General features: G+C 65.7%; 50 protein-coding genes (2 of these 50 cut by a window edge). 24 read left to right on the top strand and 26 right to left on the bottom strand.

From position 1 onward, the window contains the following. The 5 genes from tcuB to ACLEJP_RS16870 all read right to left on the bottom strand — a co-directional run. Positions 1–778, bottom strand: partial view of a tricarballylate utilization 4Fe-4S protein TcuB gene (gene tcuB / locus ACLEJP_RS16850; protein WP_440808167.1) — the 5' portion only. Its footprint begins 404 nt before the window's first position; 778 of the gene's 1,182 nt are visible here — the first part of the coding sequence; it begins with the start codon at positions 776–778; the stop codon falls past the left edge of the window. Continuing rightward, the gene (gene tcuA, locus ACLEJP_RS16855) at positions 759–2,210 is read right to left on the bottom strand and encodes an FAD-dependent tricarballylate dehydrogenase TcuA (protein ID WP_440808169.1); all 1,452 of its coding nucleotides are present in this window, start codon (positions 2,208–2,210) and stop codon (positions 759–761) included. Before tcuA ends, tcuB begins: the two co-directional genes overlap by 20 nt. Before the next feature lie 142 nt (positions 2,211–2,352). Beyond that, complete coding sequence (locus ACLEJP_RS16860; RefSeq protein WP_440808171.1) at positions 2,353–3,273, bottom strand: LysR family transcriptional regulator; 921 nt, start codon at positions 3,271–3,273, stop codon at positions 2,353–2,355. 62 nt (positions 3,274–3,335) lie between these two features. Then, positions 3,336–3,749: a cupin domain-containing protein gene (locus ACLEJP_RS16865; RefSeq protein ID WP_170029028.1), complete on the bottom strand. Its 414-nt coding sequence runs from the start codon at positions 3,747–3,749 to the stop codon at positions 3,336–3,338. A 38-nt stretch (positions 3,750–3,787) separates the two neighbouring features. After that, a complete protein-coding gene (locus ACLEJP_RS16870) occupies positions 3,788–4,531 on the bottom strand; it encodes an SDR family oxidoreductase (protein WP_440808174.1) in 744 nt (247 codons plus the stop codon). Between the two features lie 242 nt (positions 4,532–4,773). Between ACLEJP_RS16870 and ACLEJP_RS16875 the strand changes: the two genes are divergently transcribed. Next, on the top strand, positions 4,774–6,339 hold the full coding sequence (locus ACLEJP_RS16875; protein WP_440808177.1) for a winged helix-turn-helix domain-containing tetratricopeptide repeat protein: 1,566 nt from the start codon (positions 4,774–4,776) through the stop codon (positions 6,337–6,339). 29 nt (positions 6,340–6,368) lie between these two features. Here ACLEJP_RS16875 and ACLEJP_RS16880 read toward each other — a convergent pair whose 3' ends face one another. Together ACLEJP_RS16880 and ACLEJP_RS16885 are read right to left on the bottom strand one after the other, a co-directional pair. Beyond that, positions 6,369–6,926 (bottom strand): GNAT family N-acetyltransferase, encoded by a 558-nt coding sequence (locus ACLEJP_RS16880; RefSeq protein ID WP_440808178.1) that lies wholly within the window; start codon positions 6,924–6,926, stop codon positions 6,369–6,371. Positions 6,927–6,956: 30 nt separating this feature from the next. After that, positions 6,957–7,880: a carbon-nitrogen hydrolase family protein gene (locus ACLEJP_RS16885; RefSeq protein WP_440808180.1), complete on the bottom strand. Its 924-nt coding sequence runs from the start codon at positions 7,878–7,880 to the stop codon at positions 6,957–6,959. Positions 7,881–8,023: 143 nt separating this feature from the next. Between ACLEJP_RS16885 and ACLEJP_RS16890 the strand changes: the two genes are divergently transcribed. Further along, the gene (locus tag ACLEJP_RS16890; protein WP_440808181.1) at positions 8,024–8,962 is read left to right on the top strand and encodes a LysR family transcriptional regulator; all 939 of its coding nucleotides are present in this window, start codon (positions 8,024–8,026) and stop codon (positions 8,960–8,962) included. A gap of 192 nt (positions 8,963–9,154) precedes the next feature. Here the strand turns inward: ACLEJP_RS16890 and ACLEJP_RS16895 are convergent, their stop codons facing one another. Then, on the bottom strand, positions 9,155–10,441 hold the full coding sequence (locus tag ACLEJP_RS16895; RefSeq protein WP_440808182.1) for a sensor histidine kinase: 1,287 nt from the start codon (positions 10,439–10,441) through the stop codon (positions 9,155–9,157). 90 nt (positions 10,442–10,531) lie between these two features. On the opposite strand from ACLEJP_RS16895, the gene ACLEJP_RS16900 reads away from it, so the two are divergent. The 3 genes from ACLEJP_RS16900 (at position 10,532) to ACLEJP_RS16910 (ending at position 13,292) form a co-directional block, all read left to right on the top strand. Next, entirely contained in the window at positions 10,532–11,392 is an 861-nt protein-coding gene (locus tag ACLEJP_RS16900) for a CAP domain-containing protein (protein WP_440808184.1), read from the top strand. Positions 11,393–11,568: 176 nt separating this feature from the next. After that, the gene (locus ACLEJP_RS16905) at positions 11,569–12,351 is read left to right on the top strand and encodes an aldolase (protein ID WP_440808186.1); all 783 of its coding nucleotides are present in this window, start codon (positions 11,569–11,571) and stop codon (positions 12,349–12,351) included. A 47-nt stretch (positions 12,352–12,398) separates the two neighbouring features. Then, positions 12,399–13,292: a dihydrodipicolinate synthase family protein gene (locus tag ACLEJP_RS16910; RefSeq protein ID WP_440808187.1), complete on the top strand. Its 894-nt coding sequence runs from the start codon at positions 12,399–12,401 to the stop codon at positions 13,290–13,292. Positions 13,293–13,412: 120 nt separating this feature from the next. Here the strand turns inward: ACLEJP_RS16910 and ACLEJP_RS16915 are convergent, their stop codons facing one another. After that, the gene (locus tag ACLEJP_RS16915) at positions 13,413–14,711 is read right to left on the bottom strand and encodes a T6SS phospholipase effector Tle1-like catalytic domain-containing protein (protein WP_440808188.1); all 1,299 of its coding nucleotides are present in this window, start codon (positions 14,709–14,711) and stop codon (positions 13,413–13,415) included. 230 nt (positions 14,712–14,941) lie between these two features. On the opposite strand from ACLEJP_RS16915, the gene ACLEJP_RS16920 reads away from it, so the two are divergent. From ACLEJP_RS16920 to ACLEJP_RS16960, 9 genes are all read left to right on the top strand, one after another. After that, on the top strand, positions 14,942–15,901 hold the full coding sequence (locus ACLEJP_RS16920; RefSeq protein ID WP_186679428.1) for an AAA family ATPase: 960 nt from the start codon (positions 14,942–14,944) through the stop codon (positions 15,899–15,901). A 4-nt stretch (positions 15,902–15,905) separates the two neighbouring features. After that, positions 15,906–16,850, top strand: a complete 945-nt coding sequence (locus ACLEJP_RS16925) for a DUF58 domain-containing protein (protein WP_225776947.1) — start codon at positions 15,906–15,908, stop codon at positions 16,848–16,850. 13 nt (positions 16,851–16,863) lie between these two features. Further along, positions 16,864–17,358: a DUF4381 domain-containing protein gene (locus tag ACLEJP_RS16930; RefSeq protein WP_440808192.1), complete on the top strand. Its 495-nt coding sequence runs from the start codon at positions 16,864–16,866 to the stop codon at positions 17,356–17,358. Beyond that, the gene (locus ACLEJP_RS16935) at positions 17,351–18,427 is read left to right on the top strand and encodes a vWA domain-containing protein (RefSeq protein ID WP_440808193.1); all 1,077 of its coding nucleotides are present in this window, start codon (positions 17,351–17,353) and stop codon (positions 18,425–18,427) included. Before ACLEJP_RS16930 ends, ACLEJP_RS16935 begins: the two co-directional genes overlap by 8 nt. After that, the gene (locus ACLEJP_RS16940; protein ID WP_440808196.1) at positions 18,424–20,142 is read left to right on the top strand and encodes a tetratricopeptide repeat protein; all 1,719 of its coding nucleotides are present in this window, start codon (positions 18,424–18,426) and stop codon (positions 20,140–20,142) included. Before ACLEJP_RS16935 ends, ACLEJP_RS16940 begins: the two co-directional genes overlap by 4 nt. Next, on the top strand, positions 20,139–21,773 hold the full coding sequence (locus ACLEJP_RS16945; protein WP_440808198.1) for a BatD family protein: 1,635 nt from the start codon (positions 20,139–20,141) through the stop codon (positions 21,771–21,773). The genes ACLEJP_RS16940 and ACLEJP_RS16945 overlap by 4 nt, the downstream gene beginning before the upstream one ends. A gap of 571 nt (positions 21,774–22,344) precedes the next feature. After that, the gene (locus ACLEJP_RS16950) at positions 22,345–23,583 is read left to right on the top strand and encodes an exonuclease SbcCD subunit D C-terminal domain-containing protein (RefSeq protein WP_440808201.1); all 1,239 of its coding nucleotides are present in this window, start codon (positions 22,345–22,347) and stop codon (positions 23,581–23,583) included. Next, on the top strand, positions 23,580–27,224 hold the full coding sequence (locus tag ACLEJP_RS16955) for an AAA family ATPase (RefSeq protein ID WP_440808203.1): 3,645 nt from the start codon (positions 23,580–23,582) through the stop codon (positions 27,222–27,224). The genes ACLEJP_RS16950 and ACLEJP_RS16955 overlap by 4 nt, the downstream gene beginning before the upstream one ends. Next, positions 27,221–27,814, top strand: a complete 594-nt coding sequence (locus tag ACLEJP_RS16960) for a glutathione S-transferase (protein WP_440808205.1) — start codon at positions 27,221–27,223, stop codon at positions 27,812–27,814. Before ACLEJP_RS16955 ends, ACLEJP_RS16960 begins: the two co-directional genes overlap by 4 nt. A 142-nt stretch (positions 27,815–27,956) precedes the next feature. Here ACLEJP_RS16960 and ACLEJP_RS16965 read toward each other — a convergent pair whose 3' ends face one another. The 11 genes from ACLEJP_RS16965 to ACLEJP_RS17015 all read right to left on the bottom strand — a co-directional run bounded on the left by ACLEJP_RS16965 (position 27,957) and on the right by ACLEJP_RS17015 (position 39,824). Continuing rightward, complete coding sequence (locus ACLEJP_RS16965) at positions 27,957–28,136, bottom strand: hypothetical protein (RefSeq protein ID WP_440808208.1); 180 nt, start codon at positions 28,134–28,136, stop codon at positions 27,957–27,959. A 122-nt stretch (positions 28,137–28,258) separates the two neighbouring features. Next, a complete protein-coding gene (locus ACLEJP_RS16970; RefSeq protein WP_440808210.1) occupies positions 28,259–29,389 on the bottom strand; it encodes a lactonase family protein in 1,131 nt (376 codons plus the stop codon). Next, positions 29,355–29,645, bottom strand: a complete 291-nt coding sequence (locus tag ACLEJP_RS16975; RefSeq protein ID WP_289131546.1) for a DUF5629 family protein — start codon at positions 29,643–29,645, stop codon at positions 29,355–29,357. The genes ACLEJP_RS16970 and ACLEJP_RS16975 overlap by 35 nt, the downstream gene beginning before the upstream one ends. A 62-nt stretch (positions 29,646–29,707) precedes the next feature. Beyond that, entirely contained in the window at positions 29,708–32,083 is a 2,376-nt protein-coding gene (locus ACLEJP_RS16980; protein WP_440808331.1) for an efflux RND transporter permease subunit, read from the bottom strand. Between the two features lie 20 nt (positions 32,084–32,103). Further along, complete coding sequence (locus ACLEJP_RS16985; protein ID WP_440808214.1) at positions 32,104–33,123, bottom strand: WD40/YVTN/BNR-like repeat-containing protein; 1,020 nt, start codon at positions 33,121–33,123, stop codon at positions 32,104–32,106. A 184-nt stretch (positions 33,124–33,307) separates the two neighbouring features. Then, positions 33,308–35,965, bottom strand: a complete 2,658-nt coding sequence (gene pepN / locus ACLEJP_RS16990) for an aminopeptidase N (RefSeq protein WP_440808217.1) — start codon at positions 35,963–35,965, stop codon at positions 33,308–33,310. Positions 35,966–35,977: 12 nt separating this feature from the next. Next, on the bottom strand, positions 35,978–36,808 hold the full coding sequence (locus tag ACLEJP_RS16995; RefSeq protein ID WP_440808219.1) for a DUF2797 domain-containing protein: 831 nt from the start codon (positions 36,806–36,808) through the stop codon (positions 35,978–35,980). Further along, entirely contained in the window at positions 36,805–37,065 is a 261-nt protein-coding gene (locus ACLEJP_RS17000) for a YeaC family protein (protein WP_003247224.1), read from the bottom strand. Before ACLEJP_RS17000 ends, ACLEJP_RS16995 begins: the two co-directional genes overlap by 4 nt. 13 nt (positions 37,066–37,078) lie before the next feature. Beyond that, positions 37,079–37,966 carry a rhomboid family intramembrane serine protease gene (locus ACLEJP_RS17005; protein WP_440808221.1) on the bottom strand — a complete coding sequence of 296 codons (888 nt, stop codon included), beginning with the start codon at positions 37,964–37,966 and terminating at the stop codon, positions 37,079–37,081. Continuing rightward, a complete protein-coding gene (locus tag ACLEJP_RS17010) occupies positions 37,963–38,934 on the bottom strand; it encodes a metallophosphoesterase (RefSeq protein WP_170028998.1) in 972 nt (323 codons plus the stop codon). Before ACLEJP_RS17010 ends, ACLEJP_RS17005 begins: the two co-directional genes overlap by 4 nt. Further along, a complete protein-coding gene (locus ACLEJP_RS17015) occupies positions 38,934–39,824 on the bottom strand; it encodes an NAD(+) kinase (protein WP_011532967.1) in 891 nt (296 codons plus the stop codon). Before ACLEJP_RS17015 ends, ACLEJP_RS17010 begins: the two co-directional genes overlap by 1 nt. Positions 39,825–39,867: 43 nt before the next feature. Here ACLEJP_RS17015 and ACLEJP_RS17020 point away from each other — a divergent pair, with 43 nt between their 5' ends. Next, positions 39,868–40,845, top strand: coding sequence for a DUF1853 family protein (locus ACLEJP_RS17020; protein ID WP_440808225.1), 978 nt, complete (start codon positions 39,868–39,870; stop codon positions 40,843–40,845). A 122-nt stretch (positions 40,846–40,967) separates the two neighbouring features. After that, positions 40,968–41,513, top strand: a complete 546-nt coding sequence (locus ACLEJP_RS17025) for a cytochrome b (protein WP_440808228.1) — start codon at positions 40,968–40,970, stop codon at positions 41,511–41,513. Here the strand turns inward: ACLEJP_RS17025 and ACLEJP_RS17030 are convergent. The 3 genes from ACLEJP_RS17030 to ACLEJP_RS17040 all read right to left on the bottom strand — a co-directional run bounded on the left by ACLEJP_RS17030 (position 41,504) and on the right by ACLEJP_RS17040 (position 45,195). After that, positions 41,504–42,394, bottom strand: a complete 891-nt coding sequence (locus tag ACLEJP_RS17030) for a 1-aminocyclopropane-1-carboxylate deaminase/D-cysteine desulfhydrase (RefSeq protein ID WP_440808230.1) — start codon at positions 42,392–42,394, stop codon at positions 41,504–41,506. The genes ACLEJP_RS17025 and ACLEJP_RS17030 overlap by 10 nt on opposite strands. A 52-nt stretch (positions 42,395–42,446) precedes the next feature. Then, positions 42,447–44,483: an oxidoreductase gene (locus tag ACLEJP_RS17035; RefSeq protein WP_440808232.1), complete on the bottom strand. Its 2,037-nt coding sequence runs from the start codon at positions 44,481–44,483 to the stop codon at positions 42,447–42,449. Positions 44,484–44,850: 367 nt separating this feature from the next. Next, positions 44,851–45,195, bottom strand: a complete 345-nt coding sequence (locus tag ACLEJP_RS17040; RefSeq protein ID WP_440808234.1) for a hypothetical protein — start codon at positions 45,193–45,195, stop codon at positions 44,851–44,853. A gap of 219 nt (positions 45,196–45,414) precedes the next feature. Between ACLEJP_RS17040 and ACLEJP_RS17045 the strand changes: the two genes are divergently transcribed. Beyond that, positions 45,415–46,011, top strand: a complete 597-nt coding sequence (locus tag ACLEJP_RS17045; RefSeq protein ID WP_440808236.1) for a hypothetical protein — start codon at positions 45,415–45,417, stop codon at positions 46,009–46,011. Positions 46,012–46,399: 388 nt separating this feature from the next. On the opposite strand, the gene ACLEJP_RS17050 is transcribed toward ACLEJP_RS17045, so the two are convergent. Both ACLEJP_RS17050 and ACLEJP_RS17055 read right to left on the bottom strand, forming a co-directional pair. After that, positions 46,400–47,023: a DsbA family oxidoreductase gene (locus ACLEJP_RS17050; protein ID WP_440808238.1), complete on the bottom strand. Its 624-nt coding sequence runs from the start codon at positions 47,021–47,023 to the stop codon at positions 46,400–46,402. A 96-nt stretch (positions 47,024–47,119) separates the two neighbouring features. Then, positions 47,120–48,022: a LysR family transcriptional regulator gene (locus ACLEJP_RS17055; RefSeq protein ID WP_440808241.1), complete on the bottom strand. Its 903-nt coding sequence runs from the start codon at positions 48,020–48,022 to the stop codon at positions 47,120–47,122. Positions 48,023–48,407: 385 nt separating this feature from the next. Between ACLEJP_RS17055 and ACLEJP_RS17060 the strand changes: the two genes are divergently transcribed. The 5 genes from ACLEJP_RS17060 (at position 48,408) to ACLEJP_RS17080 (ending at position 54,526) form a co-directional block, all read left to right on the top strand. Then, on the top strand, positions 48,408–49,565 hold the full coding sequence (locus tag ACLEJP_RS17060) for a c-type cytochrome (protein ID WP_440808244.1): 1,158 nt from the start codon (positions 48,408–48,410) through the stop codon (positions 49,563–49,565). Then, positions 49,562–50,044 (top strand): (2Fe-2S)-binding protein, encoded by a 483-nt coding sequence (locus tag ACLEJP_RS17065; protein ID WP_440808246.1) that lies wholly within the window; start codon positions 49,562–49,564, stop codon positions 50,042–50,044. Before ACLEJP_RS17060 ends, ACLEJP_RS17065 begins: the two co-directional genes overlap by 4 nt. Beyond that, positions 50,028–52,250 (top strand): molybdopterin cofactor-binding domain-containing protein, encoded by a 2,223-nt coding sequence (locus ACLEJP_RS17070; RefSeq protein ID WP_440808247.1) that lies wholly within the window; start codon positions 50,028–50,030, stop codon positions 52,248–52,250. Before ACLEJP_RS17065 ends, ACLEJP_RS17070 begins: the two co-directional genes overlap by 17 nt. Positions 52,251–52,292: 42 nt before the next feature. Next, positions 52,293–53,261: an XdhC family protein gene (locus ACLEJP_RS17075; protein WP_440808249.1), complete on the top strand. Its 969-nt coding sequence runs from the start codon at positions 52,293–52,295 to the stop codon at positions 53,259–53,261. A 152-nt stretch (positions 53,262–53,413) separates the two neighbouring features. Next, positions 53,414–54,526: an alkene reductase gene (locus ACLEJP_RS17080; protein WP_440808250.1), complete on the top strand. Its 1,113-nt coding sequence runs from the start codon at positions 53,414–53,416 to the stop codon at positions 54,524–54,526. 53 nt (positions 54,527–54,579) lie between these two features. Here ACLEJP_RS17080 and ACLEJP_RS17085 read toward each other — a convergent pair whose 3' ends face one another. After that, complete coding sequence (locus ACLEJP_RS17085; RefSeq protein WP_440808252.1) at positions 54,580–55,044, bottom strand: tautomerase family protein; 465 nt, start codon at positions 55,042–55,044, stop codon at positions 54,580–54,582. A gap of 96 nt (positions 55,045–55,140) precedes the next feature. Between ACLEJP_RS17085 and ACLEJP_RS17090 the strand changes: the two genes are divergently transcribed. After that, a complete protein-coding gene (locus tag ACLEJP_RS17090; protein WP_440808254.1) occupies positions 55,141–56,106 on the top strand; it encodes a GlxA family transcriptional regulator in 966 nt (321 codons plus the stop codon). 187 nt (positions 56,107–56,293) lie between these two features. Further along, positions 56,294–56,336, top strand: partial view of a carbon-nitrogen hydrolase family protein gene (locus tag ACLEJP_RS17095; protein WP_440808256.1) — the beginning only. The gene runs 1,076 nt beyond the window's last position; 43 of the gene's 1,119 nt are visible here — the first part of the coding sequence; it begins with the start codon at positions 56,294–56,296; its stop codon lies off the right edge, out of view.

Below are 56,336 nucleotides of genomic sequence, written 5' to 3' on the forward strand. Positions count from 1 at the left end.
TGGCGACCAGCGTGGCCGCGAAGCACAGCAGGAAGCCGTAGAAGGTCAGGTGATGGAAGCGGCGCCGCCACAGGGTGTAGCGGTCGTCGGCATTGTTGCAGCCCTGGCCATGCCCGCCGTCGAGGTACTTCAGCGTCAGCACTGCCGTCGATGCCTCGAGCACAGCGCCATCGGCCGGTGCTGCCTGTTGCCCGGCGGGCGAAACCTGGCGCCAGAAACGCCGCAGCGCCAGCGCCAGCGCCACACCGGCAAGGCTGAAGACGCTGCCGAACAGCAGCGCCAGGGTGTTGTGCGGGAACACCGCATAGAAATCGCCCGCCAGCCGCCCCGGCAGCAAGGTGCCGTTGACCGCCAGGGCCAGCAGCAGGAACAGCGACAGCGCCAGGGCCAGCGCACCGGCGACATAGCTGCCATTGTGCCGGTACAGGCGGCCGAACGCCGCCGGCCAGGCATAGTCGGCGTAGGTCTGGCCGCGCACCTTGGCCATGGCCTGCGGCACGTTGACGGCGAATTCGTGGGGCGCGGCGTACTGGCAGGCGTGCAGGCAGGCGCCGCAGTTGTGACAGAGGTTGGCCAGGTAATGGATATCGGCCTTGCCGAAGGTCAGCCGGCGGGTCATCGCCGGGAACACGGCGCAGAACCCTTCACAGTAGCGGCAGGCGTTGCAGATGCTCATCTGTCGCTGCACTTCCTGTTCGTCCAGGCTCAGCAACGGGATCAGCTCGGGGCCGTTTGCGGCGGGCTGGTACTGGCGGGGTTCAGGCAGTTGCGCGGTCATGGCGGGCCTCGTCTGGGGATGGAATGCGCGCGGCGGCAGCGGCACGAGTGCCGGCAATACGGCCGAAGGCGGTGCCGATGGACATGCCGACCCCGGCGGTGTAGCCCTTGCCCAGCACGTTGCCGGCCATCATTTCACCGGCCACGAACAGGTTCGGGCTGCAGCGGCCAGCGAAGTGAACCGCGGCGGTCTCGTCGGTGCGCAGACCGAGGTAGGTAAAAGTGACGCCAGGGCGCAGCGGGTAGCCGTAGTAAGGTGGCGTATCGATGGGCAATGCCCAGTGGCTCTTGGCCGGGGCGATCCCGACGGTGTGGCAGTCATCCAGCCGGGTATGGTCGAAGGTGCCGGGCTGGCAGGCGCGGTTGTAGGCCTGCACGGTGTCCACGAAGGCCGCCGGCGGCAGGCCAAGCAAGCCCGCCAGTTCTTCGAGGGTGTTGGCCGTGGTGCCTGGAAACACCGGCGGCATGAAGCGGCCCAGGGCCTTCTGGTCGATGATGGAAAACCCGACCTGGCCCGGCTGGTGGGCCACCAGGCGGCCCCAGATCGCGTAGCGCTTGGGCCAGAAGTCTTCGCCCTCATCGTAGAAGCGCTGCCCTTCGCGATTGACCACCAGCCCCAGCGACACGCAGTCGATGCGGGTGCAGATGCCGCCGTCGTAAAGCGGCGCGCGGGCATCGATGGCTACCATGTGCGCCTGGGTCGGGTCACCGATGGTGTCGGCGCCCAGGTCGATCATGCGCCGCAGCAGCACGCCGTCATTGAAGCGGGTACCGCGCACCAGGAAGTTGTCCGCCGGCCATTCGCCGCGTTGGTTCTGCCCCCAGGCCTCACGCAGCCAGCTGCGATTGGATTCGAAGCCACCGGCGGCCAGCACGCAGCTGCGTGCCTGGATGCGTTCGGCCGGCAACTGCCGCCCGGCCACCTCGCGCGCCGGTACATGGGCGGCGACGAAACGCTCGCCGTGCAGCTCGATGTCGCACACCGGGGTGTCGTAGCGAACCTGCACGCCCAGGCGTTCGGCACTGCGGTAATAGGCATTCACCAGCGCCTTGCCGCCGCCCATGAAAAACGCATTGGTACGCGCCGTGTGCAAGGCCCCGGACAACGACGGCTGGAAATGCACGCCGTGGCGCCGCATCCAGCCGCGGCAGTCGGACGATGCCCTGATCACCAGCCGCGCCAGTTTTTCATTGGTCTGGCCGTCGGTGACCTTGAGCAGGTCTTGCCAGAACTCTTCTTCCGGGTATGCATCGACCAGCACATCCTGCGGTGCATCGTGCATGCACCGCAGGTTGCGGGTGTGTTGCGAGTTGCCACCACGCCAGGCACGCGGCGCGGCCTCCAGCAGCAGCACTGTGGCGCCGGCCTCACGCGCCATCAGCGCCGCGCACAGGGCGGCGTTGCCACCACCAATGACAAGCACATCGATCATTTCGCCTCCAGGTCTCGAGGAGCCAGAACGGTCGGTGTGCTCCTCGCGGACCACGGAATCTAAAGACACCGTGCCGGTGACGAAACGCGATCAGCGTGGGTAGGTGTTCAGTTTTGCTAAAGGGTACCGGCGCACGCTCGCCTCACAGCAGGCGCGCGCCCGGCCATTGGCCTTCGGCGACCAGATCGCGGGCCACCTCATGCAGCACGATCCGGGTCGCCAGCGCAGCCGGCGAGAGTTCGTCTTCACTCAGGCTCACCACCAGGTTGCGGCGCTGCGCCTGGGCATCGTCGATGGCGAATACCCGCACGCCGGCCTGCGCTGCCCGGGCTACCGCGGCACCGGGCTGCAAGGTGGCGGCGTGGCCGGCGGCCACGCACTCCATGAGCAGCGACAGACCGTCGACTTCCATGACGATGTCGGCTTCCAGCCCGGCCCGGGCCAGGATCGCCTGCAAGGTCGAGCGCAGGCCATGCTGGGTACTGGGCATCACCAGCGGCAGCGTGGCGATCTGCTGCAAGCTCAGCGCCTCGCCCCAGCCCTCCTGCACCAGGCGCTGCGGCACCAGGGCGAACAAGCGCTCCTGCAGCAGCGGGCGCACCTCCAGCCGCGCCCCCGCTTCCGCCTGGAACAACACCGCCAGGTCCAGGTGCCGGGCGTTGAGCTGGCTCAGCAGGTAGCCCGAGAGCATTTCCACCAGGTGCAGGTGGATGTCCGGATAGCGCTGGCGCATCCGCTCGATCAGGGCCAGGCCCAGGACCGATGCGGTGGTCGGCGCCAGGCCGACGCTGACGTAGCCGCTCATGCGCCCGCTCTGCGCCGCCAGCATGGCATGCTCGGCCTGGCGCAATGCCAGTCGCGCGTGGTACTCGAAGGCCAGGCCCGCTGCCGTCGGCGCAACGCCGGTACTCGAGCGGGTCAGCAGGCGGGTGCTCAGCTCGCTTTCCAGCTTCGACAGCTGCTGGCTCAGGGCGGACGCGCCCACCCCGAGTTCGAGCGCGGCCCGGCCCAGGCTGCCGTGCTCCAGCACAGTCAAAAAGTAGCGAAACTGGCGTAACTCCATAGCGACCTCGCGATGCCCCTGCCCTGCCCGCATTGTACGCAGGATAGCGGCCGGTCCGCGGCCTACTTGTCGCTCGGGGTGACCAGTACCGTCTCGTTGCTGTCGAGCACGAACACCGCCATCAACTTGGCCGGCTTGCTGTCGCTGGCGTTGGCGCTGACGCCGTGGAACGCGCCCGGGGCCTCGTACCAGTTCTCGCCGGGCTTGTAGACCTTGGCCGGCTCGCCGTTGACGCTGCTGCGTACTTCACCTTCGAGCACGGTGGCGTAGATGAAGGCGGAATTCGGGTGGCGGTGCGCGGGTGACGCGGCGCCCGGCGCGTAGTCGACGATGACCCCGCGCATGCTCTTGCCTGGTACGTTCGGCAGCGGCTTGTCGAACACCACGGTGACCTTGCTCAGCGGGCGTTCCGCGGCGATTGCCGGGGTGATGGCCAGCACGCTGAACGCGGCGGCCAGGAGGGTGCGATTGAACATGCTGATGCTCCTTGGTTGACGGTTGAGGGCGGGGCGACTCACTGGCGCGCCAGCCAGTCTTCGAAGCGGGTGGCGCCAAGCCGCGCGCCGCTGCCGGGGGTGAGTGCCTTGTCGTCGAGTTCGGCGCCGAAATAGCGAGCGTGCACGTCGGCCACTACCTTGCGGTTGTCGCCACGCAGGCGCAGCAAGCGGCGCACCAGCTCGTCCATCGGCAGCGCCTCTGGCCCGGCCACCTCCAGCGTAGCGTTGGCTGCGGGTGCCAGGGCCACGTCGATCAGCGCCGCCACCACGTCATCGGAAGCCAGCGGCTGGAACAGCGCCGGCGACAGGTGCACTTCGTCACCGACAGTACCCGCCTGGGCGATGCCTTCGACGAATTCGAAGAACTGCGTGGCCCGCAGCACGGTGTACGGCAGCCCCGAGTCCTTGATCAACGCCTCCTGGGCGACCTTGGCGCGGAAGTAGCCGTTGTCCGGCAGGCGCTCGGTACCGACGATCGACAACGCCACATGATGCTTCACCCCAGCGGCTTTCCCGGCCGCCAGCAGGTTGCGCGTGGACGTCTCGAAGAACTCCAGCACCGCCTGGTCCTCCCAGAACGGGGCATTGGCCACGTCCACCACCACATCCGCGCCATCCATCGCCTCGGCCAGGCCTTCGCGGGTGATGCTGTTGACCCCGGTGCTCGGCGCCGCCGCGACGGCCTGGTGGCCGCGCTCACGCAGGCCGTTGACCAACTTCGAACCAATGAGGCCGGTGCCTCCGATGACCACGATTTTCATTGGGGGTGTCTCCAGATGCACGACCGCAACCATTGCCGTCGTCTGGCTGCAGCATGCGCCGCCTGGCACAGCGAGTCCTTGTTCGCTGGCTGGATTTACCTCCACGCAGGCTTTAATTTGCGTCCAAACTATTCAAGCCGGGCGCCGGCCAGTACTGCCGCCTGGGCTGCTGCCGTATCATCGACCGATACCTGAAACCAGGCGCCTCGGCCACCAGGCCCACGGCGTGCGAGGGATGCCACGTGCCATTCGTGTTTGACGACTATCAGCTCGACGAGCAACGCCGGGAACTGACCCGCCAGGGCCAGGCCGTGGCCATCGGCCCGCAGGTATTCGACCTGCTGGTACAACTGGTCAGCCACCGCGACCGGGTGCTGGGCCGTGACGAATTGCTGGCACGGGTGTGGAACGGCAAGGTGGTCTCCGAGTCGACCATCACCAGCCACATCAATGCCGTGCGCAAAGCCATCGGCGACTCCGGCGAGGAACAACGGCTGCTGCGCACCGTGGCGCGCAAGGGCTACCGCTTCGTCGGCGAGGTCCGCGAAGCCGCCAGCAGCCCAGCGCCAGCCGCAGCCGAAACGGCGCCGGCACCCAGCGGGCCCGCACTGCCGGACAAGCCGTCGATCACCGTGCTGCCGTTCCAGAACCTCAGCGGTGACCCCGAGCAGGACTATTTCGCCGACGGTATTGTCGAGGACATCATTGCCGCGCTGTCACGCATCCGCTGGCTGTTCGTCATCGCCCGCAACTCCAGCTTCACCTTCAAGGGCCAGCCCATCGACGTGCAGCAGGTCGGCCAGGCACTGGGCGTGCGCTACGTACTCGAAGGCAGCGTGCGCCGGGCCGGCCAGCGGCTGCGCATCACCGGCCAGCTGATCGACGCCAGCAGCGGCGAGCACCTGTGGGCCGAGCGCTTCGAAGGGGCGCTGGATGATGTGTTCGAGTTGCAGGACCAGGTCACTGAAAGCGTGGTAGGGGCGATCGCACCGCAGCTGGAGCGGGCCGAGATCGAGCGGGCCAAACGCAAGCCTACCGCCGACCTTGGCGCCTACGATTTCTACCTGCGCGGCACGGCCAAGCTGCACCACGGCACCCGCGAGGCGATCGCCGAGGCATTGACACTGTATTACCACGCCATCGAGCGCGATCCGGAGTTCGCTTCGGCCTATGGCATGGCGGCATGGTGCTACTTCTGGCGCAAGCTCAATGGCTGGATGGACAGCCGCGCCGAGGAAATCGCCGAGGGCGCCCGGCTCGCGCGCCTTGCCGTGGCGCTGGGGCGTGACGATGCCGTGGCCCTGACCCGCGGTGGCCATGCCCTTGGCCATCTGACCGGCGACCTGGACGGTGCCATCGCCTTGCTCGACCGGGCACGCCTGCTCAACCCCAACCTGGCGCCGGCCTGGTTCCTCGGCGGGGTGTTGCGGGCGCTACGTGGCGAGACCCAGACCGCCATCGACAACCTCAGCCATGCCACCCGCCTGAGCCCGCTGGACCCGGAGATGTTCCGCATGCAGGTGGGCATGGCGTTGGCACACTTCTTTGCCGGGCGCCTGGAGCAAGCGCTGGAGTGGGCAGAAAAATCGCTGGGCAACCTGCCCAACCTGCTGGTGGCGGTAGCCCTGGTCGCCGCCAGCCATGCCCTGAGCGGGCGGTTGGACAGCGCCTACCGGGCCATGACGCGCTTGCGCGAGCAGGACCCGGAGCTGCGTGTGTCGACCTTGCGTGAGTGGTTGCCGATCCATCGCGACGAGGACCTGGCCCGGCTGGCCGAGGGACTGCGCCTGGCCGGGTTGCCAGCCTGACCGGAAAGCCGCCGACCAGGCACAAGCCACTAGCGGCCTGGGTTCACCCTGCCTAGCCACTCGCTACGGGTCATCTCCCAGATCTCGACGCGCATCGGCCCGGCAACGAAATCGCCATCCCGGACATCGACCAGGCGCATCCCTTCGTGCTCCGAAACCTTGCGCGACGCTTTGTTGGCCACCGCTTTGGGGACCCGCATGACAGGGCGCGCCAAGGTCTCGAACCAGTAAGCATTGATGGCCCGGCATGCTTCCCGCATATAGCCATGGCCCCACCATTGCGGCGCCAGCCAGAATCCGCGGTTGTTCCCAGCCTGGTCATACAGGCTGATGCTGCCGATGGTGCGCTCGTCTTCGTCGCGCAGGCGGATCATCCAGTGCCACTCCCGGCCGGCGGCCATCGCCGGCAAAGCGATATCTCGCACATAGCTCAGCGCCCCGTCTGGCGGATACGGCCATGGCACGCGCCGGTCGAGGTAGCGCACCACCTCCCATTGGGGGAACAGCGCCTGTATCGCCTGGGCATCCTCCAAGCGCAACGGCGTCAGCAGCAGACGTTGGGTGAACAAGGTAGCAAGGCCATCCATGCTTGCGCTCCCGTATACCTCGGCAATGAGTCAGTTTTGAAAGTCGACACCGCGCCTGGCGCGCTCATCGACGTTCAACGAAAACACGTCGGGCCGCGAATAATGGCCCACCACGTCGAAATCGTAACGCGCGCGCACCAGCTCCTCCAGGTCGATATCCGCGGTCAACAGCCCCGCTTCACCGCGCAGCGGCCCGGCAAGCACGTCGCCCAGCGGCCCGACGATAACACTGTTGCCCTGAATCAGGGGACGCTGCGGGTCCCAGCCTGGCACTTCGACACCCAATTCACGCGGTGACGGCTGGACCTGACAGGCACTGACCAGGAACATCCGCCCCTCATGCGCGATGTGGCGCATGCTGGCTTGCCAGACATCCCGCTCATCGACGGTCGGCGCGCACCATACCTGCACCCCTTTCGCGTACATGGCCGTGCGCAGCAGCGGCATGTGGTTCTCCCAGCAGATCGCCGTGCCCAGCTTACCCGCGGGCGAATCGACCACCGGCAGGGTCGAGCCGTCACCCTGGCCCCAGATCAGGCGCTCGGTGCCCGTCGGCATCAGCTTGCGGTGCTTGGCGACCAGCCCGCCCTCTGGCGAGAAGAACAGCGCGGAACAGAACAGGGTGTTACCGGCGCGTTCGATCACCCCGACCACCAGGTGCGCCCCGCTGCGCTCGGAGAGCGCGGCGAGTTCATCGGTTTCCGCGCCGGGCACATCAATCGCGTTGTCGAAATAGGCCTGGAATGCCTCGCGCCCCTCAGGCAGGCGATAGCCCAGGTAGGTGCCGAAGGTCGCGCCTTTCGGGTAGCCGCCAAGCAGCGCTTCGGGCATCACGACCAGTTTTGCCCCGCTGGCCCTGATCGCTTCCTCGTAGCCGAGGATCGACTTCAGGGTCTCGGTCTTGCCGTCCGGGTGGGAACCTATCTGCAGTGCTGCAACGGTGGTACGGGCCATGATCGTCTGTCTCGTGTGGAGGGTGTGACTGCCATGTTCTGTCGCGAGGCGTTATTGAACAACACCGCCACGGCATGACTGGCGTTCATATCGGGTTTCGCCTAGCGTGGCCGCAGTCATTCTTGCAAAGGGCAGTCCCGGTCATGAGCAAACTCGACCTCGCCTCGGTGGACCTGAACCTGTTCAAGGTCTTCGAAGCCTTGTATGAAGAAGGCGGTGCCGGCCGCGCCGCGATCCGCCTGGGCATTACCCAGTCAGCGGTGAGCGCTGCACTGGCCAGGCTTCGGCTGGTCTTCGGCGACCACTTGTTCGAGCGCACCGGGCGCGGCCTCAAGCCCACGGCAAAAAGCGAGGAACTGCGCCCTGTGGTTGCTGCCGCGCTGGACAAGTGTCGCCAGGGCTTGATGCTGGCATTCAACGACAGTGCGGCCATCCAGGGGCGCACGATTGCCTTGGGCATGTCGGATGATTTCGAACTGGCGATCGGCAGGCAGTTGATCGATCGGGCGAAAACCCATGCGCCTGGCATCCGCCTGGTGTTCAAGCAGACCCACAGCTTGCTGGCCAACGATGCCCTGATGAATCGGCAGTTCGACCTGGCGCTGACCTCAGGCGCCGTCGCCTCGAAAGCGCTCGGGCGCCTGGCGCTGGGAACCGGCGGCTACAGTTGCCTGACGGCAACCAGCGCTGCGCCGGTTGCGCTGACTCTCGAGGCTTACCTGGAAAAACGCCATGTCCTGGTTTCTTCAGGCGGCTATGTTGGCGTAGTGGACGAAGTGCTGGCAGCGCAGGCGCAGAGCCGCACGGTGGAGGCTTCCACCACGCATTTCGCTGCGCTCCCTGCGCTGTTGCAAGGCAGTGACTGCGTAGCCACCCTGCCAACGCATGCGGCCAAGGCGCTGGCTAGGGTGAGCCATGTCATGTGTCAGCCTTGCCCGATCCACTTGCCACGGTATTCGATAGAACTGGGCTGGCGCATCGACAATGCCCGCGACCCCGCGATTCGCCTGATAACGGCCTTGCTGCGCGAGGTCATTGCACAACTGCCAGGCAGCGATACAAGGCCGCTCCTGCCTGGGTGAAACCATTGCAGGCAGTTACCGTGCGGGAACGGACACACCCGCTCCCAGCGCCGGCGAAATTGTCTCCATTCAGCGCCCTGACACGAGCCTTGTAGGAGCGGCTTCAGCCGCGATCACCGGCATAGCCGGTGCCATCCACCGCGTCGCCGGCTTCGCGGATGAATCCGCTCGTACAGTTGACGTACTGCACCGTCAACCGGCAGACGTACCAGTTTCAAGAGGAAAAACAACCCGGAAGGTCGTACCCCGTTCTGCACTGGACACGACTTCGATCGTGCCACCATGGCTGGTGACAATCTCGTTGGCAATGAACAAGCCAAGCCCCAGCCCATGCGGTTTTCCACTCTCGGCATGGCCCACCCCGGCCAAGCGTGCCTCGGGATTGAACAGGTACGTCATGCGCTCTGGCGAAATGGGATTGCCCCAGTTGTGGATCTCGATCACCGCGCAATCGTTCTCGGTCGCAAGCCGCACCTGGATCGGCAAGCCGGTATCGCCATGGCGTATGGCATTGGTGACCAGGTTCGACACCGCCTGGGACATGCGTGACGGGTCGAAGCTGGCCGGTAATGGCGCCGCCTGCTCCAGGCGCAGGTCGATCTGCGGATGGGCCAGGCTGACTTCCTTGACGATGGCGTCACACAACGCACTGAACTCATTCGGCTCACGCTGTACAGGTATGCCCAGGCTCAGATTGCATCGGGCCAGGTCGAGCAAATCGTTCATCAGCTCGTTGGCCCGCCGGACGCTGGCGGAGATCTGGGTGACCACCGTCTGTTCCCGGGGCCCCAGCTGTTGGCTCTTGGCCAGCATATCGGCCCCCATGGTGATCGCTGTCAGTGGCGAGCGAAGGTCATGGCCGAGTACACCCAGCACCATCTTGCGTGTGGTCTCGACGGCCTTGCCATACGAGGCGATGGATTCGACCAGGGCCTGGTCGATGGCTTCGTTGAAGCGGATGATCTCCGTCACCCGCTCGGGCTGGTCGATCGACGTTTCCTGGGCAAGCCACAGGCGCAACACGCTTGAGCGAAGGGCGCGGTACTCCGACACCATCTGGTCCATGCTGAAGCCGTCCATCAGGCGCATGACTGCGTGGGTTTCTGCCGCACTTTCGCGCGCCGACACCGGAGCGAGGCCCTGGGACTTGTCTATTTCCTGCTGTACGGTCTGGTGGGTTTGCATGTCCTGCGCCACGGCCAGAAGAATGTGCGCAGCGTGGTTCCTCAGGCCCGATATGCTCAATGCTTCCCTGGGCAGGTCAACCGTTCGGGCGAAGTCCTCCCAAGCCTGGAGGATGCTTTCCATCTGCTCAATGATGAACGTAGACAACCGCATGCAGTCATTCCTCCGCTGCTTGACCAGGGCAGTTCTCGATTGGGTGGAATAAGCGTAGCGCTGCAAAGCCCGGTTTTCGAGCCGCGCGCCACCTTTGTGGCAGGCTACCGCCTGGCGGTTCGCCGGCAGATGAAAATCCATTGCCCGTGGGTGAACCCGTGCCGCGCCGCGCAGTCTTAGCCCGGCCCTTTCATCGGCCTCACTGCCACCCCTCTGCCGAGCTGTTCGCCCATGCGCCAAGCTGCCCGCTGCTCCCGCCTTGCCTCGCTTTGCCTGTTCCCGCTCCTGCCGCTGTTGACCAACCCCGCCCATGCCAGCGGGGAGCGGCAACTGGTGGTGGCGATCAACGACTACCGCGCCCAGCCACAGCGTTGCGAGCGGCGCCTGGTACGGGCCTCGACGCCGCTGGCGATGAAGGCGAACCTGGCGCTGCCGATCGGCTATGGGGGTGGCTTGCGCGACGGCTTGAAGGCAGTTGGCTATCAGGCAGTGAAGGTGCGGGCGATCCGCCTGGTCGGCGCGCACGATGCCGAGGAGGCTTTCGACATGCTGCGCAGCGATTACTGCACGGCCTTGCTCGATAACCAGTACGCCGATATTGGCGTGCGCCGGGCCCGCAACGAGTGGCAGGTAGTGCTGGCGCGCCCGTTGCTGGATACCCAACTCGGCGACGGCCGCGCCACGGGCCAGGCGTTGCTGGCACAAGTCAACGCGGCACGGGCCAAACCGCGCCTGTGCGGGCGCCAGCGCTTTGCTGCCGCACGCCCGCTGAGCTGGAACGCCGCCTTGGGCGCGGCCGCGCAGCGCCACAGCCGGGCGATGGCCAACGAGAACTTCTTCGCCCACCGCGACCTCGACGGTGACCTGCCGGCGGACCGGGCGCGGGATGCCGGCTACCGGGGGCGGCAGGTCGGCGAGAACATCGCCGCCGGCCAGGGCTCAGCGAGCAAGGCGATGGCAGGCTGGCTGGCCAGCCCGGGACATTGCGCCAACCTGATGAACCCGATGTTTACCCAGGTGGGCGCGGCATATGCCGAGAATTCGCGTAGCGATGACGGGGTCTACTGGACGATGGTGTTCGGCGCGCCCTGAACCAGGCCAGCGGTATTCGACAGGGCTGGGTTGCAGCACAAATTACCGTGGGTGAATGCCCAGAGGATGACACAACGCTTGCTTATGACACTTTGTGTCATTAAGATCGCAATTGTGTCCTGACGTCGCCTCGCGCCGATCAGCCTCTGTTCGCCACTCCCTGCAGGTACCCGCTCATGACGACCACCATGCACACCCCCAAGGACCAGCTCGTCAAACTCGCCCAACAACAAATGCTGACGGCGCTGGCCGACAACACCTACACCCCACGGCAAAAACTTGCCCTCACCTGCCGCATCCTGTTCGAGGCTGGCCATGATTCCGGCCTGGCCGGGCAGATCACCGCGCGCGCCGAACAACCCGGCACCTACTACACCCAGCAACTCGGCCTGGGCTTCGACGAAATCGCCGCTTCCAACCTGCTGCTGGTGGATGAAGACCTCAACGTGCTGCAAGGCCGCGGCATGGCCAACCCGGCCAACCGCTTCCACAGCTGGCTGTACCGCGCACGTGCCGACGTCAACTGCATCATCCACACCCACCCGCTGCACAGCGCGGCCCTTTCGATGCTGGAGGTGCCGCTGGCCATCTCGCACATGGACCTGTGCCCGCTGTTCGATGACTGCGCGTTTCTCAAGGAATGGCCCGGCGTACCGGTGGGCAATGAGGAAGGCGAGATCATTGCCAGGGCGATCGGCGACAAGCGCGCGATCCTGCTTTCCCACCACGGCCTGCTGATCGCCGGCCGCTCGATCGAGGAAGCCTGCGTGCTCGCCATGCTGTTCGAGCGCGCAGCAAAAATGCAGCTGCTGGCCATGGGCGCCGGCGACATCCGCCCCATCCCCGAGGCACTGGGCAAGGAAGCCCACGACTGGATTTCCACCCCGAAACGTCATGGCGCCGCGTTCAGCTATTTCGCGCGCCGTGCCTTGCGTGCCCACGGCGACTGCCTGGGCTGATCGACGATGTTGCTCCCCAACCCCTACAACGGCAGAGGTACCTGCTCATGTCTACACCTGTAATTCGCGGCGTTATCGGCTACACCATCACCCCTTTCACGGCAGACGGCACGCTTGACCTGGATGCCCTGGGCCTGTCCATCGACCGCCTGATTGCCGACGGCGTGCATGCCATCGCCCCGCTGGGCAGCACCGGCGAGGGCGCCTACCTGTCCGACAGCGAATGGGAAACGGTGGTGCGCTTCAGCCAGGCGCGCATCGCCGGCCGTGTGCCAACCGTGGTCAGCGTCTCCGACCTGACCACCGCACGCACCGTGCAGCGGGCCCGCCTGGCCCAGGCCTGCGGCGCCACCGCCGTGATGGTGCTGCCGATTTCCTACTGGAAGCTCACCGAAGCCGAAGTGCTCGCCCACTACCGGGCGGTGGGCGCGGCGATCGACATTCCGATCATGCTCTACAACAACCCGGGGACCAGTGGCACCGACCTGTCGGTGGAGCTGATCCTGCGCATCCTCGACGAAGTGCCCAGGGTGACCATGGTCAAGGAAAGCACCGGTGACATCCAGCGCATGCACCGCCTGTTCAAGGCCACCGAGGGTCAGGTGGCCTTCTACAACGGTTGCAACCCGCTCGCCCTGGAAGCCCTGGTGGCCGGTGCCAGCGGCTGGTGCACTGCCGCGCCCAACCTGATCCCGGCATTGAACCTGGCGCTGTGGGACGCGGTGCAGCAAGGCGACCTGGGCGAGGCCCGTGCGCTGTTCTATCGCCAGTACCAACTGCTGGAGTACATCACCCGCCGCGGCCTGCCCACCACCATCAAGGCCGGTTTGCAGATGCTCGGCCAGCAGGTCGGCGCCCCCCGCCTTCCGCTGCAGCCACTGGATGCGCAGGGCAGCGCCTACCTGAAAGGCTTGCTGGAGGAACTCGGCGCGGGCCACTGACACGCTATCTGCCCCTCCCACGGTTAGCGCGCTGCCCAGCTGGCACAGGCCCTGTGGGAGTGGGTCTACCTGCGGGCACCGGCATGGCCGGTGCCATGCAAGCCCATTCCCACAGGCCATTCATGCGGCCGGATTGGCATGCATCACCCGCCCCTCCGCCCCGGGCCGATTGACGAACAACATATCCAGCACACTGTTACGCAACCCCTTCAAGGCATTCCAGTTTGCTGACGTATGTATGTACTTGTGGCGCAACAGCTGCTCCTCCTCCCCGGTCAACCCCGGCTGCTGCTGGTCGCCGAAGGCGAAGGCATGCAACTTGCGGCTGATCGCCAGCAACTCAGCCGGCAACCGATGCTCGGCCTGCCCGCCCAACGCCGCGAACGGCACCCCCGCCCGCACCGCCAGTTCACGCATGATGCTCAGGTACACCCGCGATAGCTGCCCGGCGACTTCGCGTTCACGGTATACCGCCGCATACACCTGCTTTTGCGCCTCATCCGACCGGCCACCGGCAACCGGTACCTCCCAGGCCAGCACCTGCCCTCCCGCTGAGTCCGGCATCGAGGCGAGCAAGGCGTCCATCGTGGCATATACGCGTGTCTGCTCGGCACGCATACCCTGAGGCACGCGCTGTGATTGCGGTTTGCACAGCAGTACCTGCTCCAGCGTGGTCGCCGGATAGCCTCCGCCGATGTTCGAGTGCACGCCTGGTAGCACGATGTCATGGCCGCTGCACACCAGCGGGTAGTTGTGCCGCTGCTCGTCCCGCGCTACCAGTTGCACCGTTTGCCGGGCAAGGCCGGGGGCCAGCCCCAGGCGCAAGCCGGCGTAGCGTTCGTCCGCCGGGTCGAAGTCACCCTGCAACGGTGCGACGACTGCCGCCACGGTGTCGAACAGGCCGATGAAATTGATCACGACGGCACAAGGCCCAGGTAACAGCAGGTCGCAGCCATCGTGCAGCAGGTTGGCCAGATGCCGGGCTGCCGCCGCACCCCGGCTGAAGCCGAACAGATCGAACTCGACGCGCTCGGGCCTGGCCCGGGGATGCGCCTGGCACCAGCCGCGCAGTTGCTGGGTTATCGCGGCCAGCGCCTCGGCAACCCGCGCCTCCACCCCGGTCGACCCGCGCCCGGTGGCAGATGCGTATACCTGGTCCGCCTCGCCCGCCAAGGTCCCTACGCCTTCGACATAATGTTTCAGAAAGGCCATGCGGCCCTCGGCATCGGCCTCCTGCCCCGGATACAGGTCATGCAACAAGGCCACATTGCTCAAGGCGTTGGCATAACTGGCCCCCATGCGCACTGGCGCGTCCAGCTGTGCCGCATTGTTCTGGTTGTTGCCGGTGCCATCGAAGAACACCCCGAAACGCAGGGCGACCGGGGACATGCATTCATTGTTGCAGCTATTCGGTACCATCAGCGTGCTTCCTGCCTGTTGAAGAAGCACAAGCAAGCGCCAGCGCGCCGCGACGGAACATCAGCCAATGGCCAGCCATGCTCAGGAAAATTCCGCGCATGCATGGCCCCGGCAAGGATAAATTTCCCTGCCGCCATTGGTCGCCGCCCCCCCGGATGGATTAAAGTATCAGCCCTTGCCGAAGCAGCTACTGTCAGCCGCCTGCGGCCCCCTACCAGGAACCGTCGCCGATGGAACACCGTGAAGCGCTGATCGCGCTGCGCACTTTTCTTTCTTCCCAGATCCTGGGCCAGGAAAAACTGGTCGAGCGACTGTTGATCGTGCTCCTGGCCGATGGCCACATGCTGGTCGAGGGTGCCCCGGGCCTGGCCAAGACCAAGGCCATCAAAGAGCTCGCCGAAGGCATCGAGGCGCAGTTCCATCGCATCCAGTTCACCCCCGACCTGCTCCCGGCCGACATCACTGGCACCGAGATCTACCGCCCGGAAACCGGCAGCTTCGTGTTCCAGCAAGGCCCGATATTCCACAACCTGGTGCTGGCCGACGAAATCAATCGCGCGCCGGCCAAGGTCCAGTCGGCGCTGCTCGAAGCCATGGCCGAGCGCCAGGTCAGCGTGGGCCGCAGCACCTACGACCTGTCGCCGCTGTTCCTGGTCATGGCCACGCAGAACCCGATCGAGCAGGAAGGCACCTATCCGCTGCCCGAAGCCCAGCTCGACCGTTTCCTGATGCACGTGAAGATCGGCTTCCCTGACGCTGCGGTAGAGCGGCGCATCCTGCTGCAGGCCCGTGGCGAAGCCCTGGGCGGCGAGACCAAGCCCGAGCGCCGGGTCAGCCAGCAGGCGATCTTTGCCGCCCGCAAGGAAATCCTCGGCCTGTACATGGCCGACGCGGTGGAGGAATACCTGGTGCAACTGGTGATGGCCACCCGCACCCCGGCCAAGTTCGACACCGAGCTGGCCGACTGGATCGCCTACGGTGCCAGCCCGCGCGGCTCCATTTCGCTGGACCGCTGCGCGCGCGCGCATGCCTGGCTGGCCGGGCGCGACTTCGTCAGCCCCGAAGACATCCAGGCGGTGCTGTTCGACGTCCTGCGCCACCGCATCATCCTTTCCTTCGAGGCCGAGGCCGCCGGGATCGACCAGGACCGCGTGGTCCAGCGCATCCTCGACGTCGTCGCCGTTGCCTGAGCCCATGCCCACCACGTCGCTGGCCGAGCCCGGCATCCGCATCGGCCTTGCCGAGCTGATCGACATGCGCCACCGGGTGCGCGAAATCCAGCTGTTTTCCCGGCCTGGCCAGCGCAGCCCGCTGGTGGGCCTGCATCATTCCAAGCTGCGCGGGCGCGGCGTTGACTTCGACCAGGTGCGCGTGTACCAGGCCGGCGACGATGTGCGCAACATCGACTGGCGCGTCACCGCGCGCACCCAGGAGCCGCACACCAAGCTGTTCCACGAAGAGCGCGAACGGCCGATCTTCATCCTCGTCGAACAGAGCCAACGGCTGTTCTTCGGCTCGGGGCTGATGTTCAAGTCGGTGCTGGCCGCCCAGGCTGCGGCGCTGTTCGGCTGGGCCGCACTGGGCCACAACGACCGTATTGGCGGGCTGGTGTTCGGCGACAACGAGCACCACGAAATCAAGCCGCGACGCAGCAAGCAGAGCCTGCTGCAACTGCTCAACCGCCTGGCCAAGGTCAACCAGGCACTGCACACCGAGGCCACCCCCGGCACAGACAGCCTGGGCCTGGCCCTGCGCCGCGCCCGCGAGGTACTGCGCCCTGGCAGCCTGGCCATCATCATCTGCGACGAGCGCTCGCTCACCGCCCAGGTGGAACAGCACCTGGCCATGCTCTCGCGCCATTGCGACCTGTTGCTGATGCCGGTATCCGACCCGCTCGACCACGCCCTGCCCGCCGCCGGCCTGTTGCGTTTTGCCCAGCGCAGTGCGCAACTGGAACTCGACACCCTCGACGCCAACCTGCGCCAGGCCTACCGCCAGCAGGCCGAAGCGCGCATCGAGCGCTGGGAACTGATGGCGCAGAAGCTGCGCGTGCTGCTGATGCCGCTGAGCACCCAGAGCGAAATGATCGAGCAGCTACGCGAATACCTGAATGCCCAACGGCCGCGGAGCGCGTCATGAAGAGCAGCGGCCAATGAACCCGCTTGACCAACTGCAACCGCTGATAGCCCCGGCGCCAATCGGCCTGTGGCCACCGGCCCCCGGCTGGTGGGTGTTGCTGGCCATGCTGCCGCTGCTGGGCTGGGGCCTGTGGCGCCTGCGCCGCTGGCGCCCGGGCAAACGCCGCGTGGTGCGCGCCGAGCAACCGCTGGACCCGGTGCGCGCAGAGGCCCTGGCCGAGCTGGCCCGCCTGCCACGCCCCTATGACGGCGCCCCCGCAGGTGCCTGGCTGCAACAGATCAATGCGCTGCTCAAGCGCCTGTGCCGCAGCCACTACCCGGGGGCCAACAGCCATACCCTCAATGGCCGCCAGTGGCTGGCATTCCTCGACAACCGCTGCCCGGCCGCCGGCCTGACCCGCTGGATGGTGCTGGTCGAAGGCGCCTACAAACCCGAGTGCAAGCTCGACGACAAGGCCATCGCCGGGCTCAGCCAAGCCGTCGAAACCTGGATTCGCAAGCATGTTTGAACTGGCCTGGCCGTGGGTCTTCGCCCTGTTGCCATTACCGTGGCTGGCGCGCCTGGTGCTGCCGGCTGCCGACAGCGGCGAACCGGTGCTCAAGGTAGGCTTTCTCAACGAACTGGAGAGCCTGGCCGGGCGCCGCGCGCGGCTGAACCTGCCGACCTGCCGCCAGCAGGCGCCGTTCGTCGTCATCTGGCTACTGTTGCTGTGCGCCGCCGCCCGCCCGCAGTGGCTGGGCGACCCGGTCCCGGTGGCCGCCAGTGGCCGCGACCTGCTGGTGGCCGTGGACGTGTCCGGGTCGATGGACTTCCCCGACATGCAGTGGCAAAACGAAGACATCAGCCGCCTCGACCTGGTCAAGGCGCTGCTCGGCGACTTCCTGCAGGACCGTGAAGGCGACCGCGTGGGCCTGATCCTGTTCGGCAGCCAGGCTTATCTGCAGGCTCCGCTCACCTTCGACCGGCGCACCGTGCGCACCTTCCTCGACGAAGCCCAGATCGGCATCGCCGGCAAGAACACCGCGATCGGCGATGCCATTGGCCTGGCGGTCAAGCGCCTGCGCCAGCGCCCGGCACAAAGCCGGGTGCTTGTGCTGATTACCGACGGCGCCAACAACGGCGGGCAGATCCACCCGCTGACCGCTGCCCGCCTGGCCGCCCAGGAAGGCGTGCGGATCTACACCATCGGCATCGGCGCCAACCCCGAAGCCAGTGGCACCCCGGGCCTGCTCGGCCTCAACCCGAGCCTCGACCTGGACGAAGCCTCGCTCAAGGAAATCGCCGAGATCACCCATGGCAGCTACTTCCGCGCGCATGACGGCGCCGAACTGGACGCCATTGGCGACACCCTCGACCAGCTTGAACCGGTGGCCCAGCAACCGACCCAGTCGCGCACCGCGAAAGCCCTTTATGCCTGGCCGCTGGCCCTGGCGCTGTTGTTGAGCGTACTGCTGGTGGTCGCCGTGCAGTGGCCCGATAACCTGCTGCAGCGGGTGTTGCGCAAGCCGCGCTTCCTGCAGCCGCACCCGGAGTGGCGGCAACGCCTGAAGCGCCTGCGCCTGAGGAGGCGGCGATGAGCGAACTGTGGCCTGAATGGTTGCGCCCGCTGTGGCTGCTGGCCGTGCCGCTGCTCGGCTGGCTGCTGTACAAGCTGTGGCACCGGCGCAAGCGCGCCGGGCGCTGGCAGATGATTTTGCCGCCGGCGTTCCATGGCGTGCTGCTCGGCGGTGGCAGTGGCAGCACCAGCAAGCTGCCCTGGGTAGCGCTGGGCCTGGCCTGGGCGCTGGTGGTCCTGGCCCTGCTCGGGCCCAGCTGGCAGCGCGTGGAAGAAAGCCGCCAGCGCCCGGCCGACCCGCTGGTGATCCTGCTGGAACTGACCCCGCAAATGCTCGCCGAGGACAGCCCCCCCAACCGCCTGGAGCAGGCGCGGCGCAAGATCCTCGACCTGCTGGAGCACCGCCGCGACAGCCAGACCGCACTGGTGGTCTACGCCGGCTCGGCGCACACCCTGGTCCCGCTGTCCGACGACCTGGCGACCACCCGCAACCTGCTGGAGGCGCTCGACCCGTCGATCATGCCCAAACCCGGCCAACGCGCCGACCTCGCCGTGCAGAAAGGCCTGGCCCTGCTGGCCCAGAGCGGCCTGGGCCAGGGCCGCCTGCTGCTGATCGGTTCTGCGCTGAGTGCCCCGGAGCGCCAGGGTATCGCCCAGGCCCTCGGCCGCCAGGGCCCGAGCCTGCTGATGCTGGGCATCGGCAGCCGCGAGGGTGCGCCGGTGCGCCAGGCCAACGGCGAATACCTCAAGGACGACCAGGGCGGCATCCTCCTGCCACGATTGGACAGCGCCAGCCTCAAGGGCTTCATCAGCGGCACCGGCGGGCGCTACCGGCATGCCCGGGTCGACGACCTCGACCTGCGCGGCCTGGGCCTGTTCGACAGCCCGCGCAGCGGGCGCAATGACGGCCAGACCTTGCAACTGGACAGCTGGGCCGACCAAGGGTACTGGCTGTTGCTGCCGCTGTTGCTGCTGGCCGCCTGTGCCGGCCGCCGTGGCTGGCTATTCTGCCTGCCCTTGCTCCTGGCCGTGCCACAACCCAGCCACGCCTTCGAATTCAATGACCTGTGGCTGCGCCCCGACCAGCAAGGCCAGCGCCTGCTCGAGCAGAACCGCCCGGCCAGCGCCGCGCACCACTTCCACGACCCACAATGGCGCGGCATGGCCTTGTACCAGGCCGGCGACTATGCCGCTGCCGCCGAAGCGTTTTCCCAGGGCGATTCGGCCGCAGCCCACTACAATCGAGGCAATGCGCTGGCCCGCAGCGGCGAACTGGAGGCTGCGCTGGACGCCTATGAACAAGCCCTGGAACGCCAACCCGACCTGCAAGCAGCGCTGGACAACCAGGCGCTGGTGCAGCAACTGCTGCAACAGCGGACGGCCAAGGCCGACCAGCAACCGGCCAACAGCGATGCCCAGGGCACGCCCGGCAGCGAAACCGAAGGCAACAGCAGCTCGGCCAGCAGCCCGGCCCAGGGCGCACCCGGCGCTGATGAACAGCCTGGCAGCGAACAGCCCGGGGAAGGCAGCGGCAACAGCCAGGCCGCGTCCGGCAACCAGGCGGGCGCAGATGACGGCGTGATCCAGCCGCCGCAGCGCCCGCTGTCGACCAGCCTCGATGCCGAGCAACGCCAGGCCCTGGAACAATGGCTGCGCGAGATCCCCGACAACCCGGCCGAGCTGCTGCGGCGCAAATTCTGGTATGAACAGCAATTGCAACAGGAAAACCCACAATGAGTCGCTTCGGCGTCTTTCTACTCTGCCTGCTATGGGCCGTGCTGGCCCAGGCCGAACCGCTGCTGCGCGCCAGCGTTGACCGTACCAGGCTGGAGGCCGGCGAAAGCCTGGAACTGACCCTGGAAAGCCAGGACGTCACTGAATTTGGCAAGCCCGACCTGCGCGCGCTGGAAAACGACTTCGAAGTGCGCGGCACGCGCCAGCTGAACAGCCTGCACAGCCTCGATGGTGAAACCCGCGCCAGCACCCGCTGGATCATCACCTTGCTGCCACGGCGCAGTGGCAGCCTGCGTATCCCCGAACTGCAACTGGGCCAGTCGCACAGCCAGGCCATCGACCTGCAAGTCCTGCAAGCCGATGCCAGCCGCCAGGACAGCGCTTCCCAGGTGTTCATCGAAGCGAGCCTCGACAGCAGCAACGTCTATGTCCAGGCCCAGGCCGTGCTGACCGTGCGCATCTACCACTCGGTGGCGCTGTATGACGACAGCAGCCTGAGCCCGCTGCAACTGGAGAATGCCAAGGTCGAACCGCTGGGTGAATCACGCACCTATGAAAAGGAAATCAACGGTGTTCGCCATGGCGTGATCGAAACCCGCTATGCCATCTATGCCCAGCAAAGCGGCACCCTCGACATTCCGTCGCTGACATTCACCGCCACCGCTGCCGCCAGCCCGGACGACGCCGCAGGCGCCAACGGCACGGCCCGGGCCGGCCGCCAGGTGCAGGTCAGCTCGCTGCCGCTGCGCCTGGCCGTGCGGCCGATCCCAGCGGCCTGGCCGGCTGGCCTGGCGTGGCTGCCGGCCCGCAGCCTGAGCCTGGAAGAGCACTGGAACCCCGACCCCGGCAGCCAGCAGGTACAGATTGGCGACTCGCTGACCCGCAACATCACCTTGCGTGCCGAAGGCTTGTCCAGCACCCAGTTGCCGCCGCTGCCAGCCACCGAAATCACCGGGCTGCGCCGCTACCCCGACCAGCCGCTGCTGCGAAACGAGATCGGCGAGCGTGGCATGACCGCCAACCGCGAAGAACGCGAAGCGCTGGTGCCGACCCACAGTGGCGCGCTGGCGTTGCCGGTGCTGGAGGTGGCCTGGTGGAACACTCGCGAAGACCACCTGGAGCACAGCAGCCTGCCGGCACGTACGCTGAACGTGCAGGACAACCCGGCACTGAGCGCCGACACCCCGGTGGGCGACAGCAGCGGCGCCAGCAGCCTGCTATGGCCATGGCAGCTGGCCACCCTGCTGTTTGCCCTGACCAGCGTGCTGGGCTTCGCCCTGTGGTGGCGCGCGCGTTCGCAACCGGCCGTGCTGCGCGCCGCACAGAGCGGGCCGAGCCCGCGTACCTTGCTGGACGACCTCAAGCGCGCCTGCCAGGCCAACGACCCGCAGGCGACCCGCCAGGCACTGGACGCCTGGGCCCGGCAGCAGCCGGAAACCCTGGCCGAAATGGCGGCGCGCTTCGTACCGCTGTCGGATGCGCTGGATGGCTTGAACGGAGCGTTGTACAGCGAGAGCGGGCAGTATTGGCAGGGTGAGGATTTGTGGCGGGCGATCGGTACGATTCCGCCGGCTGAGCAGGTACTGCTGCCGCCTGGCGAGAGCGGCAACCTGCCACCGCTCTATCCCAAGTAATCGGCTGCCTGTGCGGGCCTCTTCGCGGGCATGCCCGCTCCCACACTGACCGCGCCGGCCTGGCTGCTTACACGATCCCGGTGGGAGCGGGCATGCCCGCGAACACCGGCGCAGCCGGTGCCACCGTAAGATATTTCTGAACCTGACAACCCGCCCCTTCTACACCATCAATCCGGACACCCCCTCGGTTGACGCCCTGATCCACACTCTCCAGCTGATGGCCGGCATCGAAGACTCGCTGGACGAATACATCTGCGCCAACGCCGGCAAGCCCGGTATCAACATGCTGTCAACGCAGTGCATCACGTACAGATGACCAAGGCCCTGGCCGAGTTGCTGCTGCACCGGCAGACCGGGGATATCACCTGGCACTGACCCGGCCCTACAAAAAGCGTGATCGCCTCATGGCTGCCAGGTGTTCGTCACCACATTTCCGACGAACAGCTGCCCGCCCTGACCCATTCCCCGCCCTGCACCCGGAACCCAGCTTGGGTTACCATACCGCCCTTGCGCAATGCCCATCCCCCAAGCCAAGCCCTCGCTTGCTCGACTCGACACCAACAGGTCATCCATGCGTCTGTTTCACACCTCCGACTGGCACCTGGGCCAAAGCCTGCACGGCCAGGAACGCGATTTCGAACACGCCTGCTTTCTCGAATGGCTGCTCGGCCAGCTGCGCCTGCGTCAGCCGGATGCGCTGCTGATCGCCGGGGATATCTTCGACACGGTCAACCCGCCGGTCAAAGCCCAGGAGCGCCTCTACGACTTCATCGTCCAGGCCCATGAGCAGCTGCCCAAGCTGGACATCGTGATGATCGCCGGCAACCACGACTCCGGCTCGCGCATCGAGTTGCCTGCCGCCCTCATGCGCCGCCTGCGTACCCATGCCCTGGGCCGCGTGCACTGGCTGGACGAGGGCCAGCTGGACGCCGAGCGCTTGCTGATCCCGCTGACCAATGGCCGCGGCAAGGTCGCCGCCTGGTGCCTGGCCCTGCCCTTCCTGCGCCCGGCCGAGGTGACCGGCCCGCAACTGGGCGACGATTACCTGCAAGGCATCACCCAGGTACACCAGCAACTGATCGCCGCTGCGCAGAAGAAGCGCAAGAAAGACCAGGCGCTGGTCGCCATCAGCCACGCGCACATGGCCGGTGGCGCGGTGTCGGAGGACTCCGAACGCAGCCTGATCATCGGCAACGCCGAGGCGCTGCCGGCCAGGCTGTTCGACAAGGCCATCAGCTACGTCGCCCTGGGCCACCTGCACAAGCCGCAGAAGGTCAACCGCGAAGAACGCATTCGCTACAGCGGCTCGCCGATCCCGCTGTCGTTCGCCGAAATCAACTACCCGCACCAGGTACTGGAAGTGGAGCTGGATGGCAGCGGCCTGGTCAGCGTCGAGCCGCGCCCGGTACCACGCGCGGTGGCCCTGCAACGGGTTGGCCCGGCACCGCTGGGCGAAGTGCTGGCGCAACTCGGCGAACTGCCGGTGATCGACCTGCTCGAAGACCCCAACCGCCAGCCCTGGCTGGAAGTGCGGGTGATCCTCGACGAGCCGCAACCCGACCTGCGCCAGCAGATCGAAGGCGCCCTGCAAGGCAAGGCCGTGCGCCTGGTGCGCATCAGTGCCGAATATGCCGGCCGCACCAACGCCGAAGACGATGACCTGGCCTTCGTCGAACTGGCCCAGATGACCCCGCAGGACCTGTTCAGCCGCGCCTGGGAGCAGGCCTACGGCAACCCGGTCGACGAGCAGGCGCTGGCCGACTTTGCCCTGCTGTTGCAGGACGTGCAGCAGGAAGAGGAACAGCCATGAAGATTCTCGCCATCCGCCTGAAGAACCTGGCATCGCTGGCTGGCCCGATCGACATCGACTTCACCGCCGAGCCGCTGGCCAGCGCCGGCCTGTTCGCCATCACCGGCCCCACCGGCGCCGGCAAGAGTACCCTGCTCGACGCCCTGTGCCTGGCCCTGTTCGGCAGCGTGCCGCGGCTCAACGACATCGGCCGCGAGGCCAAGGTGCCGGACGCCGACGGCGACATCCCCACCTCCGACCCGCGCAACCTGCTGCGCCGGGGTACCGGCAGCGGCTTTGCCGAAGTCGACTTCGTCGGTATCGATGGCCGCCGCTACCGGGCCCGCTGGGAAGCCAACCGCGCCCGCGACAAGGCCAACGGCAAGCTGCAGCTCAGCCGCCAGAGCTTCTACGACCTGGACAGCGAACAGGTGCTGGCCAGCGGCAAGAACGAATACAAGCAACTGGTCGAAGCCCGCCTGGGCCTGAACTTCGAGCAGTTCACCCGCGCGGTGATGCTGGCCCAGAGCGAGTTCGGCGCCTTCCTCAAGGCCGACGACAAAGAGCGCAGCGAACTACTGGAAAAGCTCACCAACACCGCCATCTATACCCGCCTGGGCCAACGCGCCTTCAGCAAGGCACGCGAGGCCGGCGACGCCCACAACGCCCTCAAGGAGCGTGCCAGCCACCTGCTGCCGATGGCCGTCGAAGCCCGCGCCGAACTCGACCAGCGCCTGGAGCAGGCACAGCAGCAGTTCAAGGCCGACCAGGCCGCCGAGCGCCAGCTGGAACAGCAACGCAACTGGCTGAATGAACAACGCCAGTTGCAGGCCCAGCACGCCGCAGCCAGCAGCGCCCTGCAGGCTGCCGAACAGGATTGGCAGCAACTGGCCGAGCAGCGCCTGGACCTGGTCCGTCTGGAGCGCCTGGCGCCGCAGCGGCATCAGTTCCATCGCCAGCAGACGCTGGATGCGCAACTGGCACCGGTGGCGGAAAAAATCGCCGAGCAACAGCGCCAGCAAGCTGAGCTGCAGGGCCGTACCGGCGAGCTCGAACAGGCTCTGCAAGCGGCACGCCAGGCCCTGGCCGACAGCCAGGCACAACACGGCGAAAACGCTCCGCGCCTGCGCCAGGCGTTCGCCGCCCAGGACAACCTGGCCCGTCTGGACCAGGAGCTGGCGGCACAGCGCAGCGCCAGCCAGCAGGCCGACCAGCAGGTTGCCGAAGGCCAGCAGCAGGTACAGCAACTGGAGGAGCACCAGCAGCGCAGCCTGCAGCAATTGACACAGATCGACACTGCGCTCGCCGACAGCCAGCACCTGGCGGGCCTTGCCGATGCCTGGCACGCCTACTTGCCGCAATTGAAGCAGGTAATGCTGATCGGTGGCCGCCTGGCCAAGGGCCGCGAGGAACTGCCCGGCCTGCAGGCCCAGGCCAGCCAGGCCAATGCGCAGCTGCAGGCCGAACGCGATGCCTTCGACCTGCTGTTCCGCGAAGCCAAGGCCGAGCCACAGGCGCTAGCGGAGCAGATCGACCTGCTCGGCGGCATGCTGCAAGACAACCGCAAGCAACAGCGTGCCGTAGAAGAGCTGTCGCGCCTGCATGGCCGTGAACGGGAACTGCGCGAACAGCTGGCGGTTGTGCGCGAGCGGCAACAGCAGGCCATGCAGCAGCGCCAGCAACTGATTACCCAGGGCACCGCCGCCAAGGCCGAGCTGCAAGCTGCCGAGCAGGCGCTCAACCTCACCCGGCAGTTGCTGGAGCGCCAGCGCCTGGCGCGCAACACCAGCGTCGAAGCACTGCGCGAGCAGCTGCGCGACGGCGAACCCTGCCCGGTGTGCGGTAGTGTCGAGCATCCGTTCCATCACCCGGAAGCGTTGCTGCAGAGCCTGGGCCGGCATGACCAGGCCGAAGAAGACGCCGCACAGCAGCAGGTCGATACCTTCAACAGCAAGCTGGTGGAATTGCGCACCGAGCTGGGCGTGGTCAACGCCCAGCTCAAGGACTATCAGCAGCAACAGCAGCAACTGGGCGAGCAGCTGCAAGCCCAGGTGGCCCAGGTGCAGGCGCACAGCCTGTGGCCGGCCCTGGCGCCGCAGGACGACAAGGCCCGCAGCGCCTGGCTGGACGGTCAGCTGCGGCGCCTGGAGCAGGAAATCGGCCACGACGAGCAGCGCCAGAGCGCCCTGCTCGCCTTGCAGAAGGAGGCCGCCCGCCGCAGCCAGCAACTGCAGGCCGCCCACGAGGCGCAACAGCAAGCCCAGCGCCACCTCGAACACCAGCACCAGGCCCTGGCCAGCGACGAGCAGCAATTGCAGCAGAGCCTGAATGACCTGGCCAGCGTGTTGCCCGACGAGGTTCTCAAGGCCCTCAGCGACGACCCGGCCAATGCCTTCCTCGCCTTGGACCAACAGATTGCCCAGCGCCTGCAGCTACTCGAGCAACGCAAGGACGAACAGCAGGAACAGCAAGCCCGCCAGGCCCAGCTGGACAAGCTGCGCGACCAGCACCAGACGCGCGTGCAAGCCCAGCAGCAATTGCAGCAACAGCTTGCCGCCCTCGACGCACAGCGCCAGCACGCCCAGGCCTCGCTCGGCGAGCTGCTAGGCGAACACGCCAGCGCCGAAGCCTGGCAACAGCACATGGACGTCACGCTGGAACAGGCCCGCGCCCTTGAAGCGGATACTGTCCAGCGCCTGCAGGAGCTGCGTAACCAAGGCGTGCAACTGGCCAGCGAACTCAATGCCAACATCCGCCAGCAGCAGGCACTGGATGCCGAGCGCGAGCAGTTGCAGGCGCAGATTGCGCAATGGCGTAGCGCACACCCGGAACTGGATGATGCCGGCCTGGATCGCCTGCTGGGCATCGACGAGGCCCAGGTGAATGAACTGCGCCAGCGCCTGCAAAACGCCGAAAAAGCCATCGAACAAGGCCGCGTGTTGCTGCAGGAGCGTGAACAGCGCCTGCAGCAACACGCGGCGCAGATGGCCGTGGACACTTCGGCCGAAGCGCTGGAACAGGCCCTGGCCGAACTGCGTGAACGCCTGGCCGTGCATGAGCAGCAGTGCGCGGAGCTGCGCGCCCAGCAGGCCGACGACCAGCGCCGCCAACAGGCGCACCAGGCGCTGGCGGCAGAAATCGAGCAGGCCCACCAGCAATGGCAGCGCTGGGCCCGCCTGAACGCCCTGATCGGCTCGGCCTCGGGCGACGTGTTCCGCAAGATCGCCCAGGGCTACAACCTCGACCTGTTGCTGCACCACGCCAACGCCCAGCTGCGCCAGCTGGCCCGTCGCTACCGCCTCAAACGCGGCGGCAGCGCCCTTGGCCTGCTGGTGCTGGACACCGAAATGGGCGACGAGCTGCGTTCGGTGCACTCGTTGTCGGGCGGGGAAACCTTCCTGGTGTCGCTGGCCCTGGCCCTGGGCCTGGCCTCGATGGCCTCCAGCACCCTGCGCATCGAATCGCTGTTCATCGATGAGGGCTTCGGCAGCCTCGACCCGGAATCGTTGCAGCTGGCCATGGATGCCCTCGACGGCCTGCAGGCCCAGGGTCGCAAGGTGGCGGTGATTTCCCATGTGCAGGAAATGCACGAGCGCATCCCGGTGCAGATCCAGGTGCGCCGGCAGGGCAACGGCCTGAGTGATGTGGAGGTGTGCGGGTGATGCTCTACTCGTTCCGCCGTTGCCCGTGGGCCATGCGCGCGCGCCTGGCCCTGCGCTATGCCGGCTGCGAGGTGGAAATCCGCGAAGTGGCGATGAAGAACAAGCCGGCAGAACTGCTGGCGTTGTCGCCCAAGGGCACGGTGCCGGTGCTGGACACCGGTACCGAGGTGCTGGAAGAGAGCCTGGACATCATGCGCTGGGCGCTGGCACGCAACGACCCGCAGGATTGGCAGCTGCAAGCCGACGCTACCGCGGCGCAGCAGGCTGAATCACTGATTGCCCGCAACGACAGCACGTTCAAGGCGCAGGTGAACCTGTACAAGTACGCCGAGCGCTACCCGGCGTACACCCGCGCCCATTACCGGCAACAGGCCGAAACCTGGCTGGCCGAGCTTGAAGGCTTGCTCGCCGCCCGGCCTTACCTGCTGGCCGACCACCCGAGCATTGCCGATGCCGCGCTGCTACCCCTGATGCGCCAGTTTGCCGGGGTCGAACCGCAGTGGTTCGCCGAGGCGGCTTATCCGCGGCTGCGGAGCTGGCTGCAGGGCTGGTTGGCTTCGGACCTGTTCAAGGCCGTCATGGCCAAATAGGTTCATACGGCCGCTTGTGGAAGCGGCCTTGTGTCGCGATGGGCGCGCAGCGGCCCCGGTTTTGCGTTACAGCTGAAATTGCCGGGGCCGCTCTGCGGCCCATCGCGACACAAGGCCGCTCCCACACGGGACCGAGTCAGGTTTACGCGTGCTGCTTGCCGCTCAGGGCCGCATGGAAGTTGGCACTCTGGCGCAGGTACTGCTCGGTGTAGCTGTGGGTCGCGGACGCCTTGGCGCTGCTGTCGGCATGGGCATGCGTCGGCAGGACGACCGAAGCGGAAATGGCGGATGCGGCAATGACCGGGAAGAGATTGAAGTTCATCTGGGTTGACCTCGACGGCGGTGGTTTGACGGTGGCCCATCCGGGCCTTGGGTCAAACTTACGCCGCCGAGGGCGCCGGCAGAAATTCATTGCGGCAGTATCGGTTATCACGCCAATCGATATCACTCGATGAATTTCAGGTCCGACGGGGCGTCCTGCTGCAACGTCTGCACCGTCTCGCCCAGCTTGCCGCTGCGCGGGTCGCGGCGTATCACCACGATCTGGTTGCTCTTCTGGTTGGCCACCAGCAGGAAGTTGTCACTCGGGTCGAGGGTGAACTCGCGGGGGTGATCACCCTCCACCGAGCGGCGCTGCAGCAGCGTCAGCTGGCCGTCCTGCTTGCCCACGCTGAAGGCGACGATCTCGTTGCTTGTGCCACGGTTGCTCACATACAGGAAGCGCCCGTCCGCCGACAGGTGCAAGCCACCCGCCGCTTTCGCCGCCGCCTCCTGGCGCTCGGCCAAGGGCAGGCGCTGGCGTTCGACCAGGTTGCCGTCCTGCACATCGAACATCACCACCTCGGCACTCATCTCCAGGGTCAGGTAGGCATGCCGGCCCTTGGCGTCGAACAACAGGTGGCGCGGCCCGCTACCCGGTGGCAGGGCCACCGACGCCGGGATCGCCGGTGTCAACGGGTGGTCGGCGCTGGCGCCGTCGTAGCGGTAGATGAACACCTTGTCGGCGCCCAGGTCGCTGGCGTACAGGTGCCGACCGTCGGGTGACAGCACCAGCGAATGCACGTGGGCACTGGCCTGGCGCTCGGGATTTACGCCGCTGGCCTGGTGCCGGGCATGTTGCACCACCGGCTTGAGCTTGCCGTCCCTGGCCAGCGGGATCACCACCAGGCTGCTGCCGGGGTCGGGCTTGACCGCATAGTTGGCCACGAACAGGTAACGCTGGTCGCGGCTGAGGCTGGCATGGGTCGGCTCGTCACCCTGGCTGGCCACCTGGTTGAGCGGCTTGATCTCGCCCTTGGCGCTGACGCTGAAACTGCTGACCTGGCCATTCGGGGTCTCATTGACCGCGAACAGCTGGCGCTGGTCGGCCGAAAGCACCAGCCACGACGGACTGACGCTTTTCACCACTTGCAGCGGCGTGGGGTCGATATGGCCGGCCTTGCTGTCAAAGCGATAACGGTAGATGCCCTGGCTGGCACCGTCGGTGTAACTGCCCACCAGCAAGGTGGCGGCAGGGGCATTGAGGCTCAGGCTCATCAGGCTAGTGGCCAGCAGGCTCGTCCAGATCCGCTTCATTGTCATTATCATCCGGGGCGCGAAAGGCACTCATACAGACTAGTCGATGCGCGCCGTGGGCATCGTCGAGTTGCCATTCGTCACCGATGGCGACAGCAGCGGCGACCTGTTCGGCGCTGAACACCCAGCGGCGCAACTGGCGGCCGTCCATGCATTCGACGGTGAGGCCGGAGGCGTCGGTGGTGAAATCGAAGGCATGCAGGCCGTCGATCAGGAGCATGTCGCAGGACTGCAGGGCGGTGGCGAGGGGGGACATGGGGTTACCTGTGAGGGATGTGCCGGCATTATAACCCTTAGGCCGCAAAGCGGCCCCGTTGTTCAATGGGCGAAGATCGAGCCGCCCTCCTTGCCCACCATCTTCTCCGGCTTGATCAGGAACCTGGCCAGGGCCGGCAGCAGCCACAGCGCACCAAACATGTTCCACAGCAACATGAAGGTCAGCATCAGGCCCATGTCGGCCTGGAACTTGATCGCCGAGAAGATCCAGGTGCACACGCCAATCGCCAGGCACAACCCGGTGAACAGCACCGCCTTGCCGGTCGAGCGCAACGTCTCGTAATAGGCTTCCTGCAACGGCAGCCCCGCGCGCAGGAAGCTCTCCAGCCGGCTGTAGATGTAGATGCCATAGTCCACGCCAATACCCACGCCCAGTGCCACCACCGGCAGGGTCGCCACCTTGACGCCGATGCCCATGTAGGCCATCAGCGCGTTGCCCAGCACCGAGGTCAGCACCAGCGGCAGGACGATGCACAGGGTGGCGGCGAACGAGCGGAAGGTGATCAGGCACATCACCGCCACGCAGATGTATACCATGATCAGGATGGTCAGCTCGGCCGACTTGATCACTTCATTGGTGGCCGCCTCGATCCCGGCGTTACCCGCCGCCAGCAGGAATTGCAGGCCTTCCTTGTTGTGGCTGTCGGCAAACGCCTTGGCCACGGCAGTAACCCGCTCCAGGGTCTCGGCCTTGTGGTCGTTGAGGAACACCAGTACCGGGGCCAGCGAGCAGTCACCGTTGTACAGGCCATCGGCGCGGGCGATGGAGTTGTTGAGGATGTCCGGGTTGCGCGACAGGGTCTCCCATTTCAGGCTGCCCTCGTTCATGCCCTTGATCACCTGCTTGGACACGGTCACCAGGGAAATCGCCGATTGCACCCCCGGGGTGTTCTGCATGGTCCACATCAGCTCGTCGATCGGCGCCATGGTCGAGTGGATCGAGCACTGTTCCGGCGGCGTCTTGACCATGATCACCAGCACATCGGAACTGGTCGAGTAGTTGCTGATGATGAAGTTGTTGTCCTGGTTGTAGCGCGAGTCGGGGCGCAGTTCCGGCGCGCCCTGGTCGAGGTCACCGATCTTCAGGTTCTGGCTGTACCACAGGCCACCGGCAAAGGCGACCAGGGCCAGCGCCACGGACACCGGCGCCACCTTGGCACTGGCGAAGTTCGACAGCAGGCGCCAGAACGGATGCTCGCGGGTAGCGTCCTGCTTGCTGCGCGCGACGGCCTTGTTGCTGATGCCGACGTAGGAAATGGCCACCGGCAACAGGATCAGGTTGGTGAACACGATCACCGCCACGCCGATGGACGCGCCGATGGCCAGTTCACGAATCACGCCGATGTCGATGATCAGCAAGGTGATGAAGCCTACCGCATCGGCGAGGATGGCGATCATCCCCGGCAGGAACAACTGGCGGAAGGTGCGCCGCGCCGCAGTGAGGGCGTTGTCGGCGTCGCTGGACTGCAGGGCGATGCCGTTGATCTTCTGCACCCCGTGGGAAATACCGATGGCGAAGATCAAGAACGGCACCAGCATCGAGTAAGGGTCCAGGCCGAAGCCCACCGCATGCATCAGGCCCAGCTGCCAGACCACCGCCACCAGGGTGGTGATGAGCACGGCGATGGTGCTGCGGATGCACCAGGTGAACCAGTACAACAGTACCCAGGTGATGGCCAGGGCGACGCCGAAGAACATCGCCACCATCACCAGGCCGTCGATCAGGTCGCCGACCTTCTTGGCGAAACCGATGATATGCACCTTGACGTTGGGGTTCTGCGCCTGGAACTTGTCGCGGATCTTCTCTTCCAGCTGGTGCGAGAACTGCTGGTAGTCCAGCTTCACCTGTTTGCCCGGGTCCTGCGGGTCGGGGTAGCTCTCCAGCAGCGGCACGTCGACGATGCTGGACTTGAAGTTGTTACCCACCAGGCGCCCCACCTGGCCCGACTTGAGCACGTTGTCGCGCAAGGTGTCGAGGCTGTCCTGGGAGCCGTTGTAGGTGTTGGGTATGACCTCGCCCCCGGAAAAGCCTTCTTCGGTGACCTCGCTCCAGCGCACGCTGGGGCTCCACAGCGACTTCAGCCCGGCACGGTCGACACCGGGTATGTAGAACACTTCGTCATGGACCTGGCGCAAGGTCTCCATGTAGTCCTTGTCGAAGATGTCGCCATTGACCGCCTCGACCGAGATGCGCACGGTGTTGCCCAGGTTGGCCAGGTCGTTGCGGTGCGCCATCATCTGTTCGATGAACGGGTGCTGCAGCGGGATCATCTTCTCGAAGCTGGTGGACGGGCGAATCTGCGTGGCCTGCCAGAACAGGAAGATGCTGGCCAGCAGGCACAGGGCGATGACCACCGGGCGGTTGTTGAAGATCAGGCGTTCCAGCAGCGTGGCCTTGTCCGGGTGATGCGCATGCATGGTGATGCTCTCCCTGCTGGTCATGGCTGCACCCCCTGGTCGGCACCCTGGGCAGTGGCCAGGTGCACCCCGCCCTGCCCGACCAGCAGCAGGCCGCCATTGGCCAGGCCACTGACGCCGGCCAGGGCAATGCGGTCGGCGCGGTTGTAGACGCTGAAGGTCTGGCCATCGTCGGTACTGCGCAGCACGCTGCCGCCGTTGCCGACCAGGACCAGGCTGCCATCCTCGACAAGCGTAGCGCCTGCCAGGCCGAATTCGAGGCTGCCACGTGCGGCCTTGAGTTCGATCGGTTGCCAGCTGTCACCGAAATCGGTGGAGCGGAACAGGTTGCCGCGCAGGCCGTAGGCCAGCAGGGTGCGTGGCTGGGCCGTACCGATCACACCGAACAGCGAGCCCTCGTAGGGGCCCTGGACCTTGCTCCAGGTCTGGCCGTTGTCGGCCGAGCGGAACATGCTGCCCTGCTCGCCGACAATGAACAGCCCGCCATCACGGACCTGGGCGATGCCGTTGAGGTGCAACTGGTCGGGGTTGTCCAGGCGCTCGGCGACGTCCTGCCAGTGCTGGCCGCCGTCGGTGGTTTCCAGCAAGGCGCCGTAGGCACCTACGGCGAAGCCGTGCGCGGCGTCGAGGAAGGCGACATCGAGCAAGGGTGCTTCGCGCGCGAGGTCTTCGAACTGCTTGCTCCAGGTGGCACCGCCGTCGTTGCTGGCGAGCACCTGCGCATCATGGCCGACGGCCCAGCCGCGCTTGTCGTCGAGGAAGAACACCGCGGTCAGCAGTTGCCGGGTCGGCACCCGGGCCTGGGTCCAGGTGCGGCCCTGGTCATCGGAGAACAGGATGTGGCCACGATCGCCCACCACCACCAGGCGCTTGCCGGCCTGGGCGGCGTCGATCAACAGGCTCTGGCTGGCCTTGGCCGATTCGCTGGAATATTCGTCGGCGGCAGCGGCTTGCACGCTGTCAGCCCACACGCCAAGCCCCAGCGCCAATACCGCGCCGGCTGCCAATGGCCAGGCAAAGCGCCTGTTCTGTTCCCTCATGACTGCCCCCTGTTGTTGTTATCTGGTGGGTCAATGCACTGCAGGCACTGCGAAAAGCCTGAGTTAGAGGCCTGCAATAGCTTGAGGGGATCGTAGCGGGGATGTTCGCGGGAAGACAACGGGTGGGGTGTTATGTTTTGTTATCGGCGTGTAGCCGGGGGCCGCTGTGCGGCCCCTTTGGCCCTCAAGCCAGGCTTTTGCTCACCACTTCATACACATCGCTGGACAGCTCACCGGAAGCCAGAATCCGCTCCAGCTCGCCCTTCATCAGCGCCTGGCGCGCAGCGTCATACTTGCGCCAGCGGGTCAGCGGCGCCAGTTGCCGCGAGGCGATCTGCGGGTTCAGCGCATTCAACTCGATCACCAGGTCGGCCAGGAAGCGATACCCCGAGCCATCCGCGGCATGGAAGTTGACCAGGTTCTGCCCGGCGAAGGCGCCGATCAGCGCCCGCACCTTGTTCGGGTTCTTCAGGGTGAAGGCCGGGTGCTGCATCAGCGCCTTGACCCGCGCCAGCCCGCCCGGCAGGGTGCTGGCCGCCTGCACGCTGAACCACTGGTCCATGACCAGCGGGTTGTCCCTGAAGTGCTCGGCAAAGGCCTCCAGGGCCTTGGCCCGTTCTGCCTCGAACGGCGAGTTGACCAACACTGCCAGCGCGGTCAGGCGCTCGGTCATGTTGTCGCAGTGCTCGAACTGCTCCAGGGTCGCCGCCAGCACCTGCGGCTGGCCGCTGAGCATCAGGTACGACAGGGCGATGTTCTGCAGGCTGCGGCGGGCAAAATGCTCGGCCGAGGCCACGTAGGCGGTGTTGCGCGATACCTCGCGGTTGGCCTGGTAGCGCGCCCACAGGGCGTCGAACAGCTGCTCGGCGATCTGCCGGCGGGCAAACTCGCGGGCAGCGTGGATGGCCTCCACGTCGGCCACCTGGCTGATCTCGGTCAGGTAGGCCTCACCCGGCAGCGAGAGCATCTCGGCGACCATGGCCGGGTCCAGGGCCTGGTTGCCGAGCACGGTACCCAGTGCAGTGATCAGGCGCTGGTCGAGCTGCAGCGCTTCGCCACGCTGATGCTGACCGATCAGTTCCTGCAGCACCTGCACCGCCAGCTGCTGCCCGGCTTCCCAGCGGTTGAAGCCATCGCTGTCGTGCTGCATCAGGAACATCAGCTGGTCGCGGTCGTAGGGGAAGCTCAGCTTGACCGGCGCGCTGAAGCCGCGCAACAGCGACGGCAGCGGCTTGGCCTGGATGCCCTGGAAGGTAAAGGTCTGCTCGGCTTCGGTCACCGACAGCACGCGGCTGGTGCCTTGAGCGGCAGTTTCACCTACCAGTTGCAACGGCAGGTCGTTGCCGGCGGCGTCCAGCAGGCCCAGTTCCACCGGGATCACGAACGGCAGCTTCTCGGCCTTGTCCGGGGTCGGCGGGCAGCTCTGGCGGAAGCTCAGGCTGTAGGTCTGCGCGGCGGCATCATAAGCCTCGCTGACTTCCAGGCGCGGGGTGCCAGCCTGGTTGTACCAGCGCTTGAACTGGGTCAGATCAACGCCATTGGCATCTTCCATGGCCTTGATGAAGTCGTCGGTGGTCACCGCCTGGCCATCGTGGCGCTCGAAGTACAGGTCGCTGCCCTGGCGGAAGCCCTCGGTGCCCAGCAGGGTACGCACCATGCGCACCACTTCGGCGCCCTTCTCGTACACGGTCAGGGTGTAGAAGTTGGAGATTTCGATGAAGCTGTCCGGGCGCACCGGGTGGGCCATGGGCCCGGCGTCTTCGGCGAACTGGTGGGTACGCAGGTAGGCGACGTCCTCGATGCGCTTGACCGTGCGCGAGTTCATGTCGGCGCTGAACTCGGCATCGCGGAACACCGTGAAGCCTTCCTTGAGCGACAGCTGGAACCAGTCACGGCAAGTGACGCGGTTGCCCGACCAGTTGTGGAAGTACTCATGGGCCACCACGCCTTCGACGCGCTGGTGGGCGGCATCGGTGGCGGTTTCGGCACGGGCCAGCACGCAGCTGGAGTTGAAGATGTTGAGGCCCTTGTTTTCCATGGCGCCCATGTTGAAGTCGTTGACCGCGACGATCATGAAGATGTCCAGGTCATACTCGCGGCCATAGACTTCCTCGTCCCAGCGCATCGACTTCTTCAGGCTGACCATGGCGTGCTCGCACTTGTCGATGTTCTCGGGCTCGACATAGATGCGCAGGGTCACGTCGCGGCCGGACTGGCGGGTGAAGCTGTCCTCGACGCACCACAGGTCACCGGCCACCAGGGCGAACAGGTAGGCCGGCTTCATGAACGGGTCTTCCCAGGTCGCCCAGTGGCGACCATCCTCGGCCGGCCCACTGCCGATCGGGTTGCCGTTCGACAGCAATACCGGGTAGCGATGCTGCTCGGCGATCACCGTGGTGGTGAAGGTGCTCATCACGTCCGGGCGGTCAAGGTAGTAGGTGATCTTGCGGAAGCCCTCGGCCTCGCACTGAGTGCAGAACATCTTGCCCGACTTGTACAGGCCTTCCAGTGCGGTATTGCTTTCGGGGTGGATCTTCACACTGGTATCGAGGGTGAAGCGCTCAGCCTTGGGCTGCACGGTCAGGCTGTCGGCATCGAGCCGGTAGGCATCCGGCCCGAGTTCCTGGTCATCCAGCGAAACGCGCAGCAGTTCCAGCTGCTGGCCGTCGAGTTCCAGTGGCGGCAGGCCGGCACCGCGTGCCGGGTTGCGGCGCATGACCAGTTGCGCGTGGACCAGGGTGTGGTCCTCGAACAGCTCGAAGGTCAGGTGCGTCTCGTCGATCAGGTACTCGGGCGCCTGGTAATCCTTGAGGTAGATCACTTGCGGTTGTTCGGTACGCATGTGCAGGTCCTTTTACTGGAGTACGGCCAACTGGTAGGCCGTGTACTTGCGAATGTTGATCACACCGGTGTCGAAGATCAGGTACTGGCCCTTGATGCCCAGCAGCGTGCCTTCGGCCACCGGGTCCTTGTCGAGGTTGAAGCTGACGATCTTTTTCGGGTAGGCCTCGACCGGGTACCGGATCTGCACCACTTCGGCGTCGGTCAGTGGCTGGACCGCCTGCAGGCCGAAGCGCCCCTGCAGTTCACGCAGGCCATCGGCGCAGGCGGCGAACACCTGCTCGCGGATAGCGACCAGGTCAAGTTCCTCGGCGTCACCCTTGAGCAGGGTGCGCCAGTTGGTGCGGTCGGGTACCTGGCTGCGCAGCAGGTCTTCGACCAGGCCGGACTGCTGGCGGGTGGCCACGCGCAGGATCGGCAGGGCCTGGCTGGCGCCCTGGTCGAGCCAGCGGGTCGGCAGCTGGGTAGCGCGAGTGATGCCGACCTTGATCCCCGACGAGTTGGCCAGGTAGACCACATGGTCGGTCATGCAGAACTGTTCGCCCCACGACGGTTCGCGGCAGGTGCCGGCGTCGTAGTGGCACTTTTCCGGGGCCATGATGCACACGTCGCACTGGGCCAGCCGGGTCATGCACGGGTAGCAGTAGCCCTGGCTGAAGCTGGTCTTGGTGCGCTTGCCGCAATGGCTGCAGTGAATCGCGCCGAGGTATTCCAGGCGCAGGCGCTGGCCGATCAGCGGGTTGACCGGCACCTGGGTGTCACCCAGGCGGAAGCTGTATTGCACCACTGGCGCCTGCAGGCTTACCGCCATCTTGCTCAACGAGCCACGTGCGAGTTCGATCAATGTACCGAGTCCGACTTGAACAGAATGTTGGCAATCGGTGCCGACTTGGAGGCGCATTCCTGCGGGCCCATGTAACCGGTGCGCTGGTCTTCGGGCAGGTTTTTCATCTCCCAGGCGATTACCGCCTGCAGCGACAGCTCCTTCTGCTCGGCGGTGAGCTTGCGGCCGTCGGACCATTTGCCGATCTCCACCGCCAGTTTCAGGCTCTGGTAGATCTCGGGTGTGATGTTTTCGATCATTTGCGCGAAAGTGGACATAGTGTCTCCTGATTCAAGCCGACAGTTTACGCCTGGCCAGCGCCCCACCCAAGAGCCCGGTCAGGCATCCGATGAGCAGCCCGCCGACATGCGCGGCATTGGCGATCTGGCCCAGGCCCAGGGTGCCGACCACGCCGGTCAGGCATACCACCAGCCAGATCAACATCATGGCCAGCACGCCCTTGGGCAGGGCGAAGTAGCGATTGGGCGCCAGCCACTGGTACAACCAGATGTGCCCGAGCAGGCCGTACAGCACCCCGGACAGGCCGCCGAACAGGCTCGGCCCGCTGGTGTAGTGCTGGGCCAGGTTGGACACCAGGCTGAACAGCACGGTCAGGCCCAGCAGCGCCCAGCGGCCCTGGCGCAGCTCGATGCGTTTGCCCAGCTCCCAGTACCACAGGCTGTTCATGGCCAGGTGCAGCACGCCGAAGTGCAGCAGCATCGGCGAGACCAGGCGCCACCACTGGCCTTCTGCCAGGCCTTGCGCCAGCGGGCTGAAGTACAGGTAGTCGCCCTGCACGCGGAAATCGAGGAAGGTGAACCAGCTGATGGTGGTGAAGTTATCACCCAGGCCGGTGAGGCCGGCGACAATGAAGCACAGCAGCAGGGTGAGGGTGGTGACCTTGCAGGCGCGGGCCTGTTCTGCCAGGGAGGGCTGGCCAGGGCCAGGCGCGGGCATGCCGGCCTCCAGCGGTTCGTCGCTCGCCTGGAGGTCGGCGTTGCCGTCGGGGTAGCGCTGGTAGAGTTCGCGCACCTCTGTGGCCAGGGTTTCGGGCGCCCACAGCACCTGGACCTCGCCCTCCTCGCTGACCCGGTGCGGTACCTGCAGGCGCTGCAGCAGCTGGACGAAGCCGCTGAGGTCGACCGACAGCGGCAGGCGCATCACTTCGATAATGTTCATTGGCTGGCCTGTGGGCGGTCGACGTCGACCCAGACGAACTTGTGCGGGTCTATGCGGGTTTCATCATCCAGCCGGTAGGCGGCCAGCTTGCCGTAGAGCACGGCGCTGTAGTCCAGGCAGGCCAGGTTGGCACGGATCGGCGCCGGGCGGCCACTGCGCCAGTAATGACCGACGAACAGCATGGGCTCGTCTTCGGCGTAGCGCAGCAAGGCGTTCTTCTGGCTGTGGCTGAGTGGGGTGTTGGCCACCTCCGCCGGCAGGGCGTCGGGCTGGAACACGATGTCGCCGTAGGTTTGCGGGTCTTCTTCCCAGAACTTGGTGCGGAAGAATGCCCGGGTCAGGCCGTCGCCGCCGGTCAGGGTCAGCCCGTCCGGCAGGCGCATGTCGGTACCGCGCAACAGCCGGTTGCACACGTTGGCCGCAAAGCTGCCGTTCACCGCCGAAGCCTGGATGAAGTGCTGGTCGATGCAGCCGTCGGGGTATTGCTGACGCAGCGGCTCGATCAGGCGTGGGTCCCAGCAGGCGTGGACCAGGCGGAAACGCCCGGCGTCGACGAACAGCGGCAGCTCGTAGAACCAGTTGACGAAGTCGTGCCAGTCCGCCGGGTGCTGGGCGAACTGGGTCAGGGTCTCGTCGATCAGCCGGGCATGCCGTGGCGTGTGCTCGCGCACATAGGCCTTGCCGCTGCCAGGCAAGGCCGGGGTCACCCAGCCCAGGGCGTTGTATTCATGGTTGCCCATGATGCAGAACGCCTGGCCGGCCTCGACCATGTCATGGACGATATGCAGCGCCTCGCGGATGCGTGGCCCGCGGTCGACGATGTCGCCCAGGAACAGCGCCTGGCGCCACGGATGACGCCAGACGCCGGCCTGGCGTTTGTAACCGAGGGCGTCGAGCAGGCGTTCGAGGGTCAGCGCACAGCCATGCACATCGCCGATGATGTCGAAACTTCGCGCCGGATCGAGCATCAGTCGTCCCTGCCTCCCAGGCGGCTGCCCCAGCCCAGCTTGGTACGGCAGACCTCGTAGTAGTTGTGGTCCAGCGGGTGGATCAGGCGCAGTTTCTGCGGTTTCTTGCTCACCGTGATGGTGTCGCCGGGGGCGCAGGTGAAGTGGTTCTGGCCGTCACAGGACACCTGCGGGTAGATCTGCAGGTCCTTGGACACCACGATTTTCAGTTCGCTGTTGCCATCGACCACGATCGGCCGGCCCGACAGGGTGTGCGGGTACATCGGCACGATGACGATGGCGTCGAGCTTGGGGTGCATGATCGGGCCACCAGCCGACAGCGCGTAGGCGGTGGAGCCGGTCGGCGTGGCGACGATCAGGCCGTCGGCCTTCTGGCTGCAGACGAACTGGCCATCGATGTAGATCTCGAACTCGATCATGCGCGTGGACTTGCCCGGGTGCAGCACCACGTCGTTCAGCGCGTCGCCCTGGCCAATGGCTTCGTTGTGCCGGCGCACCTCGGCCTGCAGCAGGAAGCGGTTTTCCACCAGGTAGTGGCCGTCGAGCACTTCGGCGACCTTCTCTTCCAGTTCGTCCGGGCGGATATCGGTGAGGAAGCCCAGGTTGCCACGGTTGATGCCGAGTACCGGAATGTTGTGCCGGGCCAGGGCGCGGGCGGCGCCCAGCAGGCTGCCATCGCCGCCGACCACGATGACCAGGTCACAGACCTCGCCGAGCAGCTTGCGGGTGGAGGTTTGCAGGCCGTGGCCGGGCAACACTTCGGCAATGGTGTCCTCGAGGATCACGTGCAGGTGGCGCTCGAGGAGGAATTTTTTCAGTCGGCGAATGGTGTCGAGCACCTGCGAGCTACCAAGGCGGCCGATGATACCGATATTGCGAAATTGCTCCATGGGGCTCCTGCGAGGCTCTGCGGCGGGTGACAATGCCCCGATTATGGGCGAAACCACCGGGCAGCGGCAAACCGGCTATGCTCGCAGGATGACGCCATTCGCCCTGCTCCACGACCTGCCCCGACAGTTACGCCGCCCCGCCGTGCGCGACCTGGCCTGGGTGCTGGTGTCGCCGCCGCTGCTCGCTGCCCCGCCCTGCCCCCAGCGCCACCCGCTGGCAGGTAGCCTGTGGGCGGACCAGCCGCAACGCCTGGAACGCTGGTTGCGGGCGCTGGACGACGATGACCGGCCATTGCGCGACTGGCTGGCACAACTGGGCAGCCGGCGTCTGGGCCACTACTACGAACGCCTGTGGCAGTTCGCCCTGGGCCAGGCGCCAGGCATCGAAGTGCTGGCGGCGAACCTGGCGATTCGCGACAGCGGGCGCACCTTGGGCGAGCTGGATGTGCTGCTGCGCGACCGCGACGGCGTGCACCACCTGGAACTGGCCATCAAGCTGTACCTGGGGCCGGAGCACGCCGGGCAGGACCCTGCCACCTGGCTAGGGCCGGGTTGCCATGACCGGCTGGGGACCAAGTTGGCGCATCTGGCCAGGCACCAGTTGCCCATGTCGAACCGTGCACACAGTCGCGAAGTACTGGCGCAGCTGGGGGTTGGCCAGGTGCAGGCGCATGTGTGGCTGGGGGGTTATCTGTTCTATCCGTGGCCAGGCCAGGCCGAGCCACCGCAGGGCGCCAACCCGCAGCACCTGCGCGGGCGCTGGCTGCGGCGGCGGGACTGGGTAATGGCTGAAGGTGAGCGTTGGCAGCCGCTGCCGCGGCAGGCCTGGCTGGCACCGGCGCGGGTCGCAGCGGATGAGTGCTGGGAGGTGGAGCAGTTCGCCGCGTGGTTGCACCTGCTGGAGCGGCAGGCCCCGGCGCAATTACTGGTGCGCCTGGCACAACAGGCCGACGGCGCCTGGCTGGAGGCGGAGCGGGTGTTTCTGGTGGCTGACGGCTGGCCGTTCGCGCCCGAGGCATGAGGCCGGCCCAAACAACACAATTTTCACAGACCCAGCGCAAAGATTCGCCACCCGATAACCCTTACAGTTGTACCTGAGCGCCGCCAAGAGCGCCTTCCCGAACCTGATGACGAGGACCGAGCATGGTTTCAACCACACCTGCGCCCCATTACGCGCGCCTGTCCATCACCCTGCACTGGCTGATGCTGGTGCTGCTGGCCGCTGTCTATGCCCTCATTGAGTTCCGCGGCCTGTTCCCCAAGGACAGCGTCGAACGCAACCTGATGAAAGACCTGCACTTCATGCTCGGGCTCAGCGTGTTCGTGCTGGTCTGGCTGCGCCTGGCCATCCGTCTGAGCAACCCGACGCCACCGATCACACCAAAGCCACCGGCCTGGCAGACCGGGCTGGCGCACCTGGTGCACCTGGCACTGTACCTGCTGATGATCGGCCTGCCGCTGGCCGGCTGGCTGATCCTCAGCGCTGCCGACAAACCGGTGCCGTTCTTCGGCCTGGAGCTGCCGCACCTGATCGGCCCCGACCCGGACCAGGCCAAATTCATCAAGGGCTGGCATGAGCGCGTCGGCAGCTGGGGCTACTGGTTGATCGGCATCCATGCCGTGGCCGGCCTGTACCATCACTACGTCAAGCGCGACAACACGCTGTTGCGCATGCTGCCCTACAAATAACCGCGCCGGCCCTGCAAGCCGCCGGTGTGCACCACGATCAGGCGAGTGCCGGGCGCGAACAGCCCGGCCTCGACCTGTTGCCGCAGGGCCAGCAGGGCCTTGCCGGTATACAGGGCTTCGAGTGGCACGCCAGTGTGCCGTTCGCAGTCGGCGATGAACGCCAGCAACTCATCGTCGAACTTGCCGAAGCCGCCGCGGCAGGCGTCGTGCAGCTGATAGCCCTGCGTCCCCGCCAGTTCCGTCAGCGCCTGCTCCACGCCATGATCCCGGGGCACGGCCAATGCGCCATGCACCACATGCCTACCCTCCTCGGCCAGCACCAGGCCGGCCATGGTCGTCCCGGTTCCAGCGGCCAGCCACCAGGCGTCATAGTCGGCCCAGCCGAGTGCGGCGAGTTGGGCGCGAGCCTGATCGAGGATCAGCGCACAGCCTTGCGCCCCCGCCAGCCCGCCACCGCCTTCGGCAATACACTGCCAACCCGGATAGCGCGCCTGCCAGGGTTGCCAGAAGCCGGGTTGGTTGCGCGCGCGGTAACCGCCGTAGCCCAGCCAGTGCAGCTGCATGCCCAGCGCCCGCAGGTCACGCACGGTCGGCGTGTCCTGGGCGTGCCCGCGCAGCAGGCCGGCAGTGGCGAAGCCGAAGCGTTTGCCGGCGGCGGCCAGGGCATGCAGGTGGTTGGAGTGGTTGCCACCCAGGCTGATCAGCCCGGGAGCGTTGCTGGCCATGGCGTGCTGCAGGTGATGGCGCAGCTTGAACCATTTGTTGCCGCTGATCAGCGGGTCAATCAGGTCCAGGCGCAGGATGGCGGCTTCGACCCTGGCGTTTTCCAGCCAGGGCAGGTTCAGTGGATGCAGGGGGGCTTGGGCCAGGTCGAGGGGCATGCCGCGAGTTTACCAGTGAACTGCGGGGGCCGCGTTGCGGCCCCCGGCACATTCAGAGCTCAGCCGCCAACCTCGAACCTTGATTGATCGCTCGCTTGGCATCCAGCTCCGCCGCCACATCCGCACCGCCAATCAGGTGCACCGACTGCCCCGCCGCCACCAGCCCGTCCTGCAGCTCGCGCAGCGGCTCCTGGCCGGCACAGATCACCACATTGTCCACCGCCAGCACCTGCGGTTCACCACCCGCCACGCGAATGTGCAGGCCGGCATCGTCGATGCCCAGGTACTCGACGCTGTTGAGCATCTGCACCTGCTTGTTCTTCAGCCCGGTGCGGTGAATCCAGCCAGTGGTCTTGCCCAGGCCGTCGCCCACCTTGGATGCCTTGCGCTGCAGCAGGTAAACCTGCCGCGCCGGCGCATGGGGCTCGGCCTTGACCCCGGCGACGCCACCGCGTGCTTCCAGCTGGGTATCGATGCCCCACTCCTTCCAGAACGCTTCACGGTCCTGGCTGCTGGCCACACCTTGATGCACCAGGTATTCGGAAACGTCGAAGCCGATACCTCCCGCGCCGATCACCGCGACAGCCTTGCCGACCGCCTTGCGCTCAAGCAGCACATCCAGGTAGCTGAGCACCTTGGCATGCTCGACTCCCGGGATGGCCGGGGTGCGCGGGGCAATGCCGGTGGCCAGGATGATCTCGTCGTAGCCCCCGGCGACCAGGCCCGGCACATCGACCCGAGTGTTCAGGCGCAGGTCCACGCCGGTGCTTTTTACCTTGTTGCGGAAATAACGCAGGGTTTCATGGAATTCTTCCTTGCCCGGCACCCGCTTGGCCACATTGAACTGCCCGCCGATCTCGCTGGCGGCATCGAACAGGGTCACCGCGTGGCCTCGCTCGGCAGCCACCGTCGCGGCGGCCAGGCCGGCCGGGCCAGCGCCCACCACGGCAATGCGCTTCACCGTGCGCACCGGCAGGTAGTTGAGCTCGGTCTCGTGGCAGGCACGTGGGTTGACCAGGCAGCTGGTCAGCTTGCCGCCGAAGGTATGGTCCAGGCAGGCCTGGTTGCAGCCGATGCAGGTGTTGATTTCGTCGCTGCGCCCGGCGGCGGCCTTGTTGACGAAGTCCGGGTCGGCCAGGAACGGCCGGGCCATCGAGACCATATCGGCATCACCCTCGGCCAGCACCGCCTCGGCCACTTCCGGGGTGTTGATGCGGTTGGTGGTGATCAGCGGAATGCCGACCACGCCACGCAGCTTGGCGGTGACCTTGCTGAACGCCGCGCGCGGGACCTTGGTGGCGATGGTCGGGATGCGCGCCTCGTGCCAGCCGATGCCGGTGTTGATCAGGGTCGCGCCGGCCTGCTCGATGGCCTTGGCCAACAGCTCGATCTCGTCCCAGGTGCTGCCGCCCTCGACCAGGTCGAGCATCGACAGGCGGAAGATGATGATGAAGTTCGGCCCCACCGCAGCACGCACCTGGCTGACGATTTCCACGGCCAGGCGCATGCGGTTTTCATAGCTGCCGCCCCAGCGGTCGGTGCGCTGGTTGGTGTGGGCGGCGAGGAACTGGTTGATGAAATAGCCTTCCGAACCCATGATCTCGACGCCATCGTAGCCGGCCCGCTGGGCCAGTGCGGCGCAATTGACGAAGTCGGCGATCTGCTTCTCGATCCCTGCTTCGTCCAGCTCCCTGGGCTTGAACGGGTTGATCGGCGCCTGGATCGCGCTGGGTGCCACCTGCCGTGGGCTGTAGGCATAACGCCCGGCATGCAGGATCTGCAGGCAGATCTTGCCGCCGGCGGCGTGTACCGCTTCGGTGACGATGCGGTGCTTGTCGGCCTCTTCCGCGGTGCTGAGCTTGGCCGCGCCGGAATACACCCCGCCTTCATCGTTGGGCGCGATGCCACCCGTGACCATCAGGCCGACGCCGCCCCGGGCGCGTTCGGCAAAGTACGCGGCCATGCGCTCGAAGCCGCCAGGGCGCTCTTCCAGGCCGGTATGCATCGAGCCCATCAGGGTGCGGTTGCGCAAGGTGGTGAAGCCCAGGTCCAGCGGGGCAAGCAGGTGCGGGTAGCGGTCGGCGGCCATGGAAAGGTCCCCAGGTGGCGTGATCACGGAATGCGGGCGCCTCACCAGCCGATGGGCCCCGTCAATTGTCTGCCTGCGACATTAAACAGCCGTTTGAACCGTCTCAATGATCGAAACTGACAACTTGATGATCCTGGTGCACAGGGTTTCACCGACTGGGCGCTGCTCTTCAAGCATTGCAGCGGTATGTCGCGGTAAATCCTGCCCTGGCTAACGGCAGCTGCCCTCACAAGAGGCCCATCGCGCTGTACCGTGGGAGCCGCGCTTGCCGGCGATGGGCGCGAAGCGGCCCCAACATTCATGAGTCCGCAGTGGGTCGGTAGAGGATGTGATGATGGGCTGCTTTCGACCCAAAGCGGTCGTTGGACTATTCGCTTCCATAGCTCGCGGTCCAGCTATTCCAAGCGTCTTCATTCCGCGCATAGACAGGAATAGGCAGGAAATCTCGATGGCGAGGAAAAAGATTGGACAGTAAGTCTTGCGTGTAGAAAATCGTCGGGCCGAGCATGGCGAGAATATTTGTCATAACGACGCTGGCACATTCTATCTCCTCATCCGTCGGATCACCGTCGAATTCAAAGCGCGCGCTCAGTCTTCCATTGTCAGCAATATCAAACGATACGGATCTCAGGCGTGGGGGAATTTCACCCAGTAAGGCGCGCTGAGCCGCAAGACGAATTTCAGACTCAGTTGGAATAGCTATTGATGGCATGACCGATTGCTCACGTATGAAATGGTCAAGTTATGACAGATAGCCCTGGTGTCGACCGGCCGCTTAGGGTCAGTAGCAGCCGATCGCGACAGCCCGCCATCGACCCAAACGGATATCGCCGGGTTTAATGGTCCGAGCTGAGGCAGGCAAGCAGATTGGTTCATATTCTTACAGATAATTGGCATTATAAGGCCTTAATCAGCCAACCGAAGGATCAACATGCTGCGCATTCTGCTTGTGTTAGCAGTGCCATTAACCATCACCGCCTGTTCAGGTAGCGTTTATCAGTATGAGAGCCCTGAGGCAAGGCTGCAGATGAGTCAAGATTTGAAACTGAGCACCATCATCGATTCTTCGAGAATGAACTGGTGCCTTCATCCATACGGCAGCGCTCCGGGGTGCAAGCCTGAAAAGGGAGTTGGCATCGTCACACCGGATGCTCTGGTGATGGCCCATTTTGTCAATGGCCAGTATGTACTGGACAGAGTTCTCAGATCCAAAGATGTCATCTGCTCAACCGTCCCAGGCGGAAGAGCTGCGGATGGCATTTTTTTTGCCTTCACGGCCTCTGACGCATACATGCTGGGACCATTGCAAGCAGACCGTGATGAGATCAATACTCGCTTCAAGAGCCGAATGTTTGATTACTTACACAGTGATGGCCAGCAGAGCTTCAGCGGGCCGGAGATAAACTTCCAAAGGCCTTCCGGAGTAAAAGTGAGGAAGACAACGATTGCTCCAGCTGGTCCGTCTACCTTGATTTTGAATGACATGGTTGATGTGCTGGAGGTCTATAGCCCGTGCTCACATACGTAATTTGAGGGAGGGCGCCGGCGACCCCCATCCCTGAAAGTGCGTGATCTGGGGAGGGCGTTAATACCGAATTGACCACAGCCTTGCTCACCCGAAGCCACTTGAATTCCTCGGAGCGTCGTCCTGGTTCAGGGCCCTATGCTCGGCGTACTCTTGTTGGAACGTTGGAGTTTAAAAGCCGTCGCTGGCCCGGAGGCAAAACTATAGGCCGCTGGGCAATTAGATGCTCATCCTGAAGGGCAGCTATGGGTCGATAGCGGCCCCTGGCGACCAATCGGTTTCGACCTGAAGCAGACGCAAAGCCCGATCACAATCCCCTGCCCTAATCGTGCAACAAGAATTGCAACACTGATGAATAGGCCACACCCTGTGCCTGATGGCCAGTTCATTCTTACCGAGCAATGAAGAAGCCAAGCATCGGCGCCAGAACACTCGGTGTCTGCGCACCGAAGACCACCGTACCGTTGATGCAAAATGACGGAATCATGCGTCCCGCCCACGCCGCAGCCGTGGCTTCGCTGGCCTGCAGTTCCTCACTGAACGTGTCGCTGTGCATGAATTGAACGACTTCGCCCACAGGTACGTGTTCTCGCTCCAGCAGCTGTTCCAGAACCGCCGGCTCACCAATGTCCTGGCCATGGCAATACAAGGCCTCGAAGGCACTTTCCACAAAGTGATGAGCCGGTTTCCCGCTACGCTGCAGCCACAGTACAGCGGCAAGCGCGGGGCGCGTGTCGGGCAGGCGGACCATCCGGCTGAACGCCGGCTCGATGCCGAGCTGGCGCATCTCCACAGCCACCAGGGATTGCTGGATCAGCGCCTGGGTGCCGAAGCGGCGTTCGAGAAAGTCGTGGTAGGCCATGCCAGCGGCCGCACGGCTCAATGGCGAGCGGCACGGCTGAAAGGTGACGTTCAGTGGTTGCCCGGCCTGGCTCATCGCGAGCGCAAGGCGGCGCAGCGCTACCCAGCTCCAAGGGTCGAGAAAGTCGAATGCCAGGAGCGGGGGAATGTGCATGGTCCAGGCCCTTAGTAAGGTAGTTCCGCCCAGAGTACGGCGTCCGCTGCACAGGTAGAAGCCACACCGTACGCAACAGAGCGTTGCGCAATGTCGCTAGGCAACACTGACCAGCTCTTTCATGAAATGCGCAAAGGCCCTGATACGCGTCGAGGCGCGATTGATCGGCAGGTAGACGATATTGATCGAGGCATTGACTGACATCGGGTTCACTTCATATTCGGGCAGCAAGCGGGTGAGCCGGCCCTGTTGCACATCCTCGGCAACCAGCCAGTCGGCCAGCAGCGCAATGCCCTGCCCGGCGACCGCTGCCTGCCTGAGAATGTCGGCATTGTTGCTCTGCATCCGGCCCTGCACCGCGACGGGCACCGTCTCGTCAGCCACCTCGAACAGCCAGTCGCGCATTGGCCCGCCGTAATCGAAGCGCATGCAGGAGTGCTGGGTGAGTTCGCCAGGTTGCGTCGGCGCGCCGTGCCGCTCCAGGTAGGCCGGGCTGGCCACCAGCCAGCGCTGGAAATGACCGATGCTGGTGCAGATCACGTCTTCGCTGGAGACGGTCGACCCCAGGCGCACGGTCAGGTCGATACGGTCCTTGTAAAGGTCCACCCGCTCGTCGCTGAGGTTGAGGCTGACCTCCAGCTCCGGATGGCTCGCCAGAAACCGCCCCAGGTGGGGGGAGATCAAGCGTCGGCCGAACTCCACCGGCACGCTGACCCGCAGCTTGCCTTTCGCTTCGCTGCCCCTGTCGGTGACCATGCCATCGGCTGCAGCGAGCGCATCGAGAATGCCCACCGCGTTGTCGAAATAGGCTTGGCCGAGGTCGGTCAGGCGGTTCTGGCGTGTGCTGCGGGTTATGAGCGTGGTGCCCAGCTCCGCCTCCAGTGCCGCCACCTGCCGCGCCACGGACGATGTCGCCACGCCAAGCTTGCGGGCTGCGGCGGAGTAGCCACCGCAACGTACCGTCTCTACGAACATGCTCAAGGCGAGAAACTTGTCCATTGACCGACCCTGTCGAAGATATCCATGAGGGAAGCTGGTGGCATCACCAGTCGAGGTTGCATCAGCCTGCAGCATAGCCACCTGCCCGGCCTCGAGATTGAACAGGCGTGCTATCCAACACGCGTTGCCAGCCTTGCGTAATGAGCAAAGCTGCCTTGCGCGAGCGACCCATACCCGCACCCGCCGTGCTCCTTTAGGCTCGCCCTGAACTGATCGGCATCCGGCAATAGCGGGGATTGCTGGTTGCCAATGGCGCAGAACGAGGTGGGTATCGATGTCGCACAGGAAGCGTTGGGCATTGGCAGCTATTGCGCTGGGCGTAGGCGGGCTAGCGGCAGCGTTCGGGTTGATGTGGCGACCGGCAATCGACCCGATCGAGCAGCCCATGGCATTCGAACCCGCACAGATCGCACGCGGTGCCCAGGTCGTCACCGCCGGCGACTGCGCGGTCTGCCATACGCGCCCTGGCGGCAAGTACCTGGCGGGCGGCCTGCCACTGGTAACGCCGTTTGGCACGCTGTACAGCACCAACATCACGCCTGACGCGCAGACCGGTATCGGCCAGTGGCCACTCGAAGCGTTCCAGCGCGCCATGCGCGACGGGGTTTCCCGCGATGGGCATTTCCTCTACCCGGCCTTCCCGTACACGCATTACCGGCTGCTCGACGATCAGGACCTGGCGGACGCCTACGCCTACCTGATGAGCGGGCCTCCGGTGCACCAGCCGGCAACCCCCAACCGCATGAAGTTCCCGATGAACCTCCGCCCGCTGGTCGCCGGCTGGAACCTGCTGTTCCTGCATTCAGCGCCGTTCGTGCCGACCGCGCAGGCGTCGCCGCAGTGGAACCGTGGCCGCTACCTGGTCGAAGGCGCGGGCCACTGCGGCGGATGCCATACCCCGTTGAACCTGCTCGGTGCCGAGAAAACGGGCCAGGCGCTTGCCGGTGGCGTGGTTGACGGCTGGGCGGCCCCGTCCCTGCTCGGCCTGGCCAGCCGCGAAACGCCCTGGACCCAAGCCCAGCTGGTGGATTACCTGCAAGCCAAGGTCGTCGACAGCCATGGCACCGCCGCCGGCCCCATGCGCCCGGTCAGCCAGGAACTTGCGCGGCTGCCTCGGAGTGACGTCGAAGCCATGGCGGAATATCTGCTGAGTTTGCCGGCCTCCCCTCATCAACCCGCCACGCTCGAGACGAACGCTATGGCCTCGGCCGAATCGTCCAGCCTGGGTAGTGATCTGTTCCAGGCCGCATGCGCGGGCTGCCACGGCGCAGCCGCACCGATGCGCAGTATCGACGGCCGGCCAGCGCTGACGGCGACGTCCTCGGTGCAGGCCCCTGCACCACGCAACTTCATCAAGACGGTACTGGAAGGCATTGCCCCCACACCCGGCGAGCCCGGCCCGGCCATGCCGCCGTTCGCGGCCAGCCTGAGCGACCAGCAGCTCGCCGCCCTGGCCGCCTTCGTCCGTGGCCAAGCCGCACCCGATCGGCCGTGGCCGGCTTTGCACTCGACCATTCAGGCTCTGCGCGAGGAGACCCCATGAGCAACGTGAACCTTACAGTCAACGGCAAGCTGCACAGCCTGGATATCGATCCGGACATGCCGCTGCTCTATGCCTTGCGCAACCACCTGGAACTCAACGGCGCCAAGTATGGCTGCGGGCTGGGCCAGTGTGGCGCGTGCACCGTCATCGTCGACGACCAGCCGGTATTCGCCTGCGTGACGCCGTGTGCTGGCATGCAAGGCCGCCACGTGCGCACCGTCGAAAGCCTGGGCACGCCTGAACGGCCTGGCCCGCTGCAGCAAGCCTTCATCGATACCCAGGCCGCGCAGTGTGGCTACTGCATCGCCGGGATGATCATGCGCGCCCAGGCCCTGCTGGAGCACAATCCGCAGCCCGACGCAGCCACCATCCGCGCGCACATGGCCAGCAACCTGTGTCGCTGCGGCACGCACCTGCGCATCATCGAAGCGATCACCCGCGTCGTCGAAAACGGTGGCCTGCATGTCGTCCACAACTGAATTCAGTCGCCGCGCGTTCCTGCAGGGCGGCAGCCTGCTGATGGCATTCGCGCTGCTGCCGGCCGCCCGCAAGGCGCTGGCCGATACCGAGGTGGATACCCTCGGCACTGTCGTGCTCGCCCCGGACCTGCCCGGCAGCCTGCGCACCAACCCGTACCTCGACGCGTGGATCAGGGTCGGCGTCGAAGGCATCACCGTGTATACCGGCAAGGTGGAACTGGGCACCGGGGTAAAGACCGCGCTGTTGCAGATTGCCGCCGAGCGGCTGGACGTGTCGCCGGCAGCGGTCACGTTCCTCACGGCGGACACGGCGCTGACGCCGAACGAAGGCTACACGGCAGGCAGCCATACCATCTTCGACAGCGGCACGGCGCTGTTCAACGCCGCTGCGCAGGTGCGCCAGATGCTGATGGAATCGGCCGCCAGGCGCTGGGGTGTGGAAGTGTCGTCGCTGCGCACCGGCGATGCGATGATCACGGCCCCGTCCGGCGCCCGCATGAGCTATGCCGAGGCGGTGGCAGGCGTGGACCTGCATCAATATGCCAAGGCCAGCTCGCCGGACCTTTCACCTGCGCAGTTCAAGCTCATCGGCCACGCCATCCGGCGCCTGGATATTCCAGCCAAGGTCAGCGGTGGCGCGGCGTTCGTGCAGGACATGCGCCTTCCGGGCATGCTCCATGCCCGGGTGATCCGGCCACCCAGGCCGGGCTGCACGCTCACCGGCTTCGATCGCCAGGCGATTGAACGCCTGCCAAGCGTCGTCAAGGTAGTCGAGGATGGCAACTATCTCGCCGTGGTGGCCAAGGATGAATGGCAAGCGATCAAGGCGATGCGGGCGGGCTACGCAGCGGCGACCTGGACCACTGGCGAGGTGATTCCGGACCAGGCGGTCATCCACCAGCTGCTGCCCAAGCTGCAATCCAGGCGCTACCCCATCCAGCACGAAGGCCAGCCGACGCCTTCAAGTGGCAAGCGCTATCGGGCCCGCGTCAGCAAACAGTACCTGATGCATGGATCTATCGGCCCCTCCTGTTCGCTGGCCTGGTTCAAGGACGCTACGTTGACCGTCTGGACCCATACCCAAGGTGTGTTCCCGCTGCGTGCGGGCATCGCCGAAATGCTCGGCCTGCCGCTGAGCGCCGTCCGTTGCATCCATGCCGAAGGCTCCGGATGCTATGGCCACAACGGCGCCGATGATGCCGCAGCCGACGCGGCGCTCATCGCCCTGCGCCTGCCGGGCGTGCCGGTGCGCGTGCAGTGGATGCGTGAACAGGAAAACCTGTGGGAACCGTACAGCTCGGCCATGCTCAGCGAACTGCAGGCCGACCTGGACAGCAGCGGGCGCATCAACCACTGGCAGTACCAGCTGTGGACCACCCCGCATAACGAGCGCATCACCAACGCCGGCCGCCTGGTGCCCGCGCGCCTGCTCGCCCGCCCGTTCACCTCGGCGCCATCGGTGCCGATTGCCCAACCGGAAGGCGATGGCGACCGCAACGCGATCCCGCTGTACCAAACCGGCGCAAGCGACATCGACATGCACTTCATCAGCGAAATGCCGTTCCGCACTTCGGCAATGCGCTCGCTGGGTGCCCATATCAATGTGTTTGCCATCGAGGCCGGCGTGGACGAACTGGCGGCGCAGGCAGGCGTGGATGCCGTCGAGTTCCGCCTCAGCCACCTCAGCGACCCAAGGGCCCGCGCGGTGGTCGAACGGGCCCGCGATGAATTCGCCTGGCCACGGCGTTCGTCTGCACCGGGCACGGGCATCGGCCTGGGCTTTGCCCGCTACAAGAACATCATGGGCTATTGCGCGGTGGCAGTGGAAATCCAGGTGCATCCGCAAACTGGCGAGATCGAGATTCAGCGGGTGGTCACGGCAGTGGACGTCGGGCAGATCGTCAACCCCGATGGGCTGCGCAACCAGGTCGAGGGCGGCATCGTCCAGTCGAGCAGCTGGACGCTCTACGAGGCGGTCAGTTATGACCCCGGTGGCGTACGCAGCTATGACTGGAGTGGCTATCCGATCCTGCGCTTCCCGCAACTGCCAAAACACGTGGAAGTGCACCTGATCGACCAGCCCGGGCAACCGTTCCTCGGTGCCGCCGAAATCGTCCAGGGCCCGATGGCGGCAGCCCTCGGTAACGCAGTGGCGGATGCCACCGGCCAGCGCCGGCTGGCGCTGCCGCTGACCCGCAAGGCGTGAACCGGCGGCGCTGGAACCTATGTCTTGCAAAGGTAACGGCAGATGCAACATCTTGATGTGACGGTCCTGGAGCAGGCGCTGGCCTGGGCAGACGAAGGACAAAGCGTGTGGCTATGCACGGTCCTTTCCACCTTCGGTTCGGCACCGCGCTCGCCTGGCGCAATGCTGGTGGCCATCCAGTCCGGTGCGCACAGCGGCTCGCTGTCCGGCGGCTGCGTCGAGGAGGCATTTCTCGAAGCGCTCAGCCGTGGCGAGCATGCGGCACCGGCGCAGGTCATCTGCTACGGCGCCAGTGCCGAGGAGCGCAGTCGCCTGCAACTGCCGTGTGGCGGTAGCCTGGACGTACTGGTCGAGCACCGGCGCCCGAGCGCCGAGTGGCGGGCCCACCTGCGCCACTTGCTCGGCGCTCTGCGCGGTCAACGCCGGCTGACCCGGGTAATCGACCTGGAAGGCGGCCTGTTCAGCACCCGCAGCCACACCGACGGCAGCGACACCGTGGTGCGCAGCGGAAGCCGCCTGGAGGTTGCCCTGGGCCCTGCCCTGCGCTTGCTGCTGGCAGGCCTGTCACCGGTTGCCGAGGCCTGCGCACAGTTCGCCCGGGCCTTGGGATTCGAAGTGATCGCTTGCGATCCGCGAGAAGAAGTGGCCGCGCTGTCGCTCGAAGGCGTGACGGTGATTCCGTTACTGCCCTCGATCTACATCGCCAACGGCGGTTGCCACGAAGCGACGGCGGTGGTGGCGCTGACCCATGACCCGAAAATCGATGACCTCGCATTGATGGAGGCCGTGCACACGCCTGCCTTCTACATCGGCGCCATGGGCTCGAAACGGACCTCGGAAAAACGCGCCGAGCGATTGCGCCGGATCGGCGGCTTGTCGCCTGCGGATGTCGACCGCCTGCACATGCCCATCGGCCTGGATATCGGCTCCAGGACCCCCGCCGAAATTGCATTGTCGGTGATGGCTGATGTGCTGCGGGTGTATCGAGGTAAAGCGCGAACGGCGCTTTGAAGGTTCCCGGGTTTTGCGAGTTGCGCAATGCACTTGCCCCGGTTGTGCTGATTATCAGCCTGGCCGCCGGACATTAACCTGACGCCAGCAAACAGCCGCACTGTCGCCGCGCTTGCCAACCGCATTCAAACCACTTGCAAAGGAACTGAGTAATGGCCCGTCATCTGTTCAATCCCATTCGCGTGGGCGCCTTGCAACTGCCGCACCGTATCGCCATGGCGCCACTGACCCGCTCCCGTGCAGGCCAACCCGGCGACCTCCCGACGGCAATGGCGGCGCAATATTATGCCCAGCGCGCCAGCGCAGCGTTGATCATCACCGAAGCCACGCAAATCTCCCGGCAGGGGCAAGGTTATGCCTGGACACCCGGCATCTACACGGCTGAACAGATCGCAGCCTGGCAGCAGGTGAGTGCCAAGGTGCACGCACAGGGCGGGCGCATCTTCATGCAGCTGTGGCACGTCGGGCGCGTTTCGCACCCCAGTTTCCAGCCCGATAATGGCCTGCCCGTTGCACCGAGTGCGATCGCCGCGCCCGGCAAGACGTTCATCGTCGACCCCGACGGCAATGGTGTCTGGGGTGATGTACCGGTCCCGCGCGCCCTGGAAGTCGAAGAGATCGCGGCGATCATCGATGACTACCGTAACGCTGCGCTCAATGCCATGGCGGCAGGCATGGATGGCGTCGAGATCCACGCTGGCAACGGCTACCTGCTCGACCAGTTCATCAACAGCAACAGCAACCGGCGCAGCGACCCTTACGGCGGCTCGTACCAGAACCGGGCGCGCCTGCTGCTGGCGGTGGTCCAGGCCGTGGCGCAAGAGATCGGCGCGGATCGCGTCGGTGTGCGCCTCACCCCGATGGGGCGGTTCATGGGCATGGGCGACGACACCCCTTTCGAAACCTTCAGCTACATCGTCAAGTCGCTGAACCGCTACAGCCTGGCCTACCTGCACCTGGTCGAGCCCGCGGTCGTCGGCACCGTCAAGGACGAAAACTTCGACCCGCGCTGGGACGAGATCATCTTGCAGCTGCGTGATGCCTGGGAAGGTGTCCTGGTGCTCGCAGGCGGGTATGACGCCGCCTCTGCCGAACGAGCGATTGCCGAAGGCCGTGCCGACGTGGTGGCTTTCGGCCGGCCGTTCCTGGCCAACCCGGACTTGCCACGCCGCATCCGCGACGGCCTGGAACTCAACCTGGCCGACCCTGCAACCTTCTTTGGTGGCGACGAACGAGGCTACATCGACTATCCAGTCCACCCCTGACAGGGCCGTGCCGACTGGATAGCCCAGCCAGTCGGCACGGCGCTACGCAGGTTTCAGGCGCATGGCTGCTGGCTGCGCGCGTCAAGATGGCCGTAACCGGCAGCGCGGGTGAAATCGGCAAGATGCCAGAGGTTGCCGTTGGCGCCCCAGGTGCCATCGGCGACGTCGACCAGCTGTATCGACGTCATCAGCCTGCGCCCGTCATCCTGCCCCACGCAGTGTTCGATGGCCTGGTGCAGACCCTGCACGTAATCCTTGCGCATCTGTGCATCGAGGACCCCGGCCGGCACCTTCACCGTGACGATGCAGGGAATGGCCTGGGCGTGCAGGTTCACCCCGCCACACAGCCAGTCAGCGCCACGCACCTCCTCGATGAGCACCCAGCACAGGCTGCGCTGCGGTAGCGCGCTACCCATGTGTTCGTGGGCGATGGCGGCCTCGCTGACGCGCTTGAGCAGCAGTTCGCGTTGCGCTTCGTTGAAAGCCCCGGCAGGGACCTTGATCAGGATGTTGGGCATGGCGGAAACCTTGATGATGAATGGAAGCGCCATTAGGCCCGTCAGCCGTTGCGTGCAGAAGTGTCGGATCCGTCCCGTTTCGCGCATAATCCGCCAATGTACGATTTCACCATCCTGGTCACCCCGGGGGCATTCGCGACGAGCGTGGCCGCCACCCTGGACATCCTCGCCAGCGCAGCCACCGTCAGCGAGCGACTCGGCCTGGCCGCACCACGCTGGCGGGTTTGCGGCCCGCAACCGGGGCCGGTAGCGCTGGGCCATGGCCTGCAACTGCCGGTGCAACCACTCGAAACGAGCGCCGAGGACCACTCCTGCTGGGTCATACCGGGCATCGGCGTCAGCGACATCGCACTCCTCGAGCAGCGCCTCGCCGAGCCATGGGCAGCACCCTGCCGCGCTGCGCTGCGCAGTCATGTCGCCAACGGCAGAGAAGTTGCGGCGTCCTGTTCGGCGGTGTTTCTGCTGCAGGCAGCCGGGCTGCTGGACGGCCGGCGGGTGACTACCTCCTGGTGGCTGGCTACGCATCTGCAGCAACTGGCACCCGGTTGCCGCGTGGAGCCGGACTTCATGGTCCTGGCCGACCACCCCGTGACCACGGCAGGTGCCGCCTTCGCGCAAACCGACCTGATGCTGCACCTGCTCCGGCGGCGCCTGTCACCTGCAATCGCCGACGCGGTGGGCAAGGCGCTGCTGCTCGACCGCCGGCAATTGCAGGCGCCTTTCGTCATTCCTGCCGTGCTGGCGCAAGGCAATGCGCTGGTCTCGCGCCTGACTGCCGAGATCGAGAAGTCACTGCCGGAACCGGCCAGCGTCAAGGCCCTGGCGGCAAGCGTCGGCATGTCCGAGCGGACCCTGTCGCGGCATGTGCACAAGGCAACGGGGCACTCTACCCGGCAGCTGATCCAGCGGGTGCAGTTGCACAAGGCCCGGGCGCTGCTCGAGTCTGGCGAATACTCCGTCGAAGCGGTCTCGGCGCAGGTCGGCTACCAGGACGCCACGGCGCTGCGGCGGCTGATGCGACGTTTGCTCAACGCCACCCCGCGACAATTGCGCCAGCGCTGAGCAGGCATGGCGGTGGACGCCAATGAGCGGCAGCAGAGAATACTCATAAGCGCACGGTAGCTTTGGTATGATCCCGGCGCGATTTGCAGGTACAGTCTGCAAAGGATTCCAAGCTGATGAACAGGGCCGCGCTATGTCCTTGCGTTCTGCGCCGCCGGCTCATTTTTTAGGTGAAAGCTGAAGTTTGATGCGAAAACTCCTGGCAAGCACCCTGGCGTTGGTTATAGCCG

The organism is Pseudomonas sp. SMV7 (assembly GCF_052041995.1).
Taxonomy (GTDB): Bacteria; Pseudomonadota; Gammaproteobacteria; order Pseudomonadales; family Pseudomonadaceae; genus Aquipseudomonas.

What these genes read in the sequence shown, in the direction of transcription:
- tcuA (WP_440808169.1), bottom strand. Translation starts at nt 2,210, where the DNA reads ATGATCGATGTGCTTGTCATTGGTGGTGGCAACGCCGCCCTGTGCGCG.
- ACLEJP_RS16860 (WP_440808171.1), bottom strand. Translation starts at nt 3,273, where the DNA reads ATGGAGTTACGCCAGTTTCGCTACTTTTTGACTGTGCTGGAGCACGGC.
- ACLEJP_RS16865 (WP_170029028.1), bottom strand. Translation starts at nt 3,749, where the DNA reads ATGTTCAATCGCACCCTCCTGGCCGCCGCGTTCAGCGTGCTGGCCATC.
- ACLEJP_RS16870 (WP_440808174.1), bottom strand. Translation starts at nt 4,531, where the DNA reads ATGAAAATCGTGGTCATCGGAGGCACCGGCCTCATTGGTTCGAAGTTG.
- ACLEJP_RS16880 (WP_440808178.1), bottom strand. Translation starts at nt 6,926, where the DNA reads ATGGATGGCCTTGCTACCTTGTTCACCCAACGTCTGCTGCTGACGCCG.
- ACLEJP_RS16885 (WP_440808180.1), bottom strand. Translation starts at nt 7,880, where the DNA reads ATGGCCCGTACCACCGTTGCAGCACTGCAGATAGGTTCCCACCCGGAC.
- ACLEJP_RS16890 (WP_440808181.1), top strand. Translation starts at nt 8,024, where the DNA reads ATGAGCAAACTCGACCTCGCCTCGGTGGACCTGAACCTGTTCAAGGTC.
- ACLEJP_RS16895 (WP_440808182.1), bottom strand. Translation starts at nt 10,441, where the DNA reads ATGGATTTTCATCTGCCGGCGAACCGCCAGGCGGTAGCCTGCCACAAA.
- ACLEJP_RS16900 (WP_440808184.1), top strand. Translation starts at nt 10,532, where the DNA reads ATGCGCCAAGCTGCCCGCTGCTCCCGCCTTGCCTCGCTTTGCCTGTTC.
- ACLEJP_RS16905 (WP_440808186.1), top strand. Translation starts at nt 11,569, where the DNA reads ATGACGACCACCATGCACACCCCCAAGGACCAGCTCGTCAAACTCGCC.
- ACLEJP_RS16910 (WP_440808187.1), top strand. Translation starts at nt 12,399, where the DNA reads ATGTCTACACCTGTAATTCGCGGCGTTATCGGCTACACCATCACCCCT.
- ACLEJP_RS16915 (WP_440808188.1), bottom strand. Translation starts at nt 14,711, where the DNA reads ATGGTACCGAATAGCTGCAACAATGAATGCATGTCCCCGGTCGCCCTG.
- ACLEJP_RS16920 (WP_186679428.1), top strand. Translation starts at nt 14,942, where the DNA reads ATGGAACACCGTGAAGCGCTGATCGCGCTGCGCACTTTTCTTTCTTCC.
- ACLEJP_RS16925 (WP_225776947.1), top strand. Translation starts at nt 15,906, where the DNA reads ATGCCCACCACGTCGCTGGCCGAGCCCGGCATCCGCATCGGCCTTGCC.
- ACLEJP_RS16930 (WP_440808192.1), top strand. Translation starts at nt 16,864, where the DNA reads ATGAACCCGCTTGACCAACTGCAACCGCTGATAGCCCCGGCGCCAATC.
- ACLEJP_RS16935 (WP_440808193.1), top strand. Translation starts at nt 17,351, where the DNA reads ATGTTTGAACTGGCCTGGCCGTGGGTCTTCGCCCTGTTGCCATTACCG.
- ACLEJP_RS16940 (WP_440808196.1), top strand. Translation starts at nt 18,424, where the DNA reads ATGAGCGAACTGTGGCCTGAATGGTTGCGCCCGCTGTGGCTGCTGGCC.
- ACLEJP_RS16945 (WP_440808198.1), top strand. Translation starts at nt 20,139, where the DNA reads ATGAGTCGCTTCGGCGTCTTTCTACTCTGCCTGCTATGGGCCGTGCTG.
- ACLEJP_RS16950 (WP_440808201.1), top strand. Translation starts at nt 22,345, where the DNA reads ATGCGTCTGTTTCACACCTCCGACTGGCACCTGGGCCAAAGCCTGCAC.
- ACLEJP_RS16955 (WP_440808203.1), top strand. Translation starts at nt 23,580, where the DNA reads ATGAAGATTCTCGCCATCCGCCTGAAGAACCTGGCATCGCTGGCTGGC.
- ACLEJP_RS16965 (WP_440808208.1), bottom strand. Translation starts at nt 28,136, where the DNA reads ATGAACTTCAATCTCTTCCCGGTCATTGCCGCATCCGCCATTTCCGCT.
- ACLEJP_RS16970 (WP_440808210.1), bottom strand. Translation starts at nt 29,389, where the DNA reads ATGAAGCGGATCTGGACGAGCCTGCTGGCCACTAGCCTGATGAGCCTG.
- ACLEJP_RS16975 (WP_289131546.1), bottom strand. Translation starts at nt 29,645, where the DNA reads ATGTCCCCCCTCGCCACCGCCCTGCAGTCCTGCGACATGCTCCTGATC.
- ACLEJP_RS16980 (WP_440808331.1), bottom strand. Translation starts at nt 32,083, where the DNA reads ATGCATGCGCATCACCCGGACAAGGCCACGCTGCTGGAACGCCTGATC.
- ACLEJP_RS16985 (WP_440808214.1), bottom strand. Translation starts at nt 33,123, where the DNA reads ATGAGGGAACAGAACAGGCGCTTTGCCTGGCCATTGGCAGCCGGCGCG.
- pepN (WP_440808217.1), bottom strand. Translation starts at nt 35,965, where the DNA reads ATGCGTACCGAACAACCGCAAGTGATCTACCTCAAGGATTACCAGGCG.
- ACLEJP_RS17000 (WP_003247224.1), bottom strand. Translation starts at nt 37,065, where the DNA reads ATGTCCACTTTCGCGCAAATGATCGAAAACATCACACCCGAGATCTAC.
- ACLEJP_RS17005 (WP_440808221.1), bottom strand. Translation starts at nt 37,966, where the DNA reads ATGAACATTATCGAAGTGATGCGCCTGCCGCTGTCGGTCGACCTCAGC.
- ACLEJP_RS17010 (WP_170028998.1), bottom strand. Translation starts at nt 38,934, where the DNA reads ATGCTCGATCCGGCGCGAAGTTTCGACATCATCGGCGATGTGCATGGC.
- ACLEJP_RS17015 (WP_011532967.1), bottom strand. Translation starts at nt 39,824, where the DNA reads ATGGAGCAATTTCGCAATATCGGTATCATCGGCCGCCTTGGTAGCTCG.
- ACLEJP_RS17020 (WP_440808225.1), top strand. Translation starts at nt 39,868, where the DNA reads ATGGGCGAAACCACCGGGCAGCGGCAAACCGGCTATGCTCGCAGGATG.
- ACLEJP_RS17025 (WP_440808228.1), top strand. Translation starts at nt 40,968, where the DNA reads ATGGTTTCAACCACACCTGCGCCCCATTACGCGCGCCTGTCCATCACC.
- ACLEJP_RS17030 (WP_440808230.1), bottom strand. Translation starts at nt 42,394, where the DNA reads ATGCCCCTCGACCTGGCCCAAGCCCCCCTGCATCCACTGAACCTGCCC.
- ACLEJP_RS17035 (WP_440808232.1), bottom strand. Translation starts at nt 44,483, where the DNA reads ATGGCCGCCGACCGCTACCCGCACCTGCTTGCCCCGCTGGACCTGGGC.
- ACLEJP_RS17040 (WP_440808234.1), bottom strand. Translation starts at nt 45,195, where the DNA reads ATGCCATCAATAGCTATTCCAACTGAGTCTGAAATTCGTCTTGCGGCT.
- ACLEJP_RS17045 (WP_440808236.1), top strand. Translation starts at nt 45,415, where the DNA reads ATGCTGCGCATTCTGCTTGTGTTAGCAGTGCCATTAACCATCACCGCC.
- ACLEJP_RS17050 (WP_440808238.1), bottom strand. Translation starts at nt 47,023, where the DNA reads ATGCACATTCCCCCGCTCCTGGCATTCGACTTTCTCGACCCTTGGAGC.
- ACLEJP_RS17055 (WP_440808241.1), bottom strand. Translation starts at nt 48,022, where the DNA reads ATGGACAAGTTTCTCGCCTTGAGCATGTTCGTAGAGACGGTACGTTGC.
- ACLEJP_RS17060 (WP_440808244.1), top strand. Translation starts at nt 48,408, where the DNA reads ATGGCATTCGAACCCGCACAGATCGCACGCGGTGCCCAGGTCGTCACC.
- ACLEJP_RS17065 (WP_440808246.1), top strand. Translation starts at nt 49,562, where the DNA reads ATGAGCAACGTGAACCTTACAGTCAACGGCAAGCTGCACAGCCTGGAT.
- ACLEJP_RS17070 (WP_440808247.1), top strand. Translation starts at nt 50,028, where the DNA reads ATGTCGTCCACAACTGAATTCAGTCGCCGCGCGTTCCTGCAGGGCGGC.
- ACLEJP_RS17075 (WP_440808249.1), top strand. Translation starts at nt 52,293, where the DNA reads ATGCAACATCTTGATGTGACGGTCCTGGAGCAGGCGCTGGCCTGGGCA.
- ACLEJP_RS17080 (WP_440808250.1), top strand. Translation starts at nt 53,414, where the DNA reads ATGGCCCGTCATCTGTTCAATCCCATTCGCGTGGGCGCCTTGCAACTG.
- ACLEJP_RS17085 (WP_440808252.1), bottom strand. Translation starts at nt 55,044, where the DNA reads ATGCCCAACATCCTGATCAAGGTCCCTGCCGGGGCTTTCAACGAAGCG.
- ACLEJP_RS17090 (WP_440808254.1), top strand. Translation starts at nt 55,141, where the DNA reads ATGTACGATTTCACCATCCTGGTCACCCCGGGGGCATTCGCGACGAGC.